Origin of the sequence: Leptolyngbya subtilissima AS-A7 (genome assembly GCF_039962255.1) — a bacterium.
GTDB lineage: Bacteria > Cyanobacteriota > Cyanobacteriia > Phormidesmidales > Phormidesmidaceae > Nodosilinea.
In genome coordinates this window covers 341,751-399,421 of sequence record NZ_JAMPKY010000003.1, presented here as the reverse complement: position 1 = coordinate 399,421, position 57,671 = coordinate 341,751, and the positions used below count along the sequence as shown (strand labels likewise).

Here is a 57,671-nt window from a genome sequence, read left to right as displayed (position 1 = left end):
TAACGTTGAGAATGGTATCGCTCATGAGGTTGCTTGCAGACAGACGATTCAGAACAGGGCAGCCCGCGGCGCAGGCCTATTCAGAGTTAACCCGGAGCAAATCTCCAGTGCAATGCTGAATAGCTGCGTGCGAGAGAATTTTAATTAATCTCGGCAATGGACCATAGTAGATGAATCATAACAGCGTCCCTCCTGCGGATTTCGTTCGCCCCTAACTCACCCATGCTGACCCTCGCGATCGCCATTGTGACCATGTTGATTGGTTCTGCCCTGTGCTCCTGCAGCGAGGCAGCACTGCTATCGGTGCCAGTCCTTAAGGCCCAGCAGCTAGCCGAGTCTAAAAAACCGGCTGCCATAACCCTTTTAGCTATCCGCCGCAAGATCAACCGGCCCATTGCCACCATTGTGATCCTCAACAACCTGTTCAACATTGTGGGTAGCGTTTTAGCTGGGGGCATTGCCGCCACGGTTTTTAACGATGCCCTGCTGGGGCTGTTCACTGGCGTATTGACCCTACTCGTCATCTTGTTTGGAGAAATCTTCCCCAAGGTTTTGGGTGAGCGCTATGCCATTCCCGTCGCCCTTGCCGTGGCTATACCGGTGCGGTGGATAACCTGGCTGTTTACTCCAGTAGTGCTACTGCTTGAGAAAGTGACAGCGCCCCTTGTGGGCGATGGCAATCGCCCCAGCACCAACGAGGCCGAGATTAAGCTGTTGGCCACCATCGGCCACCAAGAAGGCATCATCGAAGCCGACGAAGCCGAAATGATTCTGCGGGTGTTTCGCCTCAACGATATGAAATCGGTCAACATTATGACGCCCCGGGTAGCCGTCACCCACCTGCCCGGCGACCTCACCATTGCCGAAGCCGAGGCCCAAATTCTCAACTCTCAGCACAGCCGCATCTTAATTAGCGAAAACGACATTGACCGGCTTGTGGGGCTAGTGCTCAAAAATGAGCTGCTCACCGCCTTAATTCGCGGTCAAGGGGACCAGTTGCTCAGCCAGGTAGCCCGCCCGGTGCGTTTTGTGGCCGAGTCCGAACGGGCCGACAAGCTGCTGCAAGACTTTCAAACCGCTCGCGAACACCTAGCTGTAGTGGTCGATGAGTACGGCGGCGTGTCGGGGGTCGTCACCCTCGAAGACGTGCTAGAAGTGCTGACTGGCGAAATTGTTGATGAGACCGATCGCAGCATCGACCTACAAATACTGGCCCGTCAGCGCGGTCGGCAAATCTTAAGCAGCCGTGGCTTCAACGATCCTTCAGAAAGCTAGGCTCACCCAACCTACCAGAGCTAATACTTTTTTCCACAGGATTTGCGTCAGAGTGCGCCCGTCTATATTTTTTGAGCAGACTAAAAAGACTGCTTCAGCTCATTAACAAATAATGACATCAAGGGAAATTTTTACCCAAATTATTGGCTTTCAATCCACTGTTAACTATCGTTTCATCAGCAGGGATTAGCAGATTCCAGGGCTATATTGAATGTGGAGCTGACGAGGCTCCCCTGGCAGATAAAACAGCCAAAAGTCAACCCAGAAAAAGGAGTGAAACGCTGTTAGCTATACATCTGTCTCGTTCAAACGGCAACACCCAACGCTCAAACCAACCCTTCCTTCAGTAGCAAATGGGAGTTCTAAGTGCGACAAGCTCACCTTCTTTTGAAGTGCAAGTTTTGTCCCGTATCTCCACGAAAGCTCAATCATACATAGGAAGTTCTTTGGTCAAGAGAATGGGTGTTGTTGCTTTAAAGGAAATTAGTTTCACAAAGGTTTTATAGACGTTTTCTGTAGCCTTGTCATGGTGTTGCTCGGTCAACGGTTTGCTACAGTCGGGAAGGCAACTCTCTCCCCATTTCCTTCCCTATGGAGCATTTCCCCGAGGTCGAGCTAGCGCCCGGTGCCCTCTGGAGTAAAATTCAGCAGCAGACGCGCCATGCCCAGGGCTGTGGTGCCCTTCAGCCCATCGACACCCGCTACGAGTTTCTAGAGCAGGGGGGCATGCGGTTTTTAGTCAGAATTTTGGCCAACCTGGCCCGCAAGGAAAAAGCCGATCTGGCCCAGCAGGACCAGCAGCGCATGGGCAAGCCCGTCAATCCTTTTTTGCCCTACGACCCAGACCTATTTGTGGCCAACCTGTCGGCCACCCACCTGTGCCTTTTAAATAAATACAATGTGGTCGACCACCATATTTTGATCGTCACCCGCGCCTACGAAGATCAAGATAGCTGGCTGACCCTGGACGACTTTGAAGCCCTAGCCACCTGTATGGCCGACATTGACGGGCTAGCATTCTACAACGGCGGTCGTTTGGCCGGGGCGAGCCAGCGCCACAAACACCTTCAGCTGGTGCCGCCGCCCCTCTGCCCCGAGCGCAGCCCTCTGCCCCTAGCCACGGTGGTGGCCGACCTGGCCCTTAAGCCTACCTCGGCTCCAGTAGCCTCCCCCCGATTGCCCTTTCACCACGCCATTGCGGCCATTCAAGAGCCCCCCTCTCCAAGGGGCAAAACGCTGCTGGAGACCTACCTTGCCTTGCTGACTAACCTAGGAGCCGATTGGAGTCAGCCCCCCCAAGCATTTCCCTACAACCTGTTGATTACCCGCGAGTGGATGATGGCGGTGGCTCGCCGGCAGGATCACTACCAATCGATTCCGGTAAACTCGCTGGGGTTTGCGGGGTCGCTGCTAGTCAAAAATTCGGAGCAGCTTGACCTGCTCAAAACCCTGGGTCCGATGACGGTGCTACAGCAGGTAGCCTGTCTGAGATAGCAAGGGGTAATGGAGTAAAGCCGTAAACCCTAAACCTTGAACCGCTTGGCCGAGCAAATCGCTCACTTTAGCGAGAAATCAGTACACTGGTCAGTAGAACAGGCTTACTCGACTCTTTAGCTCCGGGAGCTGGCCGTGCCGTCAATCATCGGGATTCTGGCATTAATCATTATTGGCTACACCGTTGGCTCGGTGCGCATCATCAATCAAGGTACCGAAGCTCTGGTAGAGCGGCTGGGGCGCTACAACCGCAAACTCAAGCCAGGCTTAAACTTCATCGTGCCGGTGCTTGACTATATTGTGCTGCGCGACAGCGTGCGCGAGCAGATTCTCGATGTGGCCAAACAGGGAGCGATCACCAGAGACAACGTGTCGTTGGAAGTTGATGCGGTGGTGTACTGGCGCATTCTGGAGCTAGAGCTGACCTACTACGCGATCGAGAACGTTGAACAGGCCATTCAAGAACTGGTCACAACTACCCTGCGATCAGAAATTGGCAAGATGGAGTTCGAAAAAACCTTTTCCTCTCGCGATGAGCTCAACCGGGCGTTGCTCTCCCAGCTCGATGAAGCTACCGAGCCCTGGGGAGTGAAGGTGACGCGGGTCGAAGTGCAGGAAATTATTCCTCCTGAAGAAGTGAGACGCTCGATGCAGTTGCAGCAGGCAGCGGAGCTGAAAAGCCGAGCCATGGTGCTCGAAGCCCAGGGCGAACAGGAAGCCGCTATTAAGCGGGCTGAGGCTACGGTGCGATCGATTCAAATGCTCTCCCAGGCGCTGCAAAACCAGGGTGACACTTCCGAGATTTTGAACTATCTGCTAGCTCAGCGCTATGTCGAGGCCAACCAAAGACTCGGGGAAAGCGAAAACTCCAAAGTGGTCTTTATGGATCCTAAAATGTTGACAGAGGGTATAGTCGAGCTGATGCACACGGACACGGCATCCCCCAAGAAAGACTCTGATGACTTCCCCAGTCGCCGTCGGTAGCACCCTTACGGTTCAAACATCGCTACCATAGAGGATTGTGCACTCCTGTGGCCATGGCTTCTCCCCTGTCTCCCACTGACTCACCTCTCGCAGACGCTGTTGCCCGGCCAACCCCTTCAGCTGGGGAAATGTTGCCAGCGCCCTTGCTAGGGAAATCTTTGGAGGAGCTGACCGATTGGATACAGGCCCAGGGGCAGCCGAGCTATCGGGGCAAGCAGCTTTACCAGTGGATTTATCAGCAGGGAGCGCGATCGCTCCAAGACATCACCGTCTTCTCTAAAGCCTGGCGTCAAACCGTGGCCCACATCGACCTGGGCCGATCTACCCTGCATCACCGGGTGGTAGCCAGCGATGGCACCGTCAAGTATTTGCTCAAGCTGGCCGACGGCCAAATCATTGAAACCGTGGGCATTCCCTCGGCCAAGCGGCTGACGGTGTGCGTGTCGTCGCAGGTGGGCTGCCCCATGGCCTGCGACTTTTGCGCTACGGGCAAGGGTGGCTTTATGCGCAACCTGGTCACCCATGAAATTGTTGACCAGGTGCTCACGGTACAGGAAGACTTTGGCCAGCGAGTCAGCCACATTGTGTTTATGGGCATGGGCGAGCCGCTGCTGAATGCTGCTAACACGGTAGCTGCCATCCGCTGCCTCAATCGGGATGTGGGTATTGGCCAACGCGCTATGACCCTGTCTACCGTGGGGGTGCCGGGCCGCATTCGCGCCCTGGCGGCGGAGCAGCTTCAGGTCACCTTAGCCGTAAGCCTGCATGCCTCAAACCAGGCCCAGCGGTTGCAGCTGATTCCTAGCGCTGGGGCCTATCCCCTAGAAGTGCTGCTCGACGAGTGCCGAGAGTATGTGCAGCTGACGGGTCGCCGCGTGACCTTTGAGTACATTCTGCTGGCGGGGCTCAACGACCAGCCTGCCAACGCCGCCGAGTTGGCCCAGCACCTGCGCGGCTTTCAGAGCCACGTCAACCTGATTCCCTACAACCCCATTGATGAGGCCGACTACCAACGCCCCAGCGAAGCTAGCATTCGCAACTTTGTCGCCGAGCTAGAGAAGCGTAGGGTTGCTGTCACCGTTCGCTACTCGCGCGGGCTAGAGGAAAATGCCGCCTGTGGGCAGCTGCGTGCCTCCAAGCGGTAGAGCTATACCGGTGGGGAGATCTCGCTTAAATCAACGGGTTTATACACTTCTGAACGCTGAATAGTTTGTTAAGTTGTGAGTTATAAGGTTTTGCTACCTCCTGCTAAAGGTGGCTGAGTTCTCTTCGTCTTTGTAGGTTTGCATGACCCTAGCTCCTGTACCGCCGCTAACATCTCTAACGGCTAACCCCCTAGACGTGTCTAACTGGCTGCTGACCCTATCGCAGGTGCGGATGTCAGTTCACGGACAAGACCGCTTGCCGCCTCACCAGCCCATGGTGGTAGTGAGCAACCACCGCAGCATTATGGATGCACCGCTGGTAATGAGCGCCTTAGGGCGTCCGGTACGATTTGCCTGCCACCACTACATGAGTCAGGTGCCCGTCCTCCGCACGGTGATCAACGCCTTGGGTTGCCTACCGCTGGATGCCCCCGACAAGGGTCAAACTGCTTTCTTTCGTCGGGCCATGAAAGCGCTCAAGGAAGGAGAAGCCGTGGGCATTTTTCCAGAGGGGGCTGCCCCAATGGTAAACAAAACTACCCCCGACAATCTCAATTCTTTTCATCGAGGGTTTGCCCAACTGGCCCTGCGAGCACCGGTGGATGAACTGGCGATTGTGCCCGTTGCGATCGCCGCTCATCGTGAGACCAACAACTCGGTGTTGCCCCTGCGGTTGCTTAGCCTATTTGACTCCTCTGAACCGCTGTTTCAGCAGCCGGGCTGGCATCCAGCGGTGTTTTACCACGAGGTAGATATTATGGTTGGTCGCCCGGTGCGGGTAGATACCCGACTGCGATCGCACCGCCGTAGCAAAGGCAATGGCGCTCTAGCTTCAGAGCTAACCCAGTGCTGCCAAGATGAAGTTGCTATGCTGCTTAAGCAAGGGTTTTACTAGGGTGCTTTTGATGCCCCAGTGGGTATAACTGTATTGGTTGGCCTATCCGAGCGCCCGTCGTCACCCCTACTTCTCCATGCCTGAACCTGCCATTCTTAAGCTCTATGCCCCCTTTGGTAAGAATCCCCAGCATCCCCTATTTATTTATTTCCCCGGCATGGATGGCAGTGGCGAGTTATTTGGGCTTCAAAGCGCCGAACTCAAATCTCACTTTGATATTCGCTGCCTAGTGATTCCGGGCAATGACATGTCTTCCTGGGAAGGCCTGGCCCACCAAGCAGTGCAGTTAATTCGCCAAGAAGCCGGAACGGCCCCGGTCTATCTCTGCGGTGAGTCGTTTGGAGCTTGCTTGGCCCTGCGAACGATCGCCCTGGCCCCAGCCCTAGCCAACCACCTGATCTTGATTAACTCTGCCTCGGCATTCCACCGCTTTCCGTGGATGCAGTGGGTAGCCAGCATTACCCCCTGGGTCGCCCCGCCTCTATACCAAAGCTCCACATTAACCAGCCTGCCAGTACTGGCCAACCTCAGCCGCATTGGAGAGGTCAACCGCCAGGCGCTGATGCGCGCCATGGCTGCAGTCACTCAGGCCAGCACCGCCTGGCGATTAGGTCTGCTGTCACAGTTTCGTCTAGAGCCGCTGCGCTTGCACCGGGTGACCGCACAAACTCTGCTGGTGGCATCCTTGGGCGATCGCCTCCTGCCCTCCCTCGAAGAAGCCCAGCGCCTCGCCACCTTACTGCCTAACTCTCGCATCTATCCCTTGCCCCACAGCGGTCACGTTAGCCTGCTTGAAGACGGCGTCAACTTAGGGGCAATCATGAAAGCGGTGGGATTTTTGCCCAAGGTCGCGATCGCCAAGGAACCGGCAGTTGAGGAGATTCAGCGCGAGCCGATTGCGTCCTAGTGAATACTTGGGTAAACGAGTCTCAAGACCTATCCCTCGTATAGCGTCTCCCTTATCTCCATCATCCCCTCACCAACTTCAACACCGTCACCTCCGGCGGACACCCCAATCGCCCTGGCGCATAGCTGCCCAGACCTCGGTTGACGTAAAGCTGGTTTTGGCCCACGGCGTGCAGTCCTGAAACCCATTCCCAATGACGCACGATTTTGGCGCGGTTGCGTTTGCGCTTGAGATACGGCAGGTCGAAGGGCAACTTCGGCAGCACCGACAGCTGCAGAGACTGAAGGAGAGCAGACACAGGGCCGATACCAGGCAGTACCACCTGCCCGCCGTGGGTATGGCCAGAGAGTTGCAAATCAACCCGCCAGGCAGCTAAAAGCTCTGCTGAGTCAGGGTTGTGGGAGAGCACCAGCCGGGGCTGAGTCGGAGGCAGCGAGTCGAGCAGCGGCGCTGGTTGAAACTCCTTAGACCAAAAATCGGCTAGGCCCACCACCGGCAGCTCTTCGCCCAGGGGATAGGCGATCTTGTTCCACAGGGCGCAAATACCAGCCTGCTGGAGCGATCGCAAAATTGTCTTGCGCCCCTTCTTGGTGACGTTGTCGTGGTTGCCCAACACAGCCACCGTGCCAAAGCGGCTTTTGAGCTGGCTGAGGTAAGTCACCAAGTCAAAAATAGGGGCTGGGTCGCGGGTGACATAGTCGCCAGTTAAGGCAATTAGATCTGGGGCTAGCTCATTGACGCGATCGATCGCCTGCTGCAACAGCCGAGTTGAGAGGCGCTGCCCATCGTAGTGAAAGTCAGAAAGCTGCACAATGCGACAGCCCTCTAGCCGCTGGGGCAGATCGCGGATGGAGATAGTCACCGTTTCAACGGTTAGAGGGCCGGTCCGAAGAGGTCGCATGGGCAGTGAAAACGCGTTATACGCACGCTAGCCCGTTTACCCGCCGGTTGCCATGCGCTTGGGATATTCTTCAGCGAGCTTTGCTCAATTTGCTTCACACCGCACCACTAGCTTCGCGCTTTGGTTAGCTTAGACAGAGAAGCCGTTGTAGCTAACCCAGGCTTTGAAGAAGAAGTATCCAGACAGCAGCGCTAGCAGCGCGCGAAACATTATGTTTACCGTCTGGTCGGGCAGGCGGGGCAGGTAGCGGGTGCTTACCTGCACCCCGATCGCCCCTGCCGCCCCCAAAATGAGACCGGTCGTTAGCAGCACATTGCCGGCCTGAGCATGCCACAGACAGGCCCACAGCCCCGTAATCACGATCGCCCCCAAGCTAGTCTGCACCGCTACCTTGATGGGCTCTTGCAGCAGCAAAATTTGCAGCGGCACCATCACCACGCCGCCGCCAACTCCAAACAGCCCGGCCAAAAACCCCGCCAGCCCGCCAATGCCCAAGCGAAACACCGTAGGCGATACTGACTGCGATCGCGCCTTGGGCAGCACAGCACCACCGCTCGTTTCGGCCTGCTGCGCCTGACGGATAACCTGTTTTTTGATGCCAATTAGATAGATGTTGAGCAGCAAAAACAGGCCAAAAATTCCCAGTAGGGCATACTCGGGCAGGGCCGTAGCCAGCTTTTGACCCAGGTAGGCGGTGATCAGGGCGGGCAGCCCCAGCATGGCGACATTGCTGAGGTTGAGAAAGCCCATGCGCCAGTTTTGCACACTGCCGACTAGGGAAATCAGGGCGATCGCCAGGGTGCTCGTCCCCACTGCCTGCACCCCTGACAGCCCCAGGGCAACCATCACTGGCACCATCACCGTGCCGCCGCCAATGCCCAAAAACCCCGCCAGCACCCCGGCCAACAGCCCGGCCAGCGCCAATACCAATCCACTCTCCACCGCATTCTCCCTGGCTGCTCAGCAGCGTCTATCAATCAGGCGATCGCCTCATCTTACCCGCTGGCGAGCCTGTAGATGGTAGCTGTTTGGGGCACTATTGACCTATGTATGCCGATTGAGCTGCTTCAGAGTCTACCTATGCCCAACATCCGCGATGCCGACGGGAATATCCGCACTGACTTTGAAAAGGCATTTCGAGACGGCTATCAATTTCAGTACAACTTGCCCTACGACGGGCCGCAAACGGTCGAATTTACGACCCAATCTATTGGGGAGTTAGTACTGCCCTCAGGCCAGTTGATAGCCTGTGATCCGCTCTTACCCCCTGATCTCAGGTACTGCTTTACACAAACTGTAAAGCCAGGACGCTATCCTGTGGTGCTGAGTCTTGCGGGCTTCAAACCTAGACAAGATAGAAGAATCGATTGTGCCATGCTACAGGTGAGCCAACAGATGCCAGTTCGATGGGAGCTGGCGATTCTTAATTCTGACGGGCCCGCTAATTATCAAAACTACGGCGTAGATTCAGGCACCGGCAGCTTCATGGATGCCGAGGTTGCCCAAATCTTGAAGCAGATGGATGAACCTGATCCTGACGAGTACACCGCCGCATGGCAAGAAAGTAGAGAAGCGGCGTGGGCATTACAAAGGGCGGCTTCCGACAGATTTGAAAATGAATACTGCCAACCCGTAGTTGATGAAATGGAGAGCAATGGAGAAGCAGCCGTCAGCGCTGAATATCCTTACGACAGAAAAGGGGATTGGGCTAATTTTTGCATCAATAAAAGCACCGGGGCTAACGTGATAGCCTTTGGTTCAGGCTGGGAAGACGGTGGCTATGCCTCTTACTGGGGATACGACGACAATGGCCAAATTGTCTGCATCGTCACTGACTTTAGGCTCTTTGGTTTTGGTGAAGGTGAGGATGACTAATCGCATTAATCTCTAGCGTCAAGCCTTCAGCATCATGTAACCAATTTCCATGGCCATAAAGATAACTCAGAATTTGGCTCAAGCCTGGGCGGCAGCCACTGGAGCGACAAATTCCTCTGGCCCCAACAGCGAAATGCAGGGGGTGTGGAAAAATTCTTGGGCGACGGCTTCGGCGTCGAGCACTGTCACCGCTGCCACCATGTCTTGAAACTGCTGGTCATACTCGACTCCCAGCCCTAAAATTTCATACCAGCCTAGCAGCTGAGCGATCTGGGCGTTGGTTTGCTTGCCCAGGGCGTACTGGCCCAGCAGCTTGTTTTTGGCCGACTGTAGCTCATCGTCAGAGAGCACCGTCTCTTGCAGCCGTTCCACCTCAAAGCGCAGACCCTCCAGGGCCGTGGCAGCATTTTCTGGAGCAGTGCCAATGTAGGCCACAAACTGCGACAGCCCCAAGCGAGTGGGGTAAAAGGCCGATACATCGTAGGCCAGACCCCGCTTTTCGCGCAGTTCGACAAATAGGCGGCTAGAGAGCCCGTTGCCCAGGTAGGTGTTGATTAGCTTGAGGGCGGCGTAGGCGGGGTGCTTCACCGGGGCCGCTGGGTAGCCCACCATGACGATCGCCTGGTTGGTCTCCTGAGCCACCATTGAGCAGGTGGCGGCGGGGGCCACCGCAGGCAGGGTTAGCACCGGAGGCGGCGTTGCCGGAGCCTGCCAGTCGCCCAGGGTCTGCTCGACCTGGGCCTGAGCTGCCTCAGGGCTAATGCGGCCCACAATGGTCACCACTACGTTGTCGGGACGCATGTGCTGGCGATGAAAGTCGATCAGAGCCTGCTGGGTAATGGCCGCGACTGAGGCCTCGGTACCAATGCCGGGCAGGGCGTAGGGGTGCTCGCCATACATATCCTGGCGCAGCTGGTTGAAGGCGATGGTGAAAGGCTGCTCCTGCATCGAGCGAATCTGCTGCAGGGTGAGCCGCCGCTCTAGGTCAATTTCGTCGAGGGGAAAGCTGGGCTGCCGCAGCAGGGTTGCGGCTAGGGCAAAGATTTCGGGAAAGTCGGCAGAGACGGTTTTGAGGCTGATGAGGCTGTAGTCGGCAGCAGCATCGGTGCCCAGGCTGGCCCCCACCGACTCGACGGTTTCTGCGATCGCCATCGATGAAAGCGTCTCGGTGCCCTTAGTGAGCAGCCCCATCAAAAAGCTCACCAGCCCCGCCTGGTGCGAAGCCTCAAAGGCGCTTCCAGCCCGAATAAACAGACGAGCGGAGACAATATCAGCGACGGGGTTTTCTAGAACAATCACCGTCAGGCCATTGGCTAAAACGGTGCGGTGCAGGCGCGGCGCTTGAAGAAGAGAAGATGTCACAGGGCAAGAAGTAGGTTAACGAAACGAACAGGGAACGGTTTTGAAATGATTTGAATTTGTCAAGCCTTGGCGATCGCGGCGCTGGCCAGTCTAACTATAGTCTGCCCAGGCGGCATCAGGCTGGACGCAAAATAGTGGATACATAGCGCAGGGGTGTAAGGTACTGGGCGGCTAGCTGACGCAGGCGCTCCTCGGTGTAGCGCTTTAGGGTGGGGACATAGCTGAGACAGCGGTCGGCGTTGGTAACGGTGCCGTAGTAGCCATAGAGACCGGCCAGCTGCCCCGGAGCTTCGGTCGAAAAGGCGTAATCGTTGCACAGCAGGCGCTTAGCGCGGGCCAGTTCGGCATCGGTGATCGGTTTAGCCGCTAGTTCGCTGATGCGATCGCACACAATCGCCTCCACCCGGTCCACATCCTTGCCGTCGAGCCAGGCCTGAATGGTAAACAGACTGCAATCGCGCTGGAGTGAAAATCCGGTACTGATGTCCTGCACCAGCTGGCGGTCTTCCCGCAGCTCGCGCACTAGGCGAGACGATCGCCCTTCTGCCAGAATGGCCGCCAGCAGGTCTAAGCCGTAGGCAGTTTCGAGCTGGGCAATGCCCGGGGCCAGCCAGGCAATGCACAGGCGCGACTGCTCAAGGCGGGGCAGGTGAAGGGTTTCGCGACGCACCCCCGGCAGGGAGGGGATGGGCGCGATCGCCGCCGCTGGACAGGGCGGTGGGGAAGCAAAGCCGCGAAAGGCATGCTTGACCATCGCCACCGTGGGCTCCAGGGGAATGCCGCCCGTAATCACCACCGTCATGTTGTCGGGCTGATAGTGGGCCTGGTGAAAGCAGCGCATCTCTTCGGGCGATCGCTGCTGCAAGGTTTCCGCCGTACCCAGCACCGGGCGACCGTAGGGATGGTCTTGGTACACCAGCTCCGACATCGCCTGGTAGCCTAACCAGTCGGGGTCATCCTGAGCCTGGCGAATTTCTTCGAGCACCACCTGCCGCTCACGGCTAAACTCATCGGCGGGGATCGCCGCGTGCAGCAGCAGATCGGCCAGGTAGGGCAGGGTCTGGGCCAGCATGTCGGCCGCGATGGTGATGTAAAAGTGAGCGTAGTCGTGGCTGGTGGCCGCGTTGGTCATGCCTCCCTGGGTTTCGATCGCATAGTCAAATACCCCTGGCGGCAGCTGATCGGTGCCCTTAAAGATCATGTGCTCTAGAAAGTGGGCCATGCCCGCCCACTCCGCGGGTTCAGTAATGGCCCCGGCCTTCACCCACACATCGGCCACAACTACGGGCGTTGCCGCAATCTCCTGGTGGATCAGGGTCAGCCCATTCTCCAAGCGAATTACACTGGCGGGAAAATCAACCGAATTCAACGGTGCGGGCCCTACAAGAAACCACCAAGCCACCTTGAAGCCGACCTGCTAAGCGATCGCAGTATCTAGATTCGAGGCTAGCTATGCTGTCAATACTAGCGCTCAAGTAAGCTAAATCACATTTCAAAAGCAATTCCCCCATCTGCGAGAGACAGGGGAATGTCAAAAATTTTGAAGGCCTCACCGCAACGCCGTCTTACCTCAGTTTCCGACCTGGGAAAACCAGGGGGGTGCCGTGGCATTTGGCTTAAAGTTTCCGAGTACAAGCTCGGTCTACTGCCGCCGGTGCAACTTGGCTCCCGTTCGGAACAAACATAGATCGACAAACATTGTTGGTAGTCACCAACGCCGTAGTGAGACCTCCTCTACTATAACCAACAGCCCGGGACAAACCGCAAGGGGAAAACCGACCTTAACCGATCCGCCATCACTACCACCGTGATCTAATATGGCAGCACCGGGCTTAGCCCAGTGTTTTCAACCTCCGCAACCCCCTATGGTTCCTGATGACTCTGCTTTCCTAGCTGTAACCGAGGCCGCCGCCGACCCAGATTTAGCCTCGGCCAATGCCTCTACTCCAGCGCCTTCGGATATTCCCGAGGCCGCTGCCCAAACTAATTCAGAGGTCTCGGACAGCCCTGAGGTTGCGGCGGACGCTGCCCCCGTGCCCGCCCCCCCCATAGACCCCCGCACCCAGCTGCGGCTGCGCAACGACGGCGAGCACCTGGTGCTACTGATGCCCAACGGCCCCCAGGCCGAGGCTGAGGGCGGTGCCCTGTCGTGGGGAGAACTGTTGCAGCACTTTAAACAGCGGCTGAATGGCAGCGAGCCTTTTTGGCAGCCCAATACCGTGGTGCACCTGGCCGCCCGCGATCGCCTGCTCGATGCCCGCCAGCTCCAGACTCTAGAAGAAATTCTGACCGCTGCCCAGCTCACCCTGAAGCGAGTCGCTACCAGCCGTCGTCAGACCGCCATGGCCGCTGTGGCCGCCGGCTACTCCGTCGATCAGCTGGCCGCCGAAGACACCCTGGTGCAGTCGCCGCCGGCCCCTGGCCAGCCCCTAGCCGAACCGCTATACCTGCAAACTACCCTGCGGGGCGGGGTCGAAATTCGCCATCCCGGCACCATCGTTGTGCTGGGGGATGTCAACCCCGGCAGCTCGCTGGTGGCAGAGGGCGACATTTTAGTGTGGGGGCGGCTGCGGGGGACGGCTCACGCGGGGTCGGGGGGCGATCGCAGCCGCTGCATCATGGCCCTGCAAATGCACCCTACTCAGCTACGTCTAGCCGATCTGGTAGCCCGCGCCCCCGATGGCCCCATCGGAGACTACTTACCCGAAGTGGCCTACGTGGGCAACAACGGCATCCGCATTGCTCAAGCCCAGGCCTTTGCCCGCCAAAACTTCAACGCCACCCTAGAACAGGGCGCACAGCCAACTGATGGGTTTTAGGTTTAGTAGTCTGCTCAGCCAAAGGTGACAGGTGAATGGGGTTCAAGGTTTACGGCGTAAGGTTCACGGCAGTCTTTTAGCCATATACCCTAAACCCTGCACCTTATAGATCGACTAAATTCGCAGTTCTCAGCCTGCACCCATAGCGTATTATTAACGGTTGTTTTCGTCGGGTAGTTGGTTCTTTAAGGAAAGTTGGGTTCGTCCATGACTCGCATTATCGTAATGACCTCGGGCAAAGGAGGCGTTGGCAAGAGCACCTGCACCGCCAACCTGGGCATGGCCCTGGCCCAGCGGAACCAGCGGGTCGCCGTCGTCGATGCCGACTTTGGCCTGCGCAACCTCGACCTGCTGTTGGGTCTCGAGAACCGCATCGTCTACACCGCCCTCGACGTATTGGCGGGTGACTGCACGGTCGAAAAGGCCCTAGTCAAAGACAAGCGCCAGCCCACCCTCGGCCTGCTAGCTGCCGCCCAAAACCGCAACAAAGAAGCCATTACCCCCGAGCAAATGAAGCAGCTGGTGGCAGGGCTAGCCCCCAGCAACGACTTTATTTTGATCGACTGCCCAGCGGGCATCGAGATGGGCTTTCAGAATGCGATCGCCCCGGCCAAAGAGGCGATCGTCGTCACCACCCCCGAAATTTCTGCCGTGCGCGACGCCGACCGGGTGATCGGTCTACTCGAAGCCAACGATGTGAAGTTCACTAAGCTGCTGATCAACCGCATCAAGCCCAAAATGGTGCAAGAAGACCAAATGATGTCGGTACGCGACGTGCTCGATATTCTCGCTGTGCCCCTGCTGGGCGTGGTGCCCGACGACGAGCGGGTGATTGTCTCATCGAACCGGGGCGAGCCCCTGGTGCTCGACAAAGAGCTCTCCATGGCCGGGGTCGCCTTTAACAATGTGGCCCGCCGCCTGCTGGGTGAAGAGGTGCCCCTCATTGACCTCAACGCTACCCATGATGATTTGTTCAGCCGCCTGCGCCGCTTCTTTAGGGGCTAGGGCCGTTTGTTGCCACGGTGTTTGATGTTTTTTCTACCTAGCCGCCAGTGCCGATGCTAAGTGAACTTCTCGATAAGCTGTTTAACCGCAGCCGCACCATCACCCCCCGGGCTGAGGTCAAGCAGCGGCTACAGTTTGTGCTGGCCCACGATCGCGCCGACCTCACCCCCGAGATGGTCGAAAAAATGCGCCAGGAGATTCTCGCCGTGGTCTCCCGCTACGTCGAGCTTGACCAAGAGCATTTAGAATTCACCCTCGAAAGCGACCAGCGAATGACGGCGCTGATCGCCAATCTGCCCATTCGCCGGGTGCGCCCCGAGCTGCCTCCGGTTGAGGAATTGCCTCCCCCTAAACCTGCCGCCGCACCTGCGCCGGCATCCGAGACCACGGCCACCAGCGTTGTACCCTCCAGCACCGAGTCTGCTGTACCTGAGCCCGCCAAGGCTGTAGAGCCCGCAGCGTCCTCTGAAGCCCTAGCATCGCCCGAATCTCCAGCAGCCACTGACCCCACAAAACCTGCGATCGCCCCTGATGAGTAGCGCCCCCGACACCTGTGATTCTCTGGCCGCCTGTGTAGAGGCTTTGGCGCTCAATACGATTCAGCGACACGTCCTGATCTGTGCCGACCAGACCAAACCGAAGTGCTGCGACAAAGCCGAGAGCATCGTCGCCTGGGACTATCTCAAAAACCGTTTAAAGGAACTGGGGCTAGATCGACCCACGGCAGAGCGACCGACCTCTGTTTTTCGCACCAAGGCCAACTGCCTGCGAGTTTGCCACAAAGGCCCCATCTTGCTCGTCTATCCCGACGGTGTCTGGTACCACAGCGCCACCCCAGCGGTGATTGAACGCATCATTCAAGAGCACTTAATTGGCGGTCAGGTTGTCGCTGAGTTTGCTTTCCTGGAACATCCTCTCGCCTCCACAGTGGAGACCTGAAGGCGCGATCGCATTAGCTGATAACCCCAGGTTGATAATCGCCACCATCCCCGAGCTGTAGATGATGGGTAGTGTGGGTCCAGCACGGCTCAGTTTTGAAACCTAGGGTTTGATAAAACGCATCGGCAGCAGCGGTATCCGTGCGCAGGGTCAAAAGCTGGTAGTGCGGCTGGGCTACATCCATGAGGGCAGTGACCAAAAACCGCCCTACCCCCTGCCTGCGCCAGGCAGCTTCAACGTACACATGCCGCAATCGCCCCACGTTTGGGTCATGGAAATAGGGATCGCGATTGAATCCGCCAATGCCGACAATCGCCCCCTGCACGATGACTGCAAGCAATGCCTCATCAGGCTGGTCGAAGCGATTTACGCCGCTGTCATACTCCTCAACCAGCCGCTGCACAAACCGAAATCTCTCCCGCAGGCTCTCTTCAACGAGATGCTCGATAGCTTGCCGCTGAAGCTCTGCACAGTTGACAATGGCGATCGCGGGCATGATTTGGTGTTTGAACGTCCAGCGGCATCCCCACAGAAGCTTGGTATAATCCCCGGCAGACCTATGGGGTAACAACAGCATGGCAGACTGGCGGGTGGTTGAAGGGGGCATTACGGCACCCAAAGGATTCCAGGCAGCAGGAATTACCGCAGGGCTCAAACCCTCTGGTGCGCCCGACCTGGCGCTAATCTATTCAGATTGTGAGGCGATCGCAGCGGGGGTCTTTACCACCAGCCACGTGCGCGCTGCCTGCGTTGACTACTGCCGTCAGCGCCTCGAAGCTCGCCCCAGCGCCCGCGCCATTCTCATCAACGCCGGTCAGGCCAACGCCTGCACCGGCAACCAGGGCTGGGTCGATACGATCGAAAGTGCCGCTTCCCTCGGCTCAGCCCTCAACCTCCCTCCCGAGGCCGTGCTGATTGCCTCAACTGGGGTAATTGGCCAGCGCATCAAAATAGACCAGCTCAAGGCGGGCATTCCCAAGCTGGTCGAAAGTCTGTCGTTTGAAGGCTCCGATGCCGCCGCTGAGGCGATCATCACCACCGATCTGGTAACCAAATCGGTGGCGCTGGAAACCACCATTCACGATCGCCCCGTGCGCATTGGCGGCATCGCTAAAGGCTCGGGCATGATTCACCCCAACATGGCCACCATGCTGGCCTTCGTCACCTGCGACGCCACCGTGTCGCCTACCCTGTGGCAAGACATGCTGCGCCGCGCCGCCGATCGCAGCTTTAACCAGATCACCGTCGATGGCGACAGCAGCACCAACGACACCCTAATCGCCCTAGCCAACGGCGAGTCGCGCACCCCGGCCATCACTGACGAAGGGGCCGAGGCCGACCAACTCGAGGCCATGCTCACCGCCGTCTGCCAATACCTAGCCAAGTGCGTCGCCCGCGACGGCGAAGGGGCCACCTGTTTGATCGAAGTCACCGTCACGGGGGCCGTTACCGCCGCCGCTGCGGGTCAGGTAGCCAAGACCATTGCCGGGTCATCCCTAGTCAAGGCAGCCATCTTTGGCCACGACCCCAACTGGGGCCGCATCGCCGCCGCCGCGGGCCGAGCTGGCGTCACCTTCGACCAGAGCGACCTGCGGGTGCAGCTGGGCGACTTTTTGCTAATGGAGCACGGCCAGCCCCTAGATTTCGATCGCCCCACCGCTAGCACCTACCTGACAGCCGCTACCCAAGGCGAATACCTTAAGACCGATACCGTTGCCATTCAGGTCAGCATTGGCGATGGCCCCGGCAGCGGCCAGGCCTGGGGCTGCGATCTGAGCTACGACTACGTCAAGATCAACGCCGAATATACGACATAGCCGCCTAGGGTTGCTAGGTTCGCTGAAAATGCCTATGTCGTTATTCTAGGGCTGCCGCGCCCCCCGTCCCAGCTGCTGGCGACGGCGGGCCAGACGCGAGTAGGCCTGCCAGTTTTGGGCTTTACCCTGAAGTCGAGCCTTAAGCTGCTGGGCGGCCAGGGCGTAGCCGCCATCGGCTCCATCAATCAGGTGAAAGTGGCGATCGCGCCGATCCATAATCAGACAGGTCATCAGCGCTCGGTCGGATACATGCACCCCATAAACCAAATGGCCCAGGGCCAGCCGACTCTCCAGGTAAGCAACAATCTGGTCGGTCTGGGCAGGGCTGCCGGCAATCACCATGCGCAGCATATCGTCAATTTTTTGATAGTCTGAGGCGGCCCGCACCGAGGCTTTGTAGCGGCCCCAGTCAACGCCGCCCGCTTCCACGTCAAACCGCATCAGGCCTAAACCTAAGAGGCTTTCCAGATAGGCTCGAGCGGTGTAAGCGACGCGATCGCCCCACTTAGCACTTTTGGCTCTAGCTTTTGCCTCGGCCCGCACCCGCCTTGGGTTGATCGATAGATTGAGGGCCGATGGGGCGACGGGGTGATAGCTTTCTCCCTCGCCGTAGATTTTGCCAATGATTTCCAGAACTTCTCGATACAGATATTCATTGACATAGCCACCGCTGGGCAGCGCCGCCACTATCAGGCTCAGAGTATGGCCCCGGAGGCTGGGGATGTCTTGCCAGCGGCACTCCAGCCCAGCCAGGTTGGTAGTTGACCGATCGCCCGGCGCATCTAGCCGATAAGTCGAATCGGTTTTAATCAATTCAGTGGCGTAGGTGAGGCCACCACCGATAAAACTGGCTTGGCAATAGCTGGGGCTAAGGCGAATTTTTGCCACTCGCACCGGGTGCTGGGGAGCAATCGCCGCCAGCGGCACAATGCCTACCCGCAGATCTAGCCCAAACGACTCATGGGCCAGCGCCCGAACGCCCAGCAGCGCCTCCCGGGCCGCCTGCACTGCCCCAGGGGGCACCAACAGCAGCGCTCCGTCGCCCCCAAACACAAAGGGAATCTCCAGGGGAGCCGTGGCGTTGAGCACCGCCATAATCGAGCTGGCCCCCAGCACGTTGACCTCTTTGTACTGTCCTCGCGCGATCGCCTGGGTCGAATCGACCACATCGGTAATCAACACGTACCAATCGTTTGGAGCCTCAACGTAGTTTTGAGGGTTGGCTAATTCTAAAAATTGCTTGAGGGGCGGTAGGTCGGCGTAGAACGTGTCAGAAGACATGGAGAGCAAGCCCAACTGGCAGTAACGATGCGCTAAAAGACCCGAGGTAAACTACCTGTTTCTACATATTGTGAAACCCAAATTGCTAGCTCTCAGGATGCCAGACGTGAGCTACACCATATCTTTGTATACTGTGCTCATACCTCGATCCTAGAAGGGACTGATACATCGCTTCAAAGAGAGGGCAGGTTCTGGCTCCAAGTTTTCAAATAATATTGACAGTAGCGCCACGCAACCTGCTATATTATCAAAGCGAAAGCAATGGGGTGTCGCCAAGTGGTAAGGCACCGGGTTTTGGTCCCGGCATTCCTAGGTTCGAATCCTAGCACCCCAGTTTTGAGTCACTCATCTTCGTCTTCCTCATCCTCAATGGCTTGGATGGCGAGGAGAATTTCTTCTTCCTGAATTTCGAAATCGGCTTCAGCCACCTCCCCCATGTCAAAGGCGAGCTGGAGGGCAAGCAGCTGCTTTTGCAGACTTTCAAGATCGTTGGTGGCCACATCGGCCTGCTCTAGCAGTTTGTTGGCAACCCAGCTAATGCCCTCGACGGGGCCAAGCACCGGCGCAAAAAGAAGTTTAAACAGCATAAAAAAGGAATATTAAGGTGCAAGGTATAGGGTTTAGGATGCAAGGAACACCTCGCACCCAAACCTTAGACCCCTAGTTGAGCTGGGCGAAGTTGTAGGGAGCAGTGAAATTGTTATAGCGAATGCGCAGGCGATCGCCAAAGGTGCCGTCTATGGCTTCCACCGCCTGGCTAAACTCGGCCTCGCTCTCCCAGGAAATCAAGAAAGCAGCGTTGTAAATCATCACATCGGTTTGGGGCGCGTTTTCGAGCACGTCCTTCGCCAGGGGGGACAGCGCTTGGCGAAACTGGTCAACAATTCCCTGCTTGCGCTCCTCCAAGGCTGCTTCAATCTGCTGACCAATGAAGATCACCTGCTCCATACCCAGCTGCGTACCCTCTAGCTGGTCGCGCTGGGCCCGCAGGTCAGCATTTTCGGCCATCATCAACTCCAGCTCGGTGGAGGGTTCCCACTGCACCTTAACGCTCACCTCCCGGCAGCCGTTAAGTCGCCCAAACAACTGAGTCAGGTCTTCAGCATAGGGAGTCACCAAATCTTCCTGCACCTGGTCCCAGCTCTCGACAATCAGACCAAACTGAAGCGGCAGCAGCGTGCGGTGGCCCTGCTCCATAGCAGCTTCCAGCACCTTCTCGTGGCCCAGCAGATTTTTGCGGCTCGACAGGTAGCGCTTCTGGCAAGCCAGGGAATAGAGAAAGGTAAAGTCGCCCAGCTGTTGAGTCTGCACCACCTGCTCGTCTAAACCCATCAGGGGTAGCTCGGCGGGGCCAGGGGCCGGGAAAATACCGTAAAGATAGTAGCGATCAGCCATAGGACAGTCTCTTGGGGGATGCGCCTAGGATGCCCAAACCCTCAAAGCCTTCGACAGGGTAGTCAAAGCTGCTGGGTAGTTGGGCCACCGCTTTTAGAGTCCAACGCCGGGGAAAGACTGCGCTTAGGGCGATCGCAACTCAAACCGCTGCGAGTGAAAATCTCTAGGAGTAACTCGCTATAGTGTGTGAGGCATTGTCTTGGCGGGTTAGGAGGTCACAACCATGACAACGGCATCGCATACAACCCCAGATCGGCTCAGTCTCATTACCGGGCACAGTCAGATTAAGCGACTTGTAGCCTTGATGCTAGTGATTTTGGTTGGTATAGCCAGTACCGGCTGCGACCCGACTCGATTTGCCCGGGCCAGCGCCGATGTGCCCCGCCTGGTGCTGAGCGCTTTGAGCGACCCAAAAACCTTCAACCCCATTCTCAGTCAGGAGTCGCCCAATATTTTTGGGTTGACCTTTGAGGGGCTAACCACCACCGACGGGATTAGTGGTGAGACCGTACCCGCCCTGGCCGAAAGCTGGGAGATCTCCGACGACGGCACCATTTTGGTGTTTACCCTGCGCGACGGGCTGCGCTGGTCTGATGGCGAGCCCCTGACCGTAGACGACGTGGTCTTTACCTATGATGTGCTGTTCAATCCAGCCATTCCGACCAATAGCCGCGACGGATTTCGCATTGGCACCGAAGGGCGCTTTCCGCAGGTCAGCAAGGTGGGCGAGCGCCGGGTGCAGTTTACGCTGCCCGAGCCCTTTGCCCCAATGCTACAAAACACGTCTTTAGAAGTTATTCCAGCCCATATTTTGCGGCCCACAGTAGAGGGCACCGATGGCCAAGGCAACCCCCTGTTTCTTTCGACCTGGGGCACCGACACGGCCCCCAAGAAAATCGTGGGCAATGGCCCCTACCGCTTAGCCCAATATATTTCTGGGGAGCGGCTGGTCTTTGAGCGCAACCCCTACTATTGGCGAAAAGACGACCAGGGCAACCAGCAGCCCTACATTGAGCAGATTGTCTGGCAAATTGTCGGCTCTACCGATACGGCTTTCTTCCAGTTTCGCTCGGGCGGATTAGACCTGGAGAGCGTGCAGCCCGACTTTTTCTCGCTGCTCAAGCGCGAAGAAGAGCGCGGCGATTTCACCATCTACAATGGCGGCCCAGGCATGGGCACCAACTTTTTTGCCTTTAACCTCAACCGCGCTAGCCGCAACGGTAAGCCTTTGGTCAACCCGGTTAAATCGGCCTGGTTCAACAACGTAGCGTTTCGCCAGGCGGTCTCCTACGCCATCGATCGCCAGACCATGGTGAACAACATCTTTCAGGGCTTGGGGCAACCCCAGACCTCACCCATGTCGGTGCCCAGCCCCTTCTTTGCTCCACCCGAGATGGGCATTCGCACCTACGACTACGACCTTGAAAAAGCAAAGCAGCTGCTGCTGGCCGATGGGTTTCAGTACAACGCGGCCAACAACCTGCTCGATGCCGAGGGCAACCGGGTGCGCTTCACGCTGATCACGAACTCTGGCAACAAAATTCGCGAAGCGATCGGGGCGCAGATTAAGAATGATCTTGCCAAGCTGGGCATTCAAGTGGACTTTCAGCCACTGGCCTTTAACTCTCTAGTCGATCGCCTCACCGACAGCCTGGAATGGGAGGCGCTGGTGCTGGGCCTAACGGGCGGCACAGAACCCAACGGTGGTGCTAACGTGTGGCTCCTCGACGGAGCCCTCCACGCGTTTAACCAGAACGCTGGCCCTGGTCAAGACCCCTTGGAGGGTTGGCAGGCCGCCGACTGGGAGCGCCGCATTGCCGATCTCTACATCCAAGCCGCTCAGGTGATCGACGAAGACGAGCGCTTTGAGCTGTACAAAGAAACCCAGCAGCTCACCCAGGAATACCTGCCGTTTATGTACTTGATCAACAACCTATCGCTCACCGCTGTGCGCAACCGGGTGCAGGGGGTGAATTTTACGGCCCTCGGTGGCGCCCTTTGGAACATCCATGAACTAACTGTTGAGTAGCCTGTCTTTTGGGTTCTGGGCGGCGATGCACCCTGCTAGGATGGCGTGGCTCAGTAGCGATCGAGCAGTAGGCTAACCTCGGCCTCCAAAGTCATGCCTGCCATGGCGGTTAACTCTGCTCGCCGCACCGCCTGATAGGTTTGGGCTAGCGGTGCGCCCAAAGCATCCAACAGGAGAGGATTGGCCTCCAGTGCAGCGAGAGACTCCGCTAGGGATCGAGGCAGCAGGGCAATGCCGCGATCGCCCCTTTCCTCCTCCGACAAACTCCCCGGGTCTTGCTGCACCGACTCCGGCAGCAAATAGCCCTGGGCAATGCCGTCGAGACCGGCAGCGATCGCCCCTCCCAGCGCCAGATATGGGTTTGCCGCCCCATCCACCGTCTTCAGCTCCAGATGGGTGGGGCTGGGCAGCGAAAAATTGCTCGGCACTCGCAGCGCCGCCTCCCGATTGTCTAAGCCCCAAGCGGCGTAGGCGCCGCTCCAGCTGTGGGGTTGTAGCCGCCGATAGGAGTTGGGGCTGGGGGTGGTGATCGCCATCAGGGCGGGTAGGTGATGCAGTAGCCCAGCGGTAAAGGAGCCGGCAGTGTCGGAGAGCCCACCAGCCCCATTGGGCATCAGATTTTGCTCTCCCTCCCACAGACTCAAGTGCAGGTGGCACCCGCTGCCTGCACAGGACTCAAACAGCTTGGGCACAAAGGAAGCAACTAGACCGTGCTGGTGGGCGATCGCCTTTACCGTCTCGCGATAAACCACCTGCTGATCGGCGGCAGCTAAGGCATCGGTGTAGCGCACCGAAATTTCCTGCTGCCCCGGCCCCGACTCGGGGTAATACTGCTCTACGGCCATGCCCTGTGCGTTGAGGGCAGCGGCGATCGCCATCACCACCTCCTGGTGCAGATCCATCGCCAGCGTAGTGGCAAAGGGCAGATTGTCGACAGGAAGAACGTCTGGGTCACGTTGCTTAAGCAAGTAAAACTCCGGCTCAAAGGCCGCTTTGATCGTCAACCCGCGATCGCCCGCCCGCTGCACCATGCGCTTGAGAAACTGCCTTGAACACCAGGGCCAGGGCTGGCCATCCTTCACCATCTCTCCCAGCGCCCGCGCCTGCCCAGGCGCGTAGGGAAGCATCTGTAGCGTCTTCCAGTCGGGCACCAGCCAGACCTCCCCCACCGGCCCCAGCCCGCTACCGGGGGCCACTGCATCAGCTACCACCGGAATTGCCTGCTGCGCCGCCGATAGGCCCACGGCAACAGCATCTCCCCTTTCTAGTTGCCGCGTCAGCGCATCAACATGGATTGCCTTGCCGCGAATGACGTTGCCGTTGTCACACCACACCACCCGCACAAAACGAACCTTGCCCTCTTGCAGCCGGCTCAAAATCGTCGAGGCATTCTCTGGCATAGACCTGTCTGGCATAAAATCGTCGTCTGGAGCCTAAGAATCTTGGCCTCTAGCAACCCAATCATAGTAGGCCCCTCCAAATCCCTCACCAAACAAGACGGGAACTGAATAGGTTGCTTGGGTTGGTCCTGATTGCTGGCGATCTATGGATGCGGTGCCGTGGTGCTCCCACCAGACGTTGGCAAGCCATACCAGGCTCCTAACTCAACTGCGCTGTACATTCTAAAATCAGACGCTGGTTGACCAGCGCGTGGGGTTGCACCACCAACGCCCGACGAAACGCCTGAATTGCCTCCCCATACTGTCCTAAGGCCGCATGGCACAGCCCCAGCCCATGGAGTGCTCCGAAGTGGTAGGGCACCAGCCCAATCACCCGCTCGCAGTCAGTTAGAGCTTCCGCGTAGCGACGCTGCACAAAGTAGAGTACCGCGCGGCGATTCCAGGCTTCAGCAAAATCCGGCAGTTCGCTCACCAAAGTTGAAAGCAGGGCCTCTGCCGCATCCAGCTGGCCGCTATCCACTAAAGCCTGAGCGTCTTGCAAACGCTGGTTGCCCGCCTCGCCCTTTTGGTAAAACCAGCGCTGCCAGAGAGCAGCGGTTGCTAACTCGCGCTGATACTCGTCAGCCTGCTTCAGGCTCTGCAGCAGCACTTCTAGAGTCGAGTCATCCATGCTTCCTTTGCCTAACCGTTGTGTTGCGCCTTTAATTATCAAGTATTTGACTGAGATTGGCTGCCCAAAAGCGTTTTGGCCGTTAGCTCTCAGGGCTAAAAGCGTTGCAAGTAACAATAAGTGAACTGATTTTTTCAAAGTTGTGAGCAGTTCTAAGCAGATGGGCAGACTACAAATGTGCAAGGAATAAGCCCTACGCACTGAGTCTGTTTCTACCGCTTCTTTGCAGTAGCAGCCAGGTGCATCCAATGGCATTCTCTTTGCAATTTCATTGAACACATTAATCGTTTAGGGATTCAAAATCATGGCTGTTGAAAAAGTAAACTCTTCCTCTAGCTTGGCTGAAGTTGTTGACCGTATTTTGGATAAAGGCATTGTGATCGATGCTTGGGTTCGTGTTTCTCTGGTAGGGATTGAACTGCTGGCTATCGAAGCTCGCGTTGTAATCGCTTCTGTTGACACCTACCTAAAGTACGCCGAAGCTGTTGGCCTGACCGCTCAAGCCGCTGTACCCGCTGCCTAAGAGCGCCGCTTTTGATACCTAATGGGGCAGCGGAATATTGAATCAACCGATGTTTAGCTGCCCCATAAATCAGACGAACTCAAGGCTTTAAATAGCGACTATTAGCGGCAATTCTGCCCTCGGCAAGCTTCAGAACAGCGCCTCATTATTTCGCTAAGGCACTCAAACATAGCTAAGTTTTAGAGTCTGGCAACATTCTTCTCTCCGCGCCATTTCCTCTCCTTGCCGTTCTCAAATATTCTCCACATATTTACCCCGTTTCATTTTCACTAAAGGGAGAGCAGTTCTGTGACAGCACTTTATGACCAGTGGCAAGCGGCCCGACAGCTGCGCCAGAGCGAGGTGGTTAACCGACGCGATCAGGTCTCTGCTGACCTAGAGCGCTGGCAGACTGATCGACTGACCCACGCTGTGCGGCTGCGCCAAGACCTCGACCAGCTGATGGCCGACCTGCGCGCCAACACTACCCTATGGCTAGCTCAAACGACCGCCGATCGCGTTGTCCAGATCCTACCCCGGCAGCAGGCTCGCCAAGATTACGTGCAGCAGCTCCAGGCCGATACCGAAGTGCTGCTCGCAGCCTACCAAGCCGATCGCGAAATTAGTGCCGCTGAGGTGCGCGACCAGCTCGCTTACGATTGCCAGGTACTTCAAGCTACCGTTAGCGAACTGCGGCTAGAGATTGCCCAAGAGCTACGCCAGGTGCAGCAACAGGTCGCCAATATTCAGGCCCAAACGGCTGTTGAGCTAGCGGGCTATCGCCAAGAGCAGGCTATGGTACGCGCCGAACTGCTACCTCAGCTCACCGCCTACGTCGAAGACCTCCAGGTGCAGGTACAGGCCACCCTCAAAGACTTGACCGTTGTGCGCCAGCAGGCAGCTGTAGTAAACCAGGAGCAGCGGCAAAGCGATCGCGCCGCCCTCACCGATTCCGTAGACGCCATGTTCACCGAACTGGCCGACTTTCGCCACCAGCTTCAGGCCCAACGGGCTCAGCTCTCCCACGTTGTTTGGGGCAGCGCTGCCGTAGCTCAGACTCCAGCCCATCCCTCACCCGCGAGCCGGCCTGCCGTTACTTCGGTACCTGCTCGTGAGCCCGCGCCAGCAAAGGTGGCCTCTAAAGCTGCGCCAAAACCCGTAATCGCCAAAGCAGCACCAGCTAAGGCAGCTCCTGCGGCCAAGGTTGCTCCGGCCCCAACGGCCGTGGCCAAGACCGCCCCTGCTCGCGCTGTCGCAGCAACCCGCTCTGCCCCAGTTGCCACCGTCACGACCCCAGTTGCCCCGGCAGCGGTGGCTGTGGAACCGCCCCCCGCCCCCGAGCCCCCTTCCCTTGAAGAGGTGGTTTATAACTACCTGCACCTAGCTCAGGGTGCCCGTCTCAGCGAAATTGAGACGGAGCTTGGCATCAACCGATTTCAGGCGGTAGACGCGCTGCGATCGCTCATCCAAAAAGACCTCGTCGTCAAGCAAGACCGTACCTATCTCGTCCAAGAGGAAGCCGTTCTGTGAACACCGTTCTCCAAGCCCGCCCCCGCAACTTTGTCTCCACCCCCACCCTAGAGCGCACCAGCATCAGAGCCCTGCGGTACCTGCAATCGGGGTACTCCATCCATCTCAAAGGCCCCGCTGGCACAGGCAAAACTACCCTGGCTCTGCACCTGGCCGACCTGCTGGCCCGCCCGATTATGCTGCTGTTTGGCGATGACGAGTTCAAAACCTCAGACCTGATCGGCAACCAGTCGGGCTACACCCGCAAAAAAGTGGTCGACAACTACATCCACAGCGTTGTGAAAGTAGAAGACGAGCTGCGTCACAACTGGACTGACTCACGACTCACCCTGGCCTGCCGCGAAGGCTTCACCATGGTATACGACGAGTTCAACCGCTCCCGCCCCGAGGTCAACAACGTGCTGCTGTCGGCCCTCGAAGAAAAACTTTTGGTGCTGCCCCCCAGCAACAACCGGGCCGAGTACATTCGCGTCAGCCCTCACTTCCGCGCCATTCTCACCTCTAACCCCGAAGAATACTGCGGCGTCCACGGCACCCAAGATGCGCTCCAGGACCGTCTAATCACCATCAACATGCCCGAGCCTGACGAACTGGCTCAGCAGCAAATTTTGGTGCAAAAGGTTGGCATCGACAGCTCTGCGGCACTGCAAATTGTGCAGTTGGTCAAGGCCTTCCAGTCGTCGGTCGCCCCAGACATGGTCTCCAGCTTGCGCCCCAGTCTCATGATTGCCACTATCTGCAACGACCACGGCATTTTGCCCCTGGCCGAAAACGCCGACTTCCGCGACGTGTGCAGCGACATTCTGCTGGCCCGCTCCAAAGAGCCCGCCTCAGACGCCACTCGCCACCTGTGGAACTTGTTCAACCGCTTTGTGGTATCCCAGGCCGCGCTGGTTAACGACCTCACCCTCAAGCCCGAGGCCCAGCCCGCAGCCCGCTTCCATGGTGAAGAAGAGGATGACGCCCCGCTCCAGCCCCTTGAGCCGCTGGTTGAGTCTACCGGGGACGATGTTGCGATTGATGATAAGCCCGTCATTGAGGCCCAAGACCTTCAAGGTGAAGACCTCGCTGAGTCCATGAGCCCTGAGACTCAAAGCGAAACCATAGTAGAAGCACCCGCTGAAGCCGAGTCTTTGCCAGAGGAGGTGCTCAAGGTGCAGGTCAGCCCCAACGATGATATCGAAACTCGCATTTTTGACTATCTCGACACGACCGGCACCGCATCTCTCGTTAACATTGAGGGAGCCTTAGATTTGAACCGCTTTCAGGCTGTCAATGCCGTCAAGTCGATGCTCGATCAGGGCTTAATAGAAAAACAGGAAACTGACGGGCAGCTCCAAGGCTACCAGCTGAGTTCTAACTGAAGGTAATCCGTGACCACCTCTACCCCCACGACCCGCCCCCAACCCGGTCGCAGCATGGCTACCGCCACCCAGGGGTCTTCCCTGGTGGATGTCATTGAGCGAGTGCTCGACAAAGGCATTGTGATTGCCGGAGATATCTCAGTCTCCGTCGGTTCTACAGAACTGCTGAGCATCCGCATTCGCCTGATCATTTCCTCGGTCGATAAAGCTCGCGAAATCGGTATTAATTGGTGGGAGAGCGATCCCTACCTCAGCAGCCGCACCAATGAACTGCTAGAGGCCAATCAACAGCTCCAAACTCGTTTAGAAACCTTAGAGGCCGAACTTAAGGCCCTACGCTCTGCCGAACCCGTAAGCTAGGCCAGCAACCCAGTCGATTTGCCACAGACAAACCCTTGGGTTCTTGAAGAATCCAGGGGTTTCCCATGCAACCCAACACCCCAAAGAACTACTATGCTGACGATTCGCACCCTGCGGCAAATTGCTACTAGCCGTACAATTCCTAGCTTTCGCTCGGTCCCTAGCCGCAGCCAGGGCGATCGCCTACGCCCAGTCGATGCAAGCCGCATAGGCCAACAACAAAGTCGAGCCCAAGCAGAAGAAGCCCGTCGCCAGTGGCTTCAACAGCAGTGGCAAAATCGGCCATAGCCAGGGCTATAGAGGCAGAATCGCCTGCCCTGGGATGCACTAGACTGTGGCTATGACTTCCGAAAATGCCGAGCCAGACCTGTCGACCACGTTAGCGCTACAGCCTCCCGCCAAAACTGATGCGGGCCTAGCGCCGCTGCTGCTCACCGTCATTGAGCTGGTGCGGCAGCTGATGGAAGCTCAGGTCATTCGCCGCATGGAATCGGGCGACCTGAACGACAATGACCTCGAACGAGCCGCCGACAGCCTGCGCAAGCTAGAAGAGCAGGTCGTCTCAATGTGCGAAATCTTTGATGTAGACCCGGCCGACCTCAATATCGACCTGGGGGAAATCGGCACCCTGCTGCCCAAAGAAGGCAACTACTACCCCGGTCAAAAAAATCAGAACCCCACCATTTTAGAGCTGCTCGATCGCCTCCTCGATACCGGTGTCGTCGTCGAAGGCGACGTTGACCTAGGCATGGCGCAGCTCAACCTCATCCACGCCAAGCTGCGTCTAGTACTAACCTCCAAACCCATCTAAAACTTAAACCCCCTACCCATCCACTCTGCTACCGCTGCCACTGCCACAGCTTAATAGTCTTATCAGTACTGGCACTGGCCAACAGTTTGCCACCCGCCTGCACCGCTACCTGATGCACGGGATTCATATGGGCCGACAGGGTATTTTTGAGCGTGCCATCTTTGCTGTGCCAAAACCGCAGAGTTCCGTCGCTGCTACCACTGACCAGCCGCTGTCCATCGGGGAAAAAAGCCACCGTATTTACCTCTTGGGTATGGCCTTGGAGCGTATGCAATAGGGTACCTGCGGCTAAATCCCACAGACGCACGGTGCGGTCTTTGCTGGCGCTGGCGATTAGGCGACCGTCTGGGCTAATCGCGACTTGATTGACGGTATTGGTGTGGCCAGTGAGAACTTTGAGGGTAGTCGCAGTTTGCGCATCCCAAACGCGAACGGTATTGTCAAGGCCGCCGCTAACCAGCCGCTGGTCAGCAACGGCAAAGGCCACGGTTTTGAGCATGCCCGCCGAGCCTGGCAGAGTTTTAATCAGGGTGCCCTGGCTCAGGTTCCACAACTTAAGGGTGCCGTCTTCGCTGGCACTGGCGATCAAGTTACCACCGTGGCCAAGGGCGATCGCATTCACATCTCGCAAATGGCCCTTGAGGGTATGGCGTAGCGATCCGTCGCCTATCTGCCAAATTTTTATGGTCGCATCGTCCCCACAACTGACCAGTAGTTGCCCGCGCCGATCAATAGCCACAGCGTTAACGCCCCGAACATGCCCCTTGAGGGTGTGGAGCAAGTCGCCCGTCTGCCAGTTCCAAATGCGAACGCTGTCATCTAAGCTGCCGCTGACAAGCACGGGCTGTTGGGCGCTAAAAGCAAGGGCAGTAACCCACGACTGGTGCCCCTTCAAGGTAGCAATGAGCTGCCAGCCCAGGCCAGAACTAGGCGGCTGCGAGCTGGGGCCGTTACTGATAGGCGGTCGGCTTACAGGTCGAGGTAAGCCAGAGGCAGGTTTGCCAGAAACTGGCCCAGGCTGGGAACTCGGGGTAGGGTCAGCCAGGGGAACCTGAGGCTCAGCCATGGAAGGCAGCGAGGTGGTAGGCATGACCAAGCCAGCCGACTGACCTGGCCTGCTCAGGGGGGGGCGATCGATGCCGGTAAATAAGCTTTGGCCAGACTGATTTGAAACCCAGCCCGGCACCGCCCCCTCGATCTTGGGCAGTCGGCGCAGGTCATCCAGCACGGATTGGGCAGTTTGGTAACGCTCGCTAACCAAATCCTTGGTCATGTAGTTGAGCACCTCCGCTAGGCCGGCGTGAATGGTGCGCCCCTGTTTTTGCAGGTGCTCTTGCCACAGCCAGCGGCCCTCCTGGGGGCTGTATAAGTCTTCTGGCTTGCGGCCGGTCAGCAGATGCAAGCAGGTAGCCCCCAGACTATAGAGGTCGCTAGAGGGGTAAGCCTGACCGCTGCGTAGCTGTTCGATAGGGGCATAGCCTTCGGTGCCAATGCGTGTGCCCGGCTCGTAGCGAATCGCTTCACTGAACTGCTTAGCCACACCAAAGTCGATCAGCACGGGCTTTTGATCAATTTTGCGGCGAATGATATTCGACGGGGTAATGTCTCGGTGAATGACGCCGTGCTCGTGGATGAAGTGCAGCACGGGCAGTAGATCTTCTAGCAGCTGGCGTAGGCTGCCCTCGCTGTAGGCCGCTTGGGCTGAAATCTCCTGATACAGGGTGCGCCCCTGAATCATCTGCTGCACCAAGTAGAGATACTTATTTTGCTCAAAGTAGGCCAACAGCGTGGGAATTTGGGGGTGCTCCCCGAGTTCGTGCAGCCTTACCGCTTCCTGCTCGAACAGCTGTACGGCCTTTAAGAATGACTTTGTGCCCTGGGTTTGGGGAGCGAATTGCTTAATTACACAGCGGGTGTTGAGGCGATCGGCATCAAGGGCAAAGTAGGTGCGCCCAAAACCACCCCGGCCAATCAGCTTCAATGGACGGTAGCGGCCCCGGAGACGATGCTCTAAGGGACTGCCGCAGGTGGGGCAAACCGCAGCCAGAGTAGCGTGATTAGGCTGGGCGCAGTGGGGATTGAGGCAGCAGATCATCACAACGGTAAATCCGGGGAGCGGAGGCATAGCTTATGCTTATGCTTACTTCCATTTAACCCGCAATCGGTCGGAGAGGGGGATTTTGCCCAGCTAGCCAAAGCACAGAGTGACGCTGCACAACCAAAAGGAAGCAGGATAAAGACGCTGCGTAATTCCTAGGCTAAACAAAAGCCGTAGCGAGAACTTAGGGCGATCGCAGTCTCGCCCCCCTTTTTACTGCGGTACTAACGCGTTTGATGTTCCGTTAAGTGGTAAAACCGGCGCTATATTTCGTAATAATTGAGCGATCGCGCCAATCGGCCCAAACCCGTGCGGTATGGTGAAGAACAGCTGTTACTGAGCAATCCACCACCGTCGCTATGACCCTGGCCCAGCCTTCCCACAACAAAGCCAAAGCCCTCCGCCCAGGGGCCACCCGCCCCGCCAAAGAACTCTGTAGCGAGTGCGGCTTTTGCGACACCTACTACATTCACTATGTCAAAGAGGCCTGCGCCTTTCTCAATCAGCAGTTTCCGACCCTAGAGCAGCAGGCCCACGGGCGCAGTCGCGATCTGGATGCTGAAAACGATGTCTACTTTGGCGTGCACCAAGACATGATGGCCGCCCGCAAGCAGCAGCCCATCGAGGGGGCGCAGTGGACCGGTATCGTGAGCACCATCGCCATTGAAATGCTGACTAAAGGGTTGGTAGAAGGGGTGGTGTGCGTTCAGAATACGGAGAGCGATCGCTTCCAGCCCCAGCCAGTCCTCGCTACCACCCCCGAAGAAATCTTGGCAGCGCGGGTCAATAAGCCCACCCTATCGCCTAACCTATCCGTCTTAGAACAGGTGGAGCGATCGGGCATGAAGCGCCTGCTGGTGATTGGCGTCGGCTGCCAAATTCAAGCATTGCGGGCGGTGGAAAAGCAGTTGGGTCTAGAGCAGCTCTACGTGCTGGGCACCCCCTGTGTCGATAACGTCAGCCGCGCCGGGCTACAAAAGTTTCTCGAAACCACTAGCCGATCGCCCAACACGGTAGTCCACTACGAATTCATGCAGGATTTTCGGGTGCACTTCAAGCATGAAGATGGCTCTACCGAAACGGTGCCCTTCTTTGGCCTCAAGACCAACCAGCTCAAGGATGTATTTGCCCCCTCCTGCATGAGCTGTTTTGACTATGTGAACGGTTTGGCTGATTTAGTCGTGGGCTACATGGGTGCCCCCTTTGGCTGGCAGTGGATCGTGGTGCGCAACGATCGCGGCCAGGCCATGCTCGACACCGTAATGGACCAGCTCGATACCCAGCCGGTGATGTCGGTAGGCGATCGCAAGGCCGCCGTACAGCAGAGCATCCCTGCCTACGACAAGGCTGTTACCCTGCCCATGTGGGCCGCCAAGCTGATGGGTGTCGTGATCGAGCGCATTGGCCCCAAAGGGCTAGAGTACGCCCGCTTTTCGATCGATTCCCACTTCACCCGCAACTATCTCTACGTCAAGCGCAACTATCCGCAAAAACTGGCCGCCCACGTGCCCGAATTTGCCAAGCGCATTGTCAGTCAATACAAGCTGCCCGATTGACTTGTAGGCAAAAAGGGGCGGCGCGATCATCGCGCCGCCCCCATTGATAAAACATCCCTAGCGGGCTTGAGACTTTCTACACTACGCTATTGCCCTGGGCCAACCAGGCTTTTAACTCCGCAGGAGCCTGAGCCTGAGCTAAAACTGCCTTGAGCTGTTCACCATCTAGCACCTCTGTTTCAAGCAGCGTTTGCGTGGCAGACTCCAACAGCCCCCGATTGAGCTGAAGAATCGCCAGCGCCACCGTGCGAGCACCATTGAGCAGCAAATTCACCTGGCGATCGATTTCAGTAGCCACTTCGGGGCTAGTCACCCGCCTGTCGCTACCCCCATCTAAAAACTGAGCCGAGGCTTTAGCAAAGGCCACCGGCCCGAGGCTGGCACTCATGCCGTACTCGGTCACCGCTTTCTCAGCCAGGTCGGTTGCTTTTTGAATGTCGTCGCTAGCGCCAGTGGAAACCTTGCCAAAGACAATTTCCTCAGCGGCGCGTCCCCCCAACAGAGTGGCGAGTTGGCCCCGTAATTCGTCTTCGAGCATCAAAAAGCGGTCATTCTCGGGCATTTGCATGGTGTAGCCCAGAGCGCCTAGCCCCCGCGGCACAATCGAAATTTTAGTAACCCGGTTGCCGCCCGGTACCAGTGCTCCCACCAGGGCGTGGCCCACTTCGTGGTAAGCCACGGTCTGCCGCTCCATTGGAGTGAGCACTCTAGACCGCTTCTCTAGCCCGGCAATCACCCGCTCAATGGCTTCCATAAAATCGGTCATTAGCACCGCTTGACGGTTGTGGCGGGCGGCCATCAGCGCCGCTTCGTTAACTAAATTGGCCAAATCGGCACCAGCGAAACCAGCGGTTTGACCCGCAATTTCTGCCAAGTTCACGTCTTCACCAAGGACGACAGCCCGACCGTGAACCTGCAAAATCTCCAACCGGCCGCTCTTGTCGGGGCGATCGACCAACACTTGACGGTCAAAACGGCCTGGGCGGCGCAGGGCTGGGTCTAGGGTTTCGGGGCGGTTGGTGGCAGCAACTACAATCACACCGTCATTGCCGTCAAAGCCATCCATTTCGGTCAGCAGCTGATTCAGGGTTTGCTCACGCTCGTCATTGCCGCCCACAGGGTTGCCGCCACGGGTTTTACCGACAGCATCCAGCTCGTCAATAAACACAATGCAGGGCGCTTGGCGCTTGGCCTTGTTGAACAGATCGCGCACCCGTGAAGCACCAACCCCCACAAACATTTCCACAAACTCCGAGCCCGCCATGCTGAGGAAAGGCACACCCGCCTCGCCAGCAACGGCTTTGGCTAGCAGAGTTTTGCCTGTGCCCGGAGGGCCTACCAGCAGCACCCCTTTAGGAATTTTTGCTCCCAGTTTGCGGTACTTGTCACCGTTGGCCAAAAAGTCGACTACCTCTTGCAGTTCCTGCTTAGCCTCGTCTACCCCAGCCACATCGGCAAAAGTAACACCAGTCTTGCTCTTGCTATAGCTACGGACCTTACTCTTACCCATACCCACAGCAGTACCGACCCCGCCACCCGCGCTGCTAAATTTTGCGGCCAAGGCCAAGGCTCCAACCAGCAGACCTGACGAAATAATCAACCCCGCGATGCTCGCTGGCGGTAAAGGTTCAGGAGCAGTGGTGATTTGCACCCCCTGACTTTTGAGCTTGCTGATCACCTCATCCGTAGACCCGACTGGTTGCGTAGTGTAGCGGCGACGGCCAAATTCAGGCTTGAGGGTATAGTCAATGCGATCGCGCCCGATCGTCACCCGTTGCACCTGGGCATCGTTGACCTGCTCCACAAAGGTGCTATAGACCAACTGCAAAGGGGTTTCCGTTTTCATGGGGCAAGTCCTATAGGATAGGGGCGAATTCAAAGGTGCGAGGCGCTGGGGAAGCTCCCCGTCAACCGCTCGCTGTCTTGATTTTGCAGTACTTAACCTTCGCCCTTCCAGAGGGGGAAACGCCCCAAGCTAGCAGTAGTTACCGAAGGGCCAAGCGAGGGCTGTACGGTGCTTACGACATCTCTTGGATGATTGCCGCACTCCCCATGGACAAGCAGCGCAACGCTCAGCTCAGAATCAGCGCTACCTCCCCCTTGACCAGGGTTGATACGGTTCACGCGAAGGGGGGCCCGTTACCTACAAAAGTTTGGGAACTAGAAACCACCCAAGCCAAGAACCCAGCAACCTCAGAACCGGTCTCGAAGCCTATGCATACATCCCTAGTCGAGATGACTGGTACAGATCCCTAGCCATCTACGTATTTGGCTAGTACCGGCATCAAAAAGTTACTCAAATCCCATTAAGTATCGAAAAAATACTCAGTACACAATATGAAGTTCTCACTAAGATGGAGGCCTGAGGTGCACATCCCTAGGCTTACCTATTGGTCCCTGGCATACTTGGAGAACAGTTAGAGACACAACAGGCGATCGCCGTAGTCGTCCAAGCGACCTTACAACCGTGATCGCTTGGCTACAATAGCTGGGTATTTTAGTAGGTAAACGTTGGTCACTTCCGTAGAAGTGCCCTCGACGTTGACTGGCTATTACCAAAGGCCAATGGAGCACCCCCGTTTTCATCCTAGGCGTAGCGGCCCTAACTAGGCACTTGATCGCGCTTTAGGCTCATTTATTTGTTGCTGTAAGGTTTAGCCTCCAACCTAAGCCTTACCCCACGCGCGTTATCAGTTTTGTTGTTCGGCATATCGGTCTTAGAAACATGAGTCGTCATCTACTGCGAAAGGCTTTGCGGCTTCCTCAGGCAGCAATTAAGCGATTAGTTACCGGGCTGCTACAACTTGTGCTTTTGGCTAACCGACCGGCCCGTTTGGCCCGGTCCGGTTTTGTGCTGCCTACCACAGTGTTGTTAGTGCTTATGGTGGTGCTTACTGCCACCGCTCTTACCTATCGCTCCTTTACCCGCAGCGATATGGCCATTTCCCAGCGTGAGCAGCAGGTCATTTCCAATGCGGCAACACCTGCGGTCGACCGGGCCAAGGCCAAAATTGAGTTTTTGTTTCAGACCGATAACCGGTTTCCCAGTGGGGTGCCTGCCAGCGACATTCTGGCCGACCTCATGCTCATCACCAACAACTATGCAGGCTACACAGGCCGCGTGTCCCGCCTGCCGGGTGCCAACGATCCCTACACCCTTCCTGACGAAACCCGGGTTGACATCAATGACGATGGTGAGTTAGACAACGCCTGGTCATTTAACATCGACCTCAATGGCGATGGCACGGTTGCCGCCAACGAACTAGTTGTCTACTCAATTCTGGTCGACGACCAAGGGCCAAAAGCCACTACTACCACCCGCATTGATGGCCCCGTAAACCAGGCCAAAGCCAATGCTCTAGTAACCCGCACTGGACCTCTAGCCACTACCGAAGCTAGCGCGGCCTGTGCAGGTGCGCTGGCAGAGGGCGGTTGGCAGGTGGTGCAGCAGGGCAACAACTCAACCCTGCAAAAGAACTTTCAGGTCAATGCTTTTGTCGCTAACCTCAACGATGCCAACCGCACCTTTGAAACTCTAGAGTTTCAGCAGTCGCGTACTGCCGCTCGGGCCAACAAGTGGGGGGCCTGGTTTCGCTATGACCTAGATGTATCTCCTGGTCCAGAATTTAACTGGAACGGGGCCATGCACACCGATGGTAACTTCTTTACCTTTACCAGCGGCGATGGTTTCAGAGCCCACATGGTCAGCTCCCACAACTCCTGCTTATATAGCCAAGAGGCCTCCGAAATTTCCCTTTCTGAACTTGACCTCAACGGCGATGGTGCAGGAACCCCACGTACTGTCGTTAACGGCGAGCAAGAGTTTCAAGGGCAGGCTGTTCGAGGCACCATGCGCAACGACGACACAACTACCGGCGGTAACTCTATTATCCACGTGTGGAATGGCGCTGGTGTAGCTGCCAGAGTTAACCTCAGCCTCACCAATACGACCGACTCTGTCAGAACCAGCGGTGCAAATAACAACGTCCGCCCGTCTGACGTTGCCATGAACCCCCTGGCTCTGTTTACTCGCGACGTAACCGAGCATATCAACCCCGGAGTTTGGGAGCGTGATCCCGGTTGGGCTGGAGGTGATTTCCAAGTTCAGAAACGTATCATCAATGATCAGGTCGCTCGTCCCTTCGTAGACGACTTCTACCGGGCCGACAATCGCTGGGGGCCAAAACCTCGCTACGACAGCCGTGATACTACTCTAGATGTCACCAATAACTCAGCCACCATCGGCGATCGCATCAATGGCCTAGGTCGCCTCACCGACCCAGACAATGGTCTAGATGGATATTGGGAGCGCCAGGCAACCTCAACCGGCATGCGTCTGATTGTGGGCCAGCGCCTAGAGTTGGGCAACGCCAACATTTGGAACTCTAGCCCCGTTGGTGCGACCCTAACTGCTGACAACGGCGCAGACCCGCTCTACCCAGCGAAAATTAGACCCGCTGCCGACAACCGATTTGGTCGCAGCCATGAATACTTACAGCGCAAAGCCCTGCGCGATAACCTGGCCGCAGTCCAGGGTATGGTCGTCTATCACTATCAAATCAATAGCGGCACCTTCCCCGCCGCCTGCATGGCTACAACGGCCCACCCCGGTACGGCTCAAACCATTCTCAACAGCCGCACCTTCAATAACTACCCAGTTTCTACTACTCGCCTGCGGGCCGATTTCTTAAACGGTACCGGCACCAACGGCTGGGAGTTTGCGCTCAACCCGGCCTTTGATACCGAAGGCGAATTTGCCACGCAGATTGGCTCTGGACAGCCCTTGGGTAAAGCCCTCAGAAACCTGGCCTACTTTGCGGGCGATCCCAAAGGGGGTGCTCCTTCGTTTAAGCCCGTGCAAGATGTAGCTGGTGCCGTTGGTGCTGAAGTGCATCCGGCCCCCTACTTCAACATGTGGGGCGATTTCTCCCCGCTGCGGCGCGTCTTTGTCGAATATCTCGATGCGGGTACAACCTACGCCAACCTCAGCCCTGCTGACAAAGCTACTTTGCATAGCGCCGCTTGCACCATTAGCCTACTGGCCTACAACATCCAGAGCGACTACTTAGAAGCTCGCGCCCTAGCCGGTAGCAATATCAACGTCAACTTCCAGAACATTGGTTCTCAAATGCGCAACGCGCTGCTGCGAATCAGCAACTATGTGGGCTACACCGGTGCTGCCGACCCAACAATTAGAGGCATTAGTGCGTCTGCACTGTTTGCCTTGATGGGAAAAAGCAGAGACTGGACGGACACAAACATCAATAACGCTACCTGCCAGGTTGGCTTTACCGATGCTGCTGGCTATCAAAGAGAGTGCGACTTTGGCGAATACTTTGCCGAGTACACCCGCAATGACTGGATTACGATTCTTGATAGCGAAGCCACCAACGCTACCCCTGCCGAAGTCACTGCCATTGCAAATTTCGCCGAACGAATTGATTTCTTAACCAGCACCATCCGCGATCGTGAACTAGGTTTTAGGAAAGGGCTACCACAAACTTCTCTTGGCCCTATGACTGTTGGGGGAAATAACGTAGTTTGGGATCCAATAACCGGCTACACGCAGGCTATTTCTTTGCCGAACAACTTCAACACTCCATTTAAATTGCAGTGCAACCCCAACTTCTTCGGTGAAACCGTGGCCAATGGGGGTGGTGGCGAAGACGATGTTGGCATCTTCGGTTACATTGCCTGTAGTCAATCTGCGGTTATGGATGTCCGCCACCCGTCGCTGTACTACCTGTTTCCATTAGCCGAGCACGACCTCGACGGCGATGGCCGCACCCAGCAGCCCGATGGCACCGTTTTTTCCATCCTCCCCCAGCCCGCTGAAGAGTACATTACCAACCCCTACGTTCGAGCAGTCAACCCCCCTGGCTCTACTACAATTCTCTTCCGCCGGGTAGGCAACGGTACAGACCCCGTTGTTGATACCGACAACCTTGCCGCCATACCCAAGTCGGCTACCGCTAGCAGCTGGACCGTGCCTGCTGCCAGCGCTACCGGGGCACCCACAGTCGCTAACATCAGCGATCAGGCCCAAGCCTTCAAAATCCTTGGCCCTGGCGGTGCCGTCATTCGAGTTCCCTTCCTAGACAAAGGCGTCTACAACGGTCGCGAACAGCTCAATACTCGAGCATTAGATATTGACATTGAGGCGCTAACTACTCGCACAACTCCTGGTGGTGACTTCTGGCTCTCGGCCAACCCCGACAACCGGGGCGAGGGCGTCGTCTACGCCTTTAGAGAAGACGCCGTGCGAGAAGACGAAGTCACCCGACCCAAAAACGCCACGGCCACCGTCACGGCAGCCTACTGCCAAACCCTCAATGGCTCAAACCCCAGGCGCTTTAATATCGAAACTGAGGCGAACTGCCGCATGCGGGTTGAGCCCGGCACAACCCCTGTCTTTCAAGACCCACCCCTAACAGATGAGTTAATCAGCCTCAAACCCGTAGACTTCTATGCTGATCCCCAGCGACGGGCCCACGGTTTTAGGCTCCGCACCTTTAGCGGCTCCCCGGCAGACTTTAGCGGCACTAGCCTTGCCCGCCGGGTAGGTATGACGTTTGTTACCGACAACAGCGTCTACATTCAAGGAGACTTCAACCCCCACAGCACCACGGGTGGCGTTGGCAACATCATTGAGGAATTTACCGATACCCTTTACAACAAAACCCCCGCCAACGCCTTTGGCCTGCCGTTCTACAACGCCCGAACGAGTGCTGAGCTAAACACCAATACTTTTGCAACCTTCTCCGCAGATCACTGGAGACCGGTAGAAATTTTGGCCGATGCCATCACCATTCTCTCTGGCTCCTTCAGAGACGGTGCCATAGAAGATGGCTTTGTTAGAGCTAGGCCAGGTAGCGAAGGCGGTGCTAACTCGTCTTACATGAACCAAAACCGTCCTACGCTGAGCGCCGATCAAACAGGCTGGGTGCGTGAGAGTGCTGCTGTGGATGGTTCGGGTGTTCCGGTTGCGTCAGTATGGATTGACCGCAATGGCACCTACTACCGCAGTAATGCTACTGGTGGTACTCCAATTCAGCCCTTCTACAGTCTCTACGACAGCGACAGTGCTTGGACAGACTTCACCCGTACCGATGGCGATAGACGACGCAATACGCAAAGGGCTACTACCACCTTCGTCAATGCCACCTTTGTCAGTGGGTTAGTACCTGAGCGCCCCCAGCAGGGCTACGGCGGTCTCCACAACTTTGTACGACTGCTAGAAGACTGGAACGACAATGTGGATCTACACATTGCTGGGTCGTTGATTCAGCTCAACTTCTCAACCAACGCCACCGGTCCCTTTGAGCACGATCTCTGGCAGACAACTAACGCCGATCTGCCGCCTACTGAAGAACGTCTGGGTTATTACAAGCCGCCCAGTCGGCGCTGGGGCTACGATGTGGCTCTGCTCTACGTACCTCCGGCCCCTGCGGCTCGACGCTTCGTGAGCATTGGCACCCCCCGCAGCGAGTACTACCGCGAGCTGCCATCCGACGACCCGTACATCGTTAACCTGCGCTGCGCAGAAAATGCTGCTGGTACAAGGCTGATGCCTAATTTCTGTACAAAAGCCTAACTAACAACTGCACCCGCACTGTGACACCAGGAGGCCGCACACCGTGATTACCAATCGACTCAAACGCCATCTTTACTGGGCTGGGGGGCGCTCCCCAGCCCAAGGGCAGCAGGGTCTCACCCTGATTGAATGTCTAGTCGCCATTATTGTCGTGGGTTTGGTCAGCAGCGCCATTGCTCCTGCCCTGGTTATTTCGGTAGCCACTCGGGTACAGAGCCAAAAGGCAGAGCAGGCCCTAGAGCTAGCCCAGTCTGAAATTGATCGGGTGCGCCTACTCGTCGAGCGCGCCGAGGCCAATGACAGCAACCTGCCGCCCTCTACTCCCATCGCCGGTGCTAACCCAGACAGTAGGGTGGCCGAGGTAGCAGGGCCAACCTACGGTGCCCCTGTGGCTGCCCCCACTACGGCCTTTCAGACCCGTGCAGCTAGCCTCAACGGCAACCAGTTTGCCGTGCAGACCTACCGTACCCCAGGTCGATTTGTCGGCAGTGTACCCGTTACCTTTGGCATGGGCGTGCGGGTGTACGACTACGAAGCTGTGTTGACGGGCAGCGGCAACTTATCTAAAGACCCCGCTGCTCTACGCATGGTTGATGGTGCAGGGCAGCGGGGCCGACGCCCTCTAGTTGCTCTTTACACGAATGTCACTGTGGGTGACGGGGCTAGTTCTCTCTGTCAATACATTAAGCATCTCGATACTGCGGCTTCGGTACCTACCGGCTGCAACTAACTGTGCGATCTACAATCATCTCTTGAGGGTGACACCCTATGGCTAACAAAGCCGATATGAATTTTATGCTGGCTTGGCTGCTACGAGCTAAACAAACTAGTCGGCGGGGCTTTACTCTAATTGAGCTGCTGGTTGCGATCGTGGTTGGGTCGCTCATCGTTGGCACCATGCTGTATTTAGTGGTTGAGATGCTGAGAATCAACCGCCGTGAAGAAATACTGACTCAAACTCAGCAGGACATGCGTCGCGCGATCGACTACATTACTCGCGACGCTGGTGAGGCTGTCTATATTTACTCAACTCCTGCTGCGGTACTTGGCCAACTCAATGGGTTTCCCAACGGTGGCGAAGTGCCAGTGCTCGCCTTTTGGCGGCTAGACCCACTAGATCCAACTAATGCTGGCGTTCGAACCTTTTTCAACACAGCATGTTCTGCAGCCTTTTCAGGGGTCAAACTCAACGAGTGCAATACTCTACGACTTCGCCAGGGCTATTACACCCTTGTGATTTATGCCCAACAGCAAAACACTGGCAACGACATTTGGGGTGGCAAGTCTAGAATTGTGCGCTACGAGCTGCCTAAATACACGGCAACTGGGTTGTCCAACCTAACTATCACACCGGGCTATGCAGAACCGACGGGCAGCACCAATACTTTTGCAAACTGGACCAAAGGAACAGGAACTACCCCTCGCAACCTGGCGGTGCTTACCGACTTTGTAGACAACACTGATCCAAACGAAGCGACTACTGGCCTTTGCCCAACAGGCTATTTGCAAACTCCGGCCAATGCTAATAATTTCTATGCGTGTGTACTGCAAGGTACCACAGAGATTGACAACAACACTGGCTTAGCCGTTGGCAGTAACCAAACGCTAATCGTATTTTTGCGAGGCAATACCGCCACCGAAAGTTCGGCTCTTGGATCATTTTCCCAAGCCGGGCGATTGCCTACTCTAAAGTCTGAAGTGCTAATTCGGGGTGTTATCGATAAGCAGCCTGGGTTGTAGTTGGTAAGGTGCAGTTCAAGGTTAGTTTGAGTTGAGTTGTTTTACTTTGGGAGCTGCTATGAAACGCCTGCGCACACTAGCCAAACAGTCTGAAGTGGGGTTTACCCTGATTGAGCTGCTGGTGGTTATTGTTATTGCTGGGGTGCTAGCTGGTATTGCGGCACCGAGCTGGTTTGCCTTTTCAAACCGCCAGAGGGCGATCGCTGTACGTAGCGATGTTATTCAGGCGGTTAAAACTGCTCAGCAAGACGCTATACAGCTGCGGCAGGCTAGACAGATACAGGTTGTGACTACTGCGCCTAATCCCACCCTTAGAATTGGCTCGTTAGACTTTAGTACTGGCAACGCGGTATTTAACGGCAAAGAACAGGTGCTTGGGGGAGAAGCTAACAAAACAGGGCAGATTGCGCTGACAGCTTACAGGGTACTGCCCAACGGCACTAGAGACACTACAGTAAACACTATTGCCTTTAACCACCAGGGATTACCTACTGATAGAAATAGCCTACCCTTTGTCATTACCATCAGCGGCGGGCCAGGCACAATCCAGCAGTGTGTAATCGTGGCTAACTTGCTGGGTAGTCTCAAAACTGCCAACAACACCGAATGTGATAATCCTAGAGTCGGTCTTAACTAACCGAATACTACACCGTTGAGAGCTGCAGCTTTTAGTCTATCTGATGCCCAAGTATCTACTCCCGCATAGCCCCATTTCGTGATAAAAACAATGGGCACGTTTTGCTAATCGAGGTACCCCATGGTTGCATCTTCCCCGTCCCTTGAGGGCCAGGTCGCTATCGTTACAGGGGCTTCACGGGGCATTGGTCGAGCCGTGGCGATCGCCCTAGCAGCATTAGGGGCTCAAGTTGTTGTCAACTATGCTCGCTCTAGCACCGCCGCTGATGAGGTGGTTGCTCAAATCACAGAAGCGGGCGGCAACGCCGTAGCCATCCAGGCCGATGTCTCCCAGACCGATCAGGTAGACGCGCTGATTAGCGGCACCTTAGAGAAGTTTGGCCGCGTTGATATTTTGGTCAACAACGCTGGCATTACCCGCGACACCCTGCTGCTGCGCATGAAGCTGGAAGACTGGCAGAGCGTCATCGACCTCAATCTAACCGGAGTATTTTTATGCACTCGGGCTGTGGCCAAGATCATGCTAAAGCAGCGATCGGGGCGAATCGTTAACATTGCGTCGGTGGCTGGTCAGATGGGCAATCCAGGGCAAGCTAACTACAGCGCGGCCAAGGCTGGCGTGATTGGGTTTACGAAAACCGTGGCGAAAGAATTGGCTAGCCGAGGCATCACCGTTAATGCTGTGGCTCCAGGCTTTATCGAAACCGACATGACCGACGATCTGTCCAACACAGACGAGATTCGCAAATTCATTCCCCTAGGGCGGTTTGGTCAACCCGAGGATATTGCGGGCATGGTGCGATTCTTAGCAGCAGATCCGGCGGCCTCTTACATCACGGGTCAGGTGTTCAACGTGGACGGCGGCATGGTCATGGCCTAAGCACGATTGACCATACGCAGCAGCCATAGGGTGGCGGATAGCGACACAAAGTGGGCCAACAGCGTGTTGGTGTTGGCCTGCACCACAAAAATATCAAAGGCTTCAACGTACTGATTGATATTGCCCGGTACAAACACGGTGCCCCCCTGGGGCTGGGCCAGTGCCTTACCCAATAATGAGCCAATCAGCGCCTGGCTGCCAAACAGGGTAATTAACATACCAACCATGCTGACGATGGTGCCTAGCCGCAAGGCCTGGAGAGCATCTTTCGGACTAGGGCGCTTGGCGATATCGCGGCTACGTAGCCGCCGCCCCAGCTGAGTGTAGCGAAAGGCCCAAAAGGCGCTGAGGTAGACGGCTACCAACCCTAGCGCAGCAAACAGCAGCCCCACACCGGTGCCAGGATTTGCCGTTCCCCCCGATCGCGCCCCCAGATTGACTAGGGCAAACATTAGCACCAGGCTGGAGATTGCCGCTAGCACTATCTGTACCCAAAAGCTGATCCAGCCCACTACGCGAAAGGAGCCTGAAATACGCCGTACGGCTGGGGGTAGGGTGTAGTCAAAGTCTGTTGTCATACCTGTGATTCTAGCCTGGGGACAGGGTCTTCTGAATGATACATTTGGGGAAAGGCTTGGGGGCATGGATATGGTAGAAGCGATTGACCAGGCAAAGACTCGGGTGCAGGAGTTATGCGATCGTTGGGGTCCCCGCGTAGACTATTTGGCCATTCGCTTAGAGCAGTCGGAGGGCACCGACATTTTTTTGCGGGGTGGGCAGGCAGAAACCCTCAGCGAGGCGATCGCGATCGGAGGACATGTGCGAGCCTGCTACCGGGGGGGCTGGGGCTTTGCTAGCTTCAATGATCTAGAGAGCTTGGCCCCCTGCGTCGAAGCCGCGATCGCTGCCGCTCGCCTAGTCGGCCATGACGAAACCCTGCTGGCCCCCGTAGACCCCGTACAAATCACCCGCCAATTGCCTCTTACCGGCACCGACCCACGCCAAATTTCCCTAGCCCGCAAAAAGGCCCTGTGCAATCACTATGCTGACCTGCTCCAGAGCATCGACAGCCGGATCGCTACCACGTCTGTACGCTACAACGATGTAGCTCAACGGGTGCTCCTAGCTACCTCCGAAGGCACTCTGATCGATCAGGCCTGGTCAGATATGGAAATGCGCTTTGCCGCCACCGCCCGCGACGGCAACACTGTACAGACCGGGCGTGAAACCACTGGCTCGCGTAAGGCTTACGAAGATTTAGAGGATCTGGATGGTCAAGTCAGGGGAGCCGCCCAACGGGCAGTTGCGGCGCTGGATCTACCATCTGTGCGGGGCGCCGCCTACGATGTGGTGATCGACCCAATTTTGACCGGACTGTTTGTTCACGAGGCCTTTGGTCACCTGTCAGAAGCCGATATGGCCTACGAAAACCCTGATCTGCTGGAGTCAATGAGTTTGGGCCGGCGGTTTGGCCCCGACAGCCTGCAAATTTTTGATGGCGCTGCTCCCCAGGGCCACCGGGGCAGCTATTTTTACGACGACGAGGGTACCCCCGCCACCACTACTCAGCTAATTGAAAATGGCGTTTTGGTAGGGCGACTGCACTCCCGCGAAACGGCGGGTAAGCTGGGTGAGCAGCCCACGGGCAATGCCCGCTGCCTCAACTATCACTACTCGCCCCTGGTACGCATGACCAACACCTGGATTGAGCGGGGCACCACTCCAGTTGATGACCTGTTTGCTGACATTAAAGAAGGCGTCTATGCCCGCAACTGGCTGGAGGGCATGACCAATGGCGAAATGTTTACCTTTACCGCCGGGGAAGCCTGGATGATTCGCAACGGTAAGCTGGCGGAGCCCGTGCGCGATGTTACCCTATCGGGCAATGTGTTTCGCACCCTGGCCGATATTGAAGCGATCGGCGACGACTTCTATTGGGATGAGTCGGGGGGCTGCGGCAAGGGTGGGCAGAATGGGCTGCCCGTAGGCTGTGGAGGCCCCAGCTTACGCATTCGCAATGTGGTGGTAGGGGGCGAGGCTGAAGACGAGGATGAGTGACAGTTCAGTGAACCAGGGGCGCATTTTACGCAATCTTATGCGCCTGATGGATGTTACCTGTGGCCACAGCCTCTACGAGGTGCTGCCCCGCGGAGTACAAGTTTGGCTGCCAGAGCAAGGTAAAGGGATTTACCCCGATCTGCTGGTGGTGGCTGGCGAACCTCTGCTCCACAATGGTCAGGCTGATAGATTGCTCAACCCCTGCGTCATCTTCGAAATCCTAGCAGGGCCGACCCCGAGTTACGATCCAGAAGCTGCCACGTTGCCCGAGCGCAGCCGCATGTTTCGCCACTGCCGGGCGATTCCTTACCTGCAAGCCTACCTGTTTGTGCACCAGACTGAGGCCCGGGTGGAGCAGTTTTATCGCGCCGAGGAACACCTTTGGGGCATGACGGCTCAGAGCGGGCTCGACTCAGTGGTAGAGCTGGCGATTACCGATGCCCGCCTGCCCATGATGGATATCTATGAGCGAGTGGATTTTAGCCTGTTGGTCTAGGGAGAGAGCCGGGCGATCGCCCACTCATCCTCCTGCCAGCTATACAAGAATCGGTCGTGGAGGCGGCTGGGTCGCCCCTGCCAAAACTCAAAGCTGGTGGGCTTGACCCGGTATCCCCCCCAAAAGTCGGGTAGGGGTACTTCCTGATTGAGAAACTTTTCCTTCATCTTCTCAAACTGCATCTCTAGCATCTGCCGTGAGGCGATCACGCTGCTCTGCTGCGATACCCAAGCCCCCAGCTGACTACCCCGGGGGCGCGACGAAAAGTAGCGCAGCGACTCTGCCGCCGAAATTTTGCTGGCGGGGCCGGCGATCGTCAGCTGCCGCTCCAAGGAATACCACGGGAACAGCATTGAAACCTGGGCATTCTCAGCTATGTGCTGCGCCTTGCGGCTGCCGTAGTTGGTAAAGAAGACAAAGCCGTCGCGATCGAAATATTTGAGCAGTACGGTGCGCTGGTAGGGAGCCCCTGCTGGAGACACCGTAGACAGCACCAGCGCATTGGGCTCTAATAACTCAGCCTCACGGGCCTGCTGAAACCACAGCTCAAATTGGGCAAAGGGGTCGGGGTTGAGATCAGGGAGGTCTAATCCCCGCTGACTATAGTCACGGCGCAGTTCACCGATATCCATGGAATGGTTGGGGTTTTGAACTTTAAATTTCTGACTTAAACAATCTCGTCCAGGGCGTCTTTAACCTGGGCGTAGTGGTAGGTAAATCCGCTGGCCTCGGTGCGCTTAGGTAAGACCTGCTGCCCTTCTAGCACTACCTGGGCCCCGTCGCCCAGAATGGCTTCTAGAACGAAGTCAGGCACTGGTAGCCAAGAAGGGCGATTGAGAACTTTACCCAGGGTTTTGCAGAACTCGGCCATGCGCACTGGGTTGGGGGCGGTAGCGTTATAAATTCCTTCCATTTGGGGATCGTTGAGCGCTTTCACAATCAGACTCACCAGATCGTCGCGGTGAATCCACGAAAACCACTGGCGACCGCTGCCGATCGGCCCACCGGCAAACATGCGAAAGGGGGTGAGCATTTTGGCCACCGCTCCGCCCATACCCAGCACAATGCCAAAGCGTAAAATGACTAGACGAGTGCCGTAGTCTTTAACCGACTGAGCCGCCCCTTCCCAGGCCTGGCACACTTGGGAGAGAAAGTCATTTTCGATGGGGGTGCTGGTTTCGTCAAAGGTGGTGCTTTCGCTGGTGCCGTAGTAGCCAATGGCCGAAGCATTTACCCACACGCTGGGTTTGGGATCGGCCTTAGCTAGGGCCTCGACTAGCTTTTCGGTGCCCACCTTGCGACTAGCTAAAATCGCCTGCTTGTGCTCATCGCTCCAGCGCTCTGAGATTGGGGCCCCAGCCAGGTTGACCACGCCATCGCAGCCCGAGAGTATGTTCGTTTGCCAATTTCCTGACTCCAGAGGGCTATAGGCTACCACTTCCACCTTGGGGAAGGCGGCTTGAGGAAATACCCGGCGGCCATGGTCGATGCTGCGGGTGAGCACCACCACCGTGTGGCCATCGGCCTGGAGCCGTTCTACCAGACGGCTGCCGACGAAACCCGTGGCTCCAGTAATTGCAATTTTCATGGGCACCTGATTCTGGGTAAGGGTAAGGTTAGCCCGCTAGATGGGCCACCAGTGGGCGATCGCTGCCCAAAATCGGGACAGCAGCAGGCTCTCAACCGCCTGCGGTTCAGACTTACAGCACCATCCTGAGGTTGGTTGCTGCATGGCCCTGCCATTGAAGCGGCCTTGGTCTAGGATAAACCATCTGCTTGGGCCGATTCACCACAGGCCATGCTGTTTGCCCCGGTGAATCGCCTCTTAGAGCGCATTGAGGATAGCCCTTGATCGTCGCGATCGCTGACTAGGCCACATTCTATCGGTTGCGAGCGATCGCTTTTGGAGCCATCAAAAATTAATGGAATACTTTTTGGCCCGCTGAGGAGAGTACCTTCATGAGCCAGAATCAGCAACACCGTGCGATTTCCTATCGCCCCACCCTCACCTCAAGCTACCCCTGCCCGTGATCTCGACCATGCCCGCGTGAAATTTGGTGGTGGAAGCTCAAGTGGCTATGGCAGCACGGATCTAGCGGCGGCGGTTGATCAAAATGATGTAGTAAAGCAAATTGAGAAACGCGGTAAACGCCGTGGCTACGTAAGTCAGAGCGGCGGCACCGAGCACGGCTCTCGCCCCTTTATTCTCTTCACCCTGAAGAATGCCCAACTCATCGACCAACCGCAGGGCACGACGCGAAGCGTCAAACTCTACCGGCAGGGTAACGATGTGAAACAACAGCACCGTCGCAAAGAAAATTACCCCTAGCCAGGCCAAATTGAGAATGTTAAAAATCAGCCCCGCCATAATCAATATTGGCCCCATGCGAGAGCCTAGGTTAACCACCGGCACGAGGGCAGCCCGCAGGTTCATAAACTTATAGCCCTCCACGTCTTGCAGCACATGGCCGCACTCGTGGGCCGCCACCGCCGCCGCTGCTAAGGAACCCGACCCGTAGATGCCTTCGGAAAGGCATACGGCCTTGGTGCGGGGATCGTAGTGATCGGTGAGTTCACCAGCCACAGGCTCAACCTTGATATCGCGCACGCCCTTTTTGACCAGAATGGTTTGAGCCACTTGGGCTCCCGTCATCCCCATGGTGGAATGCACTTGGGAATATTTGCGATAGGTACCTTTGACCTTGCTCTGCGCCCAAAAGGTGAGGATGGCTGTAGGGATAGCAACCAGCAGGATGTAAATGGGGTCGAAGAACATGACCTAGCCCGGAGGTAGATGACTGACAAGTTGTCTTCCGGGAATGATAACAGCCACTTTGTCAGGGCTTCTTAAGCTTTAAGGTGCTTCTAAGGATTGGGAAGAGGTGTGGGGAGTGGGAGGGTAGAGGGTAGATGGGTAGGGAGTAGGGGTATATTCCTCAGCCTTACACGCTACGCCTAACTCCTTCACTTTCCTTGTTGGTAGGCAGAGTAGAGGGCTTCTAAAAAGGTGTCGGCAGTCATCTCAGTTGGCAGAGTCTCAAGACCGAGTTGATCTCTAAAGCGGCGGGCTAGCTGGTCGCTGACTAGGATTTTGGCCTTGGAGCTCATGGCCTGTCGTCGCTGCAGGAACTCGCGCACGGTGGCAAAGTCGTCGGGGGAGAGACGGGTGATATCTATCAGGGCCAGCAGGTCTTTGCCGATCGCCTGCGATCGCTCGGACACTTGAATCTCGCCACTGCTCACGGGGTCGGTCTGCACGACCAGAGTGCCGGCCAGCCAGTCGCCTACTCGCTTCTCAGTTTTGCTCAGCAACACGCAAAAGAAGCCGACAAAGAGAATATCGTCGATGGGGCGCAGCAGCGATCGCAGGGTAGCCTGGGGCAATCGCTCGGGCTGGCCATCGTCACGAATGACCCGAATTTTGGCATAGCGCTTGCCGGGGGTTTGGCCGTACCACCAGGTTTCGAACAGGGCAAAGTAGCCGACGTAAAGGGCAAAGGCGAGGACCGCTGCGATCGCGGTGATCCATAGCTGCACGGTCTCGCTCGGAATCGTCAGCAGCGTATCCATTGCCAGCAGCCGCACCAGCAAAAAGCTGTAGACCACGGCTAGCCCCGTTAGTCCTGCCCCCAAGCAGAGGTAGTCGAGGGTGAGTGCCACGGCCCGACTGCCCACTCCCGCCAGCACGAACTCCAGTTCAACGCTCTCGGGGGTGCGAATGGTGACGGTGTTGAAGAGGGGCATGGAGGGGTGGAGGGGTAGATGGGTGAGGGGGTGGGAGGTGAGGAAAGTAAATTCAAAGTTAAAAGTCTTGAATTCTCAATTTTGAATTCATCCACTCCCCATCCTCACCCGTTGGGAAGCCGCTGCGCGTCTACATCCCCTCATTAGAACCCAAGCCGTCATCGTGGCGCAGGGAGAGATCTAGCCCCTCTCGGCGGCTACGCAGGTCGTAGTAGAGCACGCCTTTAACCGCCTGCCACAGGGGTAGCACCACCAAGCTGCCCGCTATACTCAGAACCAGGCTGAGCATAGCGGTAATGCCATAGACTGCGTCATTGACGGGCATCAGCTCCAGCAAAATGCTGGGGATATAGTTAGTCACAGCCAAAATGGGCAGCTGAATTAAAAACGTCGCCAGAAACACCACTTGAATACGCACGATTGAATCTTTGGTGAGTTCCCAACTGCGGCTCAGGCTGCCGCCAGCATCGCATTGAGGCTCAATGGCTAGCACTACCTCAGAAATAAATAGCCGCGAGGCTATCCAGATCAGCGCTATGAGCAAAACACCAAAGCCGATCAGCACCCCCAAGGAAATGCCCATCACACCGCCGACCGATTCATTGATCAGCGCCGATAAAATGCCTGCCGTCAACAATCCGATGCTACCTCCGGCAATCAGCGCCAGCAGTGTCCCCGCCAGGTAAGCGGCCATATAGGCCAGCAGCAGCAAGAAGCCCAGAAATAAGAACTGCCCCAAACGAGGAGCCACTGCGCGCCTAGCATCTAAGGCGGTTTCGGGCTGGCTGATCAGCTCTCGAAACGACAGCCTGCCGATAACGCTGGAGAGCGCGTAGTACTTAGCAGAGCCGTAAAGCAATGGTGCAAACCCCAGCAGTGATCCTACTAGGCCGCCAATCACAGCCCCCGCCTCACCGCCAGCCCCATAGCCGATGCCGGCCAAAATGGCGATCGTCAGACCCATGCCAAAGATCCCACCCACAAGCCACAGGGTGGCCAGCGCTGCCAACTGACAAAACGTTTTGAATCGGTCTTTGCAGAGCCGCAGCGCCGCGCTCACTACATCACCGGGATTGAGGGGGCCGAGATGGCTACCCTGCTGTGCGAATGGGGTCATCGGCTCCGTCTCCTAGGAGTTTTACAACGGTGTGCGTTCATTTCGAGGTTAGCCTACACTTCTTTGTAGAATGCCCGTTTTTCTGGCTTTGCTTCATGAATATTCAGCGTTGGATGGCCCGGCGAGAAGCGAGCTGGCGACAGCTCGAAACCCTGCTCACCCAGGCCGAGAAAAGCGGGCTTAGGTCGCTCTCTGCCGTCGAGGTGCGGCAGATGGCCAGCCTCTATCGATCAGTCTCGGCAGATTTGGCTCGGGCCAAGGGGCATGGTGTGGGTCAGGCCGTCATTAAGGATTTGCAGCGGCTCACCAGTCGCAGCTATAGCCAAATTTATCAGGGCTCCCGCCGCCAAGAGTGGCAAGCGCTTTGGGACTTCTGCCGCTATGGCTTTCCGGCGGTAGTGCAGCGAAGTTGGGCCTACATTGCCGTGGCTACGGGACTGTTTGCGATCGGTGGGCTGGTGGGCTGGTGGTTTGCCTGGCAAGACCCCGCCTTTCTCACGCTAGTGCTGGGTCAAGAGTTTGTTGAAGAGGTCAAAACCAGCCAGGAGTTGTGGACGGTTTCGATCATGGGAGTTGAGCCCATTGCCTCGAGCGGCATCATGATCAACAACATTGGGGTTTCCTTGCGTGCGCTGGTGGGGGGCGTCACCATGTTCATGCCCAAGGTGCCTTTGGTTACGCCGCCCGGAGCGTTTACGGTGTTTGTGTTGGTGTTCAACGGGCTGATGATTGGCTGCGTTGGGGTGCTGGTGGCCCAGGCCAACCTGGCCTACGATTTGTGGGCCTTTGTATTTCCCCATGGGGCGCTGGAGCTACCGGCCATTTTTATTGCTGGAGGGGGCGGGCTGCTGCTGGCCCGAGGCATTCTGCTGCCCGGCCCCTACCGCCGCATCGACGCGCTGAAACTGTATGGTCTACAGGCCGCTCAGCTGCTCTATGGCATTATCCCCATGCTGGTGATTGCGGGGTTGATTGAAGGGTTTTTCTCCCCCCAAACCTGGATTCCCAACGAGTTCAAATACTTTGCGGGAATAGTCATCTTCATTGCCCTAGTGCAGTACTGTCGCACCCAGCGACCCGCAGCGGAATAGGTGTGCGCCTAAGAACAAGCGATTCTGAGATTTTGTAGTGACAAGCCAACTCACAGCAGCTTCCTAAGCACATCAAGCCAAGTGCGGTTCAAATTGCGTTTTGGGCTGTATGAGCAGTTGAGGGCTGTAGCTTACAAGTTTGCGATCCACCATAGCCGCGACAAACTTACTTAAACTGAACAAGCTCGACAGAAGACGCTAGAGCAGTCGCGCTAAATACCTTAGTCGCCGTAATGATATTTATAGGCTTTACCCTAAGCTCGCTGATCAAATCGTATATTTAGAATCTATAAGACAAGGAAACTTTCACATCAAAAAATACGTCTTCTCTATTTCTTCATGAAATCAATTTTTGGTCATACGTAAAGTAACATAAGTTCTGACAAAACAATGTTGTATAGTTTTTTCACATTCAAATATAAAGAAAATTAAATGCTGGATTACTCGGAGTCATCAGCTTCTGACTGACACTGCTGCTCGTGATGGTAAAAAAGCATAGTAAGGCTCCAGAAAAAAATCTCTGGAGCCTTACTGATGTTTAACCTAGATTATTATTGCTCTACTAGTTGGTCCTGGACAATCTGGTTTAGCGCTTGCGATGTGGTTTCTGCGGCGCATTCAGCCCCGCCGTCCCGTTCCTGCTCGGCTAGAACATTGGCGTTAACGTCGCAGACGTTGGCAGCAACACCGATGGGCGCTTGTACTGTGATAGGAATATTACCCACATTAACGTCAAGGGCAATAGCAAGGTCATTCAAAACGTCACTCAAACCAACGTTCACAAGTCCATCTTGTTGTTGTTGGGCATGAACTCCATTAGCAAGCACTAGAGAAAGAGCGCTAATAGCGAAAGAATAAACGAGTTTAGATTGCAGTTTCATCGGAATCTCCTAATCTCAATTGAGATGTTTGGTTAATTTTTTTTGAAATGAACATGTGCAGATTCATTCACTGCACACGAAGTTCAACTTATCCGGCTTATTTAAGGTCTTCCTCTGTCATATGACTGAGATCGTTTTCTCCCTAATTTGCACAAAATATTTGCATAAAAAAGAGGGAACTATTTAATAGAAACTGCGTCGTTGTTGCGTTAATCGTGACTATTTAGATAGTCAATTAATTAGGTTGTTAGATGAAAACTTAATTAGGATGTTATTTATTGCTGCAAGACTTAACCCAGAATCTCTTCCTATCTGCGATCGCTCTATAGAAGAGATTGAAAGAATGAAATACTTACTAATCGCTTAATGGCATAGTGCAGCGGTTCACAACCTTAGTTGGATAATTCGTGATGGTTGGCTGGCACGTCTGGGAAGGTGCTGAGGTAGGGGCGATTGCTAAAAGTGGTCTACTTATCAGAGCGATACTTAAGGAGTAGCTGACGCGATCGCGAAGCTTATGACTACAATAGGGCAGTATTTCGGTTGGGCTTATTGCCACTTGCCATGTCGCCCTCACCCCCATCCCCGCCTCGCACCCTGCTCAAAACCGTTACCCAGGCCTTTCAGGCTGTGCAAGCCAAGGTTGACTTTGGCAAGCTGGCGGTCAAGCCTGGGGCTCGCGCTGCCGAGCTAGAGGTTACGGTTAACGGCAAGCCCACCACCTACCCCCTGCTAGGTGAGCACTACATCATGGGGCGCAGCACCTCCCAGTGCGACATTGTGGCCCCCAGCCCTATCGTCAGCCAGGTGCACGCCACCCTCACCCGCGACACCAACCGCCCCAGCCAGCCCTTCGTAATGAAGGACCGCAACTCCACCAACGGCATTTACCGGGGCAAAAAGCGGCTCACCCAGGTGGTGATGAACCACGGCGATATCTACACCCTTGGCCCGCCAGAGCTAGAGGATGCCGTTAAGCTGCGGTTTAGCGAGCCGCCCCCCTGGTACGTTAAGACCGCCCGCTACACCCTTTACGGCTTTACCGGCCTCTCGCTAGCTGTGGGGGCTTGGATTGTTGGGGTAGAGTGGCCCAAAATTCCGATGCGGCCTTTGCCCGACTCGGTGCAGGGCCCCGTGGTGGTGTTGGGTGAAGAAGACGGGGCTACCGTGCCGCTACGGGAGCAGCTGACTCAGTCTCACCAAGAGATGCGCCGCATAGGCGACTTTTCGGCTTACCTACCCCAGGCTCTTATTGCATCTGAAGATGCTCGCTACTACTGGCACTTAGGGGTAGACCCCCTTGGCGTTTTACGGGCAGTAGTGGTTAATCTGCGCAGTGGTCGTATTAGCCAAGGGGGCAGCACGATTACCCAACAGCTGGCCCGCAGCGTTTATCGCGAGTACACAGGCACTGAGGATTCGGCGGGGCGTAAAATTCGCGAGGCGATTACGGCCCTCAAACTAGAAACTTTCTACAGCAAAAATTACCTGCTACTTACCTATCTCAACCGGGTTTATCTGGGCGAAAACCTCTACGGCTTTGAGGATGCATCTCAGTTTTACTTCGACAAGCCCGCCCGCGAATTGACCCTGTCGGAGGCGGCGACCCTGGTGGGTATCTTGCCTGCTCCCAACGCCTTTAACCCCGTACAAAACTACGGCGCTGCCGTGTCCAACCGCGATCTTGTGCTCGATCGCATGGTGGCCCTAGGCATGGTCAGCCAGGAAGAGGCGCGGCGGGCGCGGCGATCGCGCATTGAGATTAGCCCCGATGCCACCCGCCAGCTCCAAAGCACTCGCGCTCCCTACTTCTACAGCTATGTCTTTGAAGAGCTAGACAATGTGCTGGGCACCAACCTGGCGCGGGAGGGCAACTTTTATGTGGAGACCAGCGTCGATCTAGATCTCCAGACGGCGGCAGAAGAGACCCTCAGCCAGGATATCGCCACCCAGGGAGCCGCCTTGGCCTATTCCCAGGGGGCTGTGGTCACCCTTGAAACCAGTACCGGAGCCATTCGCGCCCTGGTGGGTGGCGTAGACTTTGCCGAAAGCCAATTCAATCGGGCCTCCCAGGCGATGCGCCAGCCGGGCTCAACCTTTAAGCTGTTTGCCTACGGGGCGGCCCTAGAGCAGGGCATTTCTCCGGGGCGATCGTTCTCCTGTGAACCGATGAACTGGAGCGGCCAGCAATTTGCGGGCTGCCGGTCGGGCTCAGGCTCGGTGGATATGTATGCCGGTATGGCCCGCTCTGAGAATGTCGTGGCCCTGCGCATAGCCCAGGAGGCGGGGTTGAGGAACGTCATCAACGTAGCCCAGCGCATGGGCATCGAGTCTGAGTTGGTGGCCTCGCCGGGCCTCACCCTGGGTGAAAGTGTAGTCACCCCGCTGGAGATCACCGGCTCCTTTGCCGCTGTGGGCAACAACGGCGTATGGAACCGACCCCACGGCGTTTTACGGGTACTCGACAGCAGCGATTGCACTGACCTCAACGACATCAACACCTGCCGCGTCATCTACGAGTTTGGCCAGGCCGGAGATGCCGATCGCCAGGCGATTGACTCTAGCATTGCCAGCACTCTGACGGGGCTCATGCAGGGCGTGGTGCAGGGTGGCACTGGCCGCAGCGCCTTTTTAGGCCTAGGGGAAGCGGGCAAAACCGGCACTACCGACGACAACCGCGACCTCTGGTTTATAGGGTTTGTGCCCGGCCGAGACCTCACCACGGGCGTCTGGCTCGGCAACGACGACAATACCTCCACCCAGGGCAGCAGCGGCCAGGCCGCCGCTGTGTGGGGCAACTACATGCGCCAGGTGGTGCAATAACGGGCATTAGGCGAACGATTAGAGTGGTGGCGCAGTTTAGAGAGGGGGAGCGATCGCCAAGATTTTGGTCTTTCCCTAGATAGATTCTGAGCAGAAAAGATTTTGCTAAGGTCTGATAATCTTCGGACGCAGTTAAAAAGCCGAAACAAAACAGCCTTGACTCTCTCAAATAGTAGCGAGGAGGGGTCGCTTTGTTTTGCTTAGAAACCTGCGTTCTAAGACATTCCCTGATTTGCCCTCGGCTTAGTGTTCTGACTACGGTTGCCCAGGTTTGTTCCTAGGACTGTCAGCTTTGAGCTGACAACTTTAGAAAAACTTGGGTAGCCGATCGCCTTTTGTCCATCTATACCCAAGCCCTTCACTCATATGCATGTTGCAGTTTGGCCCGGTGACGTCTATCCCCTGGGTGCCCATTGGGACCGCAAAGGCACCAACTTCGCGTTATTTTCTGAGCATGCAACCGCCGTTGAGCTTTGCCTCTTTGACAAAGACGGCACAGAGACTCGGGTTCCCCTCACTGAAGTCAGCAACTTTGTTTGGCACGGCTACCTACCCGGCATCGGCCCCGGTCAAGAGTATGGCTACCGGGTGCATGGCCCCTATGCCCCCCACGAAGGGCACCGTTTCAACCCCAACAAACTGCTGATTGACCCCTACGCCAAAGCCATTTCGGGAGAAGTGGGCAGCGGGCCTGAGATTTTTGGCTACGACTGGGAAAGCCCTGACGAAGACCTCTCCTTTTCCGATCTCGACAGCGCCGCCCTCATGCCCAAGTCGGTCGTGATCGACGAAACGTTTGACTGGGAAGACGATGCCCTACTGCGCACCCCCTGGCACGAAACCATCATCTACGAAGTGCATGTCAAAGGCTTTACCAAGCAGCATCCCGACATTCCGGAAGAGCTGCGGGGCACCTACGCGGGCATGGCCCACCCCGTCGCCATTGAGCACCTGCAACGGCTCGGCATCAGTGCCGTAGAGCTGATGCCGATTCACCACTATCTCTCTAGCCCTGGTCACTTGGTCGACAAGGGGCTAAAAAACTACTGGGGCTACGACTCACTCAACTTTTTTGCACCCTTCTCCGGCTACAGCTCCAGCGGCATTTTAGGAGAACAGGTGCAGGAATTTAAGGAGATGGTGAAGGCCCTTCACCAAGCGGGCATTGAGGTGATTCTCGATGTGGTTTACAACCACACTGGGGAAGGCAACCACATGGGGCCAACCCTATCGCTACGGGGAGTTGACAATGTCAGCTACTACCGCCTGATGGAAGATGACCCGCGCTACTACATGGACTTCACCGGCTGCGGCAACTCCCTCCACATGCGTAGTCCCCAGGTGCTCAAGCTGATTATGGATAGCTTGCGCTACTGGGTCGGCGAAATGCACATCGACGGCTTCCGATTTGATCTGGCGTCTGCCCTAGCCCGAGAACTGTACGACGTCGATCGCCTGTCAGCCTTCTTTGACCTGATTCATCAAGACCCGCTGCTGGCTGGGGTGAAGCTGATTGCTGAACCCTGGGATGTGGGCATGGGCGGTTACCAGGTAGGCAACTTTCCGGTCAACTGGTCGGAGTGGAATGGCATCTACCGCGACACCGTGCGCGACTTTTGGCGCGGCCAAGATGAAACCCTGGGCGAGTTTGCCTACCGCCTCACCGGTAGCCCTGACCTCTATTTTCAGATGAATGGACGGCAGCCCAACGCCAGCATCAACTTCATCACCGCCCACGACGGTTTCACGCTCAACGACCTGGTGAGCTACAACGACAAGCACAACGAAGCCAATGGCGAAAACAGTCAGGACGGAGAAAGCAACAATTCATCTTGGAACTGCGGGGTAGAAGGGCAAACCGATGACGCTGGGGTCTTGCAGCTGCGCGAGCAGCAGCGGCGCAACTTTTTAACCACCCTGATGCTGTCCCAGGGGGTGCCCATGCTGCTGGGGGGCGACGAAATGGGCCGCACCCAGCAGGGCAACAACAACGGCTACTGCCAGGATAATGAGGTTTCCTGGTTTGACTGGAACCTGCCCAAAGGCAATGAAGACCTGATCAATTTTTGCCGAGAGCTAATTTTCTTTCGGCGGCAGCACCCAGTGTTTCGTCGCCGCAAGTGGTTTCAGGGCCAGCCCATTCACGGCTCTGGGGTAACCGATATTAGCTGGCACAGCCCTGATGGTACCGAGATGA

At 56.6% G+C, this 57,671-nt stretch carries 50 protein-coding genes, 1 tRNA gene and 1 other RNA gene (2 of these 52 cut by a window edge); 31 read left to right on the top strand and 21 right to left on the bottom strand.

Annotation, left to right across the window (positions count from 1 at the left end; translation table 11 throughout):
• Window positions 1-25: the start of an ABC transporter ATP-binding protein gene (locus tag NC979_RS09125; protein ID WP_190514808.1), read on the bottom strand. Its footprint begins 1,910 nt before the window's first position; 25 of the gene's 1,935 nt are visible here — the first part of the coding sequence; it begins with the start codon at window positions 23-25; the stop codon falls past the left edge of the window.
• 197 nt (window positions 26-222) lie between these two features.
• Here NC979_RS09125 and NC979_RS09120 point away from each other — a divergent pair, with 197 nt between their 5' ends.
• The 6 genes from NC979_RS09120 (at window position 223) to NC979_RS09095 (ending at window position 6,700) form a co-directional block, all read left to right on the top strand.
• Window positions 223-1,275, top strand: coding sequence for a hemolysin family protein (locus NC979_RS09120; RefSeq protein WP_190514807.1), 1,053 nt, complete (start codon window positions 223-225; stop codon window positions 1,273-1,275).
• Between the two features lie 591 nt (window positions 1,276-1,866).
• Complete coding sequence (locus tag NC979_RS09115) at window positions 1,867-2,769, top strand: ATP adenylyltransferase family protein (protein WP_190514806.1); 903 nt, start codon at window positions 1,867-1,869, stop codon at window positions 2,767-2,769.
• A 135-nt stretch (window positions 2,770-2,904) separates the two neighbouring features.
• Window positions 2,905-3,753 carry an SPFH domain-containing protein gene (locus tag NC979_RS09110; RefSeq protein WP_190514805.1) on the top strand — a complete coding sequence of 283 codons (849 nt, stop codon included), beginning with the start codon at window positions 2,905-2,907 and terminating at the stop codon, window positions 3,751-3,753.
• Between the two features lie 53 nt (window positions 3,754-3,806).
• Window positions 3,807-4,898 (top strand): dual-specificity RNA methyltransferase RlmN, encoded by a 1,092-nt coding sequence (rlmN, locus tag NC979_RS09105; RefSeq protein WP_431191046.1) that lies wholly within the window; start codon window positions 3,807-3,809, stop codon window positions 4,896-4,898.
• Window positions 4,899-5,040: 142 nt separating this feature from the next.
• Entirely contained in the window at window positions 5,041-5,793 is a 753-nt protein-coding gene (locus NC979_RS09100; protein ID WP_199308628.1) for a lysophospholipid acyltransferase family protein, read from the top strand.
• A gap of 76 nt (window positions 5,794-5,869) precedes the next feature.
• The gene (locus NC979_RS09095; protein WP_190514804.1) at window positions 5,870-6,700 is read left to right on the top strand and encodes an alpha/beta fold hydrolase; all 831 of its coding nucleotides are present in this window, start codon (window positions 5,870-5,872) and stop codon (window positions 6,698-6,700) included.
• Window positions 6,701-6,761: 61 nt separating this feature from the next.
• On the opposite strand, the gene NC979_RS09090 is transcribed toward NC979_RS09095, so the two are convergent.
• Window positions 6,762-7,601: a metallophosphoesterase gene (locus NC979_RS09090; RefSeq protein ID WP_190514803.1), complete on the bottom strand. Its 840-nt coding sequence runs from the start codon at window positions 7,599-7,601 to the stop codon at window positions 6,762-6,764.
• Between the two features lie 129 nt (window positions 7,602-7,730).
• Window positions 7,731-8,543: a TSUP family transporter gene (locus NC979_RS09085; RefSeq protein WP_190514802.1), complete on the bottom strand. Its 813-nt coding sequence runs from the start codon at window positions 8,541-8,543 to the stop codon at window positions 7,731-7,733.
• Between the two features lie 138 nt (window positions 8,544-8,681).
• Here NC979_RS09085 and NC979_RS09080 point away from each other — a divergent pair, with 138 nt between their 5' ends.
• The gene (locus NC979_RS09080; protein ID WP_190514801.1) at window positions 8,682-9,476 is read left to right on the top strand and encodes a DUF4241 domain-containing protein; all 795 of its coding nucleotides are present in this window, start codon (window positions 8,682-8,684) and stop codon (window positions 9,474-9,476) included.
• 78 nt (window positions 9,477-9,554) lie between these two features.
• On the opposite strand, the gene NC979_RS09075 is transcribed toward NC979_RS09080, so the two are convergent.
• The 3 genes from NC979_RS09075 to ssrS all read right to left on the bottom strand — a co-directional run bounded on the left by NC979_RS09075 (window position 9,555) and on the right by ssrS (window position 12,567).
• On the bottom strand, window positions 9,555-10,838 hold the full coding sequence (locus tag NC979_RS09075) for a M16 family metallopeptidase (RefSeq protein WP_347403881.1): 1,284 nt from the start codon (window positions 10,836-10,838) through the stop codon (window positions 9,555-9,557).
• 115 nt (window positions 10,839-10,953) lie between these two features.
• On the bottom strand, window positions 10,954-12,207 hold the full coding sequence (locus NC979_RS09070) for a M16 family metallopeptidase (RefSeq protein WP_190514800.1): 1,254 nt from the start codon (window positions 12,205-12,207) through the stop codon (window positions 10,954-10,956).
• Between the two features lie 176 nt (window positions 12,208-12,383).
• Window positions 12,384-12,567, bottom strand: a non-coding RNA gene (gene ssrS / locus NC979_RS09065) — 6S RNA.
• A 136-nt stretch (window positions 12,568-12,703) separates the two neighbouring features.
• Here ssrS and minC point away from each other — a divergent pair.
• From minC to NC979_RS09045, 4 genes are all read left to right on the top strand, one after another.
• A complete protein-coding gene (gene minC, locus NC979_RS09060; RefSeq protein WP_190514799.1) occupies window positions 12,704-13,657 on the top strand; it encodes a septum site-determining protein MinC in 954 nt (317 codons plus the stop codon).
• A gap of 207 nt (window positions 13,658-13,864) precedes the next feature.
• On the top strand, window positions 13,865-14,662 hold the full coding sequence (gene minD, locus NC979_RS09055) for a septum site-determining protein MinD (protein WP_190514798.1): 798 nt from the start codon (window positions 13,865-13,867) through the stop codon (window positions 14,660-14,662).
• A 53-nt stretch (window positions 14,663-14,715) separates the two neighbouring features.
• On the top strand, window positions 14,716-15,201 hold the full coding sequence (minE, locus tag NC979_RS09050; protein WP_190514797.1) for a cell division topological specificity factor MinE: 486 nt from the start codon (window positions 14,716-14,718) through the stop codon (window positions 15,199-15,201).
• Entirely contained in the window at window positions 15,194-15,601 is a 408-nt protein-coding gene (locus NC979_RS09045) for a (2Fe-2S) ferredoxin domain-containing protein (RefSeq protein ID WP_190514796.1), read from the top strand. Before minE ends, NC979_RS09045 begins: the two co-directional genes overlap by 8 nt.
• A 13-nt stretch (window positions 15,602-15,614) precedes the next feature.
• On the opposite strand, the gene NC979_RS09040 is transcribed toward NC979_RS09045, so the two are convergent.
• Window positions 15,615-16,208 (bottom strand): GNAT family N-acetyltransferase, encoded by a 594-nt coding sequence (locus NC979_RS09040; protein ID WP_199308627.1) that lies wholly within the window; start codon window positions 16,206-16,208, stop codon window positions 15,615-15,617.
• Between NC979_RS09040 and argJ the strand changes: the two genes are divergently transcribed.
• Window positions 16,177-17,418 (top strand): bifunctional ornithine acetyltransferase/N-acetylglutamate synthase, encoded by a 1,242-nt coding sequence (gene argJ / locus NC979_RS09035; protein WP_190514795.1) that lies wholly within the window; start codon window positions 16,177-16,179, stop codon window positions 17,416-17,418. The two genes, NC979_RS09040 and argJ, sit on opposite strands and share 32 nt — an antisense overlap.
• A gap of 45 nt (window positions 17,419-17,463) precedes the next feature.
• Here the strand turns inward: argJ and NC979_RS09030 are convergent, their stop codons facing one another.
• Window positions 17,464-18,699: a DUF3095 domain-containing protein gene (locus tag NC979_RS09030; RefSeq protein WP_190514794.1), complete on the bottom strand. Its 1,236-nt coding sequence runs from the start codon at window positions 18,697-18,699 to the stop codon at window positions 17,464-17,466.
• 262 nt (window positions 18,700-18,961) lie between these two features.
• Here NC979_RS09030 and NC979_RS09025 point away from each other — a divergent pair.
• Window positions 18,962-19,033, top strand: a tRNA-Gln gene (locus tag NC979_RS09025).
• Between the two features lie 7 nt (window positions 19,034-19,040).
• Here the strand turns inward: NC979_RS09025 and NC979_RS09020 are convergent.
• Window positions 19,041-19,286 (bottom strand): gas vesicle protein GvpG, encoded by a 246-nt coding sequence (locus NC979_RS09020; protein ID WP_190514793.1) that lies wholly within the window; start codon window positions 19,284-19,286, stop codon window positions 19,041-19,043.
• Between the two features lie 73 nt (window positions 19,287-19,359).
• Complete coding sequence (gene gvpF, locus NC979_RS09015) at window positions 19,360-20,094, bottom strand: gas vesicle protein GvpF (RefSeq protein WP_190514792.1); 735 nt, start codon at window positions 20,092-20,094, stop codon at window positions 19,360-19,362.
• 223 nt (window positions 20,095-20,317) lie between these two features.
• Between gvpF and NC979_RS09010 the strand changes: the two genes are divergently transcribed.
• Window positions 20,318-22,123, top strand: a complete 1,806-nt coding sequence (locus NC979_RS09010; protein WP_190514791.1) for an ABC transporter substrate-binding protein — start codon at window positions 20,318-20,320, stop codon at window positions 22,121-22,123.
• A 50-nt stretch (window positions 22,124-22,173) separates the two neighbouring features.
• Here the strand turns inward: NC979_RS09010 and NC979_RS09005 are convergent, their stop codons facing one another.
• Both NC979_RS09005 and NC979_RS09000 read right to left on the bottom strand, forming a co-directional pair.
• A complete protein-coding gene (locus NC979_RS09005) occupies window positions 22,174-23,538 on the bottom strand; it encodes a glutamine synthetase family protein (protein ID WP_242023792.1) in 1,365 nt (454 codons plus the stop codon).
• A 184-nt stretch (window positions 23,539-23,722) separates the two neighbouring features.
• Window positions 23,723-24,193 (bottom strand): tetratricopeptide repeat protein, encoded by a 471-nt coding sequence (locus tag NC979_RS09000; RefSeq protein WP_190514790.1) that lies wholly within the window; start codon window positions 24,191-24,193, stop codon window positions 23,723-23,725.
• Between the two features lie 304 nt (window positions 24,194-24,497).
• Here NC979_RS09000 and gvpA point away from each other — a divergent pair, with 304 nt between their 5' ends.
• From gvpA to NC979_RS08970, 6 genes are all read left to right on the top strand, one after another.
• Window positions 24,498-24,716, top strand: coding sequence for a gas vesicle structural protein GvpA (gene gvpA, locus NC979_RS08995; RefSeq protein ID WP_073608715.1), 219 nt, complete (start codon window positions 24,498-24,500; stop codon window positions 24,714-24,716).
• A 288-nt stretch (window positions 24,717-25,004) separates the two neighbouring features.
• Window positions 25,005-26,225 (top strand): hypothetical protein, encoded by a 1,221-nt coding sequence (locus tag NC979_RS08990; RefSeq protein ID WP_190514789.1) that lies wholly within the window; start codon window positions 25,005-25,007, stop codon window positions 26,223-26,225.
• The gene (gene gvpN, locus NC979_RS08985; RefSeq protein WP_190514788.1) at window positions 26,222-27,589 is read left to right on the top strand and encodes a gas vesicle protein GvpN; all 1,368 of its coding nucleotides are present in this window, start codon (window positions 26,222-26,224) and stop codon (window positions 27,587-27,589) included. Before NC979_RS08990 ends, gvpN begins: the two co-directional genes overlap by 4 nt.
• 9 nt (window positions 27,590-27,598) lie before the next feature.
• Window positions 27,599-27,949 carry a gas vesicle protein gene (locus NC979_RS08980; protein ID WP_431191045.1) on the top strand — a complete coding sequence of 117 codons (351 nt, stop codon included), beginning with the start codon at window positions 27,599-27,601 and terminating at the stop codon, window positions 27,947-27,949.
• 93 nt (window positions 27,950-28,042) lie between these two features.
• Window positions 28,043-28,237 carry a hypothetical protein gene (locus NC979_RS08975; RefSeq protein WP_190514787.1) on the top strand — a complete coding sequence of 65 codons (195 nt, stop codon included), beginning with the start codon at window positions 28,043-28,045 and terminating at the stop codon, window positions 28,235-28,237.
• 52 nt (window positions 28,238-28,289) lie between these two features.
• Window positions 28,290-28,760, top strand: coding sequence for a gas vesicle protein K (locus tag NC979_RS08970; protein WP_190514786.1), 471 nt, complete (start codon window positions 28,290-28,292; stop codon window positions 28,758-28,760).
• 28 nt (window positions 28,761-28,788) lie between these two features.
• Here the strand turns inward: NC979_RS08970 and NC979_RS08965 are convergent, their stop codons facing one another.
• Window positions 28,789-30,885 (bottom strand): serine/threonine-protein kinase, encoded by a 2,097-nt coding sequence (locus NC979_RS08965; protein WP_242023791.1) that lies wholly within the window; start codon window positions 30,883-30,885, stop codon window positions 28,789-28,791.
• A gap of 332 nt (window positions 30,886-31,217) precedes the next feature.
• Between NC979_RS08965 and NC979_RS08960 the strand changes: the two genes are divergently transcribed.
• A complete protein-coding gene (locus tag NC979_RS08960) occupies window positions 31,218-32,414 on the top strand; it encodes a Coenzyme F420 hydrogenase/dehydrogenase, beta subunit C-terminal domain (protein WP_190514785.1) in 1,197 nt (398 codons plus the stop codon).
• Between the two features lie 76 nt (window positions 32,415-32,490).
• On the opposite strand, the gene ftsH is transcribed toward NC979_RS08960, so the two are convergent.
• Window positions 32,491-34,260 (bottom strand): ATP-dependent zinc metalloprotease FtsH, encoded by a 1,770-nt coding sequence (ftsH, locus tag NC979_RS08955; RefSeq protein ID WP_190514784.1) that lies wholly within the window; start codon window positions 34,258-34,260, stop codon window positions 32,491-32,493.
• A gap of 879 nt (window positions 34,261-35,139) precedes the next feature.
• Between ftsH and hpsA the strand changes: the two genes are divergently transcribed.
• From hpsA to fabG, 5 genes are all read left to right on the top strand, one after another.
• The gene (hpsA, locus tag NC979_RS08950) at window positions 35,140-40,008 is read left to right on the top strand and encodes a hormogonium polysaccharide biosynthesis protein HpsA (RefSeq protein WP_190514783.1); all 4,869 of its coding nucleotides are present in this window, start codon (window positions 35,140-35,142) and stop codon (window positions 40,006-40,008) included.
• A gap of 43 nt (window positions 40,009-40,051) precedes the next feature.
• Window positions 40,052-40,738: a prepilin-type N-terminal cleavage/methylation domain-containing protein gene (locus NC979_RS08945; protein ID WP_190514782.1), complete on the top strand. Its 687-nt coding sequence runs from the start codon at window positions 40,052-40,054 to the stop codon at window positions 40,736-40,738.
• A 38-nt stretch (window positions 40,739-40,776) separates the two neighbouring features.
• The gene (locus NC979_RS08940; protein WP_190514781.1) at window positions 40,777-41,748 is read left to right on the top strand and encodes a prepilin-type N-terminal cleavage/methylation domain-containing protein; all 972 of its coding nucleotides are present in this window, start codon (window positions 40,777-40,779) and stop codon (window positions 41,746-41,748) included.
• Window positions 41,749-41,806: 58 nt separating this feature from the next.
• Entirely contained in the window at window positions 41,807-42,385 is a 579-nt protein-coding gene (locus NC979_RS08935) for a pilus assembly FimT family protein (protein WP_190514780.1), read from the top strand.
• A gap of 120 nt (window positions 42,386-42,505) precedes the next feature.
• A complete protein-coding gene (gene fabG / locus NC979_RS08930; protein ID WP_190514779.1) occupies window positions 42,506-43,264 on the top strand; it encodes a 3-oxoacyl-[acyl-carrier-protein] reductase in 759 nt (252 codons plus the stop codon).
• Here the strand turns inward: fabG and NC979_RS08925 are convergent.
• Complete coding sequence (locus NC979_RS08925; RefSeq protein ID WP_190514778.1) at window positions 43,261-43,842, bottom strand: DUF3611 family protein; 582 nt, start codon at window positions 43,840-43,842, stop codon at window positions 43,261-43,263. The genes fabG and NC979_RS08925 overlap by 4 nt on opposite strands.
• A gap of 64 nt (window positions 43,843-43,906) precedes the next feature.
• On the opposite strand from NC979_RS08925, the gene NC979_RS08920 reads away from it, so the two are divergent.
• Window positions 43,907-45,322, top strand: coding sequence for a TldD/PmbA family protein (locus tag NC979_RS08920; protein ID WP_431191044.1), 1,416 nt, complete (start codon window positions 43,907-43,909; stop codon window positions 45,320-45,322).
• Window positions 45,315-45,818, top strand: a complete 504-nt coding sequence (locus tag NC979_RS08915; RefSeq protein WP_190514777.1) for a Uma2 family endonuclease — start codon at window positions 45,315-45,317, stop codon at window positions 45,816-45,818. Before NC979_RS08920 ends, NC979_RS08915 begins: the two co-directional genes overlap by 8 nt.
• Here the strand turns inward: NC979_RS08915 and pdxH are convergent.
• The 5 genes from pdxH to NC979_RS08890 all read right to left on the bottom strand — a co-directional run bounded on the left by pdxH (window position 45,815) and on the right by NC979_RS08890 (window position 50,679).
• Window positions 45,815-46,450, bottom strand: coding sequence for a pyridoxamine 5'-phosphate oxidase (gene pdxH / locus NC979_RS08910; protein ID WP_190514776.1), 636 nt, complete (start codon window positions 46,448-46,450; stop codon window positions 45,815-45,817). The two genes, NC979_RS08915 and pdxH, sit on opposite strands and share 4 nt — an antisense overlap.
• A gap of 35 nt (window positions 46,451-46,485) precedes the next feature.
• Window positions 46,486-47,406 carry a thylakoid membrane protein ThyD gene (thyD, locus tag NC979_RS08905; protein WP_190514775.1) on the bottom strand — a complete coding sequence of 307 codons (921 nt, stop codon included), beginning with the start codon at window positions 47,404-47,406 and terminating at the stop codon, window positions 46,486-46,488.
• A 504-nt stretch (window positions 47,407-47,910) separates the two neighbouring features.
• Window positions 47,911-48,594 carry a zinc metallopeptidase gene (locus NC979_RS08900; RefSeq protein WP_190514774.1) on the bottom strand — a complete coding sequence of 228 codons (684 nt, stop codon included), beginning with the start codon at window positions 48,592-48,594 and terminating at the stop codon, window positions 47,911-47,913.
• 188 nt (window positions 48,595-48,782) lie between these two features.
• The gene (locus tag NC979_RS08895) at window positions 48,783-49,562 is read right to left on the bottom strand and encodes an RDD family protein (RefSeq protein ID WP_190514773.1); all 780 of its coding nucleotides are present in this window, start codon (window positions 49,560-49,562) and stop codon (window positions 48,783-48,785) included.
• 130 nt (window positions 49,563-49,692) lie between these two features.
• Window positions 49,693-50,679: a hypothetical protein gene (locus NC979_RS08890; protein WP_190514772.1), complete on the bottom strand. Its 987-nt coding sequence runs from the start codon at window positions 50,677-50,679 to the stop codon at window positions 49,693-49,695.
• A 95-nt stretch (window positions 50,680-50,774) separates the two neighbouring features.
• Between NC979_RS08890 and NC979_RS08885 the strand changes: the two genes are divergently transcribed.
• Entirely contained in the window at window positions 50,775-51,770 is a 996-nt protein-coding gene (locus tag NC979_RS08885) for a stage II sporulation protein M (RefSeq protein ID WP_190514771.1), read from the top strand.
• 551 nt (window positions 51,771-52,321) lie between these two features.
• On the opposite strand, the gene NC979_RS08880 is transcribed toward NC979_RS08885, so the two are convergent.
• The gene (locus NC979_RS08880; RefSeq protein ID WP_190514770.1) at window positions 52,322-52,651 is read right to left on the bottom strand and encodes a hypothetical protein; all 330 of its coding nucleotides are present in this window, start codon (window positions 52,649-52,651) and stop codon (window positions 52,322-52,324) included.
• Between the two features lie 564 nt (window positions 52,652-53,215).
• On the opposite strand from NC979_RS08880, the gene NC979_RS08875 reads away from it, so the two are divergent.
• Window positions 53,216-55,474, top strand: a complete 2,259-nt coding sequence (locus tag NC979_RS08875) for a transglycosylase domain-containing protein (RefSeq protein ID WP_190514769.1) — start codon at window positions 53,216-53,218, stop codon at window positions 55,472-55,474.
• 366 nt (window positions 55,475-55,840) lie between these two features.
• Window positions 55,841-57,671, top strand: partial view of a glycogen debranching protein GlgX gene (glgX, locus tag NC979_RS08870; RefSeq protein ID WP_190514768.1) — the 5' portion only. It continues 299 nt past the right edge of the window; the window shows 1,831 of its 2,130 coding nt (coding positions 1-1,831); it begins with the start codon at window positions 55,841-55,843; its stop codon lies off the right edge, out of view.

Bases quoted from the DNA above. Each gene is read 5' to 3' on its own strand.
- NC979_RS08975 (WP_190514787.1), top strand. From the start codon at position 28,043: ATGCTGACGATTCGCACCCTGCGGCAAATTGCTACTAGCCGTACAATT.
- hpsA (WP_190514783.1), top strand. From the start codon at position 35,140: ATGAGTCGTCATCTACTGCGAAAGGCTTTGCGGCTTCCTCAGGCAGCA.
- gvpA (WP_073608715.1), top strand. From the start codon at position 24,498: ATGGCTGTTGAAAAAGTAAACTCTTCCTCTAGCTTGGCTGAAGTTGTT.
- NC979_RS09040 (WP_199308627.1), bottom strand. From the start codon at position 16,208: ATGCCCCCTTCAACCACCCGCCAGTCTGCCATGCTGTTGTTACCCCAT.
- fabG (WP_190514779.1), top strand. From the start codon at position 42,506: ATGGTTGCATCTTCCCCGTCCCTTGAGGGCCAGGTCGCTATCGTTACA.
- ftsH (WP_190514784.1), bottom strand. From the start codon at position 34,260: ATGAAAACGGAAACCCCTTTGCAGTTGGTCTATAGCACCTTTGTGGAG.
- argJ (WP_190514795.1), top strand. From the start codon at position 16,177: ATGGCAGACTGGCGGGTGGTTGAAGGGGGCATTACGGCACCCAAAGGA.
- pdxH (WP_190514776.1), bottom strand. From the start codon at position 46,450: ATGGATATCGGTGAACTGCGCCGTGACTATAGTCAGCGGGGATTAGAC.
- NC979_RS09080 (WP_190514801.1), top strand. From the start codon at position 8,682: ATGCCCAACATCCGCGATGCCGACGGGAATATCCGCACTGACTTTGAA.
- minD (WP_190514798.1), top strand. From the start codon at position 13,865: ATGACTCGCATTATCGTAATGACCTCGGGCAAAGGAGGCGTTGGCAAG.
- NC979_RS08900 (WP_190514774.1), bottom strand. From the start codon at position 48,594: ATGTTCTTCGACCCCATTTACATCCTGCTGGTTGCTATCCCTACAGCC.
- NC979_RS08965 (WP_242023791.1), bottom strand. From the start codon at position 30,885: ATGCCTCCGCTCCCCGGATTTACCGTTGTGATGATCTGCTGCCTCAAT.
- NC979_RS08920 (WP_431191044.1), top strand. From the start codon at position 43,907: ATGGATATGGTAGAAGCGATTGACCAGGCAAAGACTCGGGTGCAGGAG.
- NC979_RS09045 (WP_190514796.1), top strand. From the start codon at position 15,194: ATGAGTAGCGCCCCCGACACCTGTGATTCTCTGGCCGCCTGTGTAGAG.
- minE (WP_190514797.1), top strand. From the start codon at position 14,716: ATGCTAAGTGAACTTCTCGATAAGCTGTTTAACCGCAGCCGCACCATC.
- NC979_RS09005 (WP_242023792.1), bottom strand. From the start codon at position 23,538: ATGCCAGACAGGTCTATGCCAGAGAATGCCTCGACGATTTTGAGCCGG.
- NC979_RS09120 (WP_190514807.1), top strand. From the start codon at position 223: ATGCTGACCCTCGCGATCGCCATTGTGACCATGTTGATTGGTTCTGCC.
- NC979_RS08915 (WP_190514777.1), top strand. From the start codon at position 45,315: ATGAGTGACAGTTCAGTGAACCAGGGGCGCATTTTACGCAATCTTATG.
- NC979_RS08885 (WP_190514771.1), top strand. From the start codon at position 50,775: ATGAATATTCAGCGTTGGATGGCCCGGCGAGAAGCGAGCTGGCGACAG.
- NC979_RS09010 (WP_190514791.1), top strand. From the start codon at position 20,318: ATGACAACGGCATCGCATACAACCCCAGATCGGCTCAGTCTCATTACC.
- gvpF (WP_190514792.1), bottom strand. From the start codon at position 20,094: ATGGCTGATCGCTACTATCTTTACGGTATTTTCCCGGCCCCTGGCCCC.
- NC979_RS08970 (WP_190514786.1), top strand. From the start codon at position 28,290: ATGACTTCCGAAAATGCCGAGCCAGACCTGTCGACCACGTTAGCGCTA.
- minC (WP_190514799.1), top strand. From the start codon at position 12,704: ATGGTTCCTGATGACTCTGCTTTCCTAGCTGTAACCGAGGCCGCCGCC.
- NC979_RS09000 (WP_190514790.1), bottom strand. From the start codon at position 24,193: ATGGATGACTCGACTCTAGAAGTGCTGCTGCAGAGCCTGAAGCAGGCT.
- NC979_RS08925 (WP_190514778.1), bottom strand. From the start codon at position 43,842: ATGACAACAGACTTTGACTACACCCTACCCCCAGCCGTACGGCGTATT.
- NC979_RS09100 (WP_199308628.1), top strand. From the start codon at position 5,041: ATGACCCTAGCTCCTGTACCGCCGCTAACATCTCTAACGGCTAACCCC.
- NC979_RS09030 (WP_190514794.1), bottom strand. From the start codon at position 18,699: ATGTCTTCTGACACGTTCTACGCCGACCTACCGCCCCTCAAGCAATTT.
- NC979_RS08940 (WP_190514781.1), top strand. From the start codon at position 40,777: ATGGCTAACAAAGCCGATATGAATTTTATGCTGGCTTGGCTGCTACGA.
- NC979_RS08875 (WP_190514769.1), top strand. From the start codon at position 53,216: ATGTCGCCCTCACCCCCATCCCCGCCTCGCACCCTGCTCAAAACCGTT.
- NC979_RS09115 (WP_190514806.1), top strand. From the start codon at position 1,867: ATGGAGCATTTCCCCGAGGTCGAGCTAGCGCCCGGTGCCCTCTGGAGT.
- NC979_RS08960 (WP_190514785.1), top strand. From the start codon at position 31,218: ATGACCCTGGCCCAGCCTTCCCACAACAAAGCCAAAGCCCTCCGCCCA.
- NC979_RS08935 (WP_190514780.1), top strand. From the start codon at position 41,807: ATGAAACGCCTGCGCACACTAGCCAAACAGTCTGAAGTGGGGTTTACC.
- NC979_RS08890 (WP_190514772.1), bottom strand. From the start codon at position 50,679: ATGACCCCATTCGCACAGCAGGGTAGCCATCTCGGCCCCCTCAATCCC.
- rlmN (WP_431191046.1), top strand. From the start codon at position 3,807: ATGGCTTCTCCCCTGTCTCCCACTGACTCACCTCTCGCAGACGCTGTT.
- NC979_RS09020 (WP_190514793.1), bottom strand. From the start codon at position 19,286: ATGCTGTTTAAACTTCTTTTTGCGCCGGTGCTTGGCCCCGTCGAGGGC.
- thyD (WP_190514775.1), bottom strand. From the start codon at position 47,406: ATGAAAATTGCAATTACTGGAGCCACGGGTTTCGTCGGCAGCCGTCTG.
- NC979_RS09095 (WP_190514804.1), top strand. From the start codon at position 5,870: ATGCCTGAACCTGCCATTCTTAAGCTCTATGCCCCCTTTGGTAAGAAT.
- NC979_RS08880 (WP_190514770.1), bottom strand. From the start codon at position 52,651: ATGAAACTGCAATCTAAACTCGTTTATTCTTTCGCTATTAGCGCTCTT.
- NC979_RS08895 (WP_190514773.1), bottom strand. From the start codon at position 49,562: ATGCCCCTCTTCAACACCGTCACCATTCGCACCCCCGAGAGCGTTGAA.
- NC979_RS09090 (WP_190514803.1), bottom strand. From the start codon at position 7,601: ATGCGACCTCTTCGGACCGGCCCTCTAACCGTTGAAACGGTGACTATC.